At 53.8% G+C, this 57,671-nt stretch carries 48 protein-coding genes and 1 tRNA gene (2 of these 49 cut by a window edge); 23 read left to right on the top strand and 26 right to left on the bottom strand.

From position 1 onward, the window contains the following. A protein-coding gene (locus EGT74_RS09310) for a glycoside hydrolase family 3 N-terminal domain-containing protein (protein ID WP_123846234.1) crosses the window boundary here: on the bottom strand, nt 1-613 show its start. Its footprint begins 2,366 nt before the window's first position; the window shows 613 of its 2,979 coding nt (coding positions 1-613); it begins with the start codon at nt 611-613; its stop codon lies beyond the left edge, outside the window. Between the two features lie 366 nt (nt 614-979). On the opposite strand from EGT74_RS09310, the gene EGT74_RS09305 reads away from it, so the two are divergent. From EGT74_RS09305 to EGT74_RS09295, 3 genes are all read left to right on the top strand, one after another. After that, entirely contained in the window at nt 980-1,567 is a 588-nt protein-coding gene (locus EGT74_RS09305) for an adenylate kinase (RefSeq protein ID WP_123846233.1), read from the top strand. Nucleotides 1,568-1,669: 102 nt separating this feature from the next. Beyond that, nucleotides 1,670-2,683 carry a GTPase ObgE gene (gene obgE / locus EGT74_RS09300; RefSeq protein WP_123846232.1) on the top strand — a complete coding sequence of 338 codons (1,014 nt, stop codon included), beginning with the start codon at nt 1,670-1,672 and terminating at the stop codon, nt 2,681-2,683. 20 nt (nt 2,684-2,703) lie between these two features. Beyond that, a tRNA-Thr gene (locus tag EGT74_RS09295) sits at nt 2,704-2,777 on the top strand. A gap of 15 nt (nt 2,778-2,792) precedes the next feature. Here EGT74_RS09295 and EGT74_RS09290 read toward each other — a convergent pair. After that, nucleotides 2,793-3,893, bottom strand: coding sequence for a J domain-containing protein (locus tag EGT74_RS09290; RefSeq protein WP_123846231.1), 1,101 nt, complete (start codon nt 3,891-3,893; stop codon nt 2,793-2,795). 38 nt (nt 3,894-3,931) lie between these two features. On the opposite strand from EGT74_RS09290, the gene EGT74_RS09285 reads away from it, so the two are divergent. From EGT74_RS09285 to EGT74_RS09275, 3 genes are all read left to right on the top strand, one after another. Continuing rightward, nucleotides 3,932-4,525, top strand: coding sequence for a Crp/Fnr family transcriptional regulator (locus EGT74_RS09285; protein WP_123846230.1), 594 nt, complete (start codon nt 3,932-3,934; stop codon nt 4,523-4,525). Nucleotides 4,526-4,647: 122 nt separating this feature from the next. After that, nucleotides 4,648-5,235, top strand: coding sequence for an NAD(P)H-dependent oxidoreductase (locus tag EGT74_RS09280; RefSeq protein ID WP_123846229.1), 588 nt, complete (start codon nt 4,648-4,650; stop codon nt 5,233-5,235). A gap of 86 nt (nt 5,236-5,321) precedes the next feature. Next, entirely contained in the window at nt 5,322-6,077 is a 756-nt protein-coding gene (locus tag EGT74_RS09275; RefSeq protein ID WP_123846228.1) for a DUF72 domain-containing protein, read from the top strand. 275 nt (nt 6,078-6,352) lie between these two features. On the opposite strand, the gene recA is transcribed toward EGT74_RS09275, so the two are convergent. The 4 genes from recA to EGT74_RS09255 all read right to left on the bottom strand — a co-directional run bounded on the left by recA (nt 6,353) and on the right by EGT74_RS09255 (nt 10,492). Continuing rightward, nucleotides 6,353-7,363, bottom strand: a complete 1,011-nt coding sequence (recA, locus tag EGT74_RS09270) for a recombinase RecA (protein WP_123846227.1) — start codon at nt 7,361-7,363, stop codon at nt 6,353-6,355. 257 nt (nt 7,364-7,620) lie between these two features. Continuing rightward, complete coding sequence (locus EGT74_RS09265) at nt 7,621-8,286, bottom strand: hypothetical protein (RefSeq protein WP_123846226.1); 666 nt, start codon at nt 8,284-8,286, stop codon at nt 7,621-7,623. Nucleotides 8,287-8,301: 15 nt separating this feature from the next. Continuing rightward, a complete protein-coding gene (gene rpoN / locus EGT74_RS09260; protein ID WP_123846225.1) occupies nt 8,302-9,786 on the bottom strand; it encodes an RNA polymerase factor sigma-54 in 1,485 nt (494 codons plus the stop codon). A 16-nt stretch (nt 9,787-9,802) separates the two neighbouring features. After that, nucleotides 9,803-10,492, bottom strand: a complete 690-nt coding sequence (locus EGT74_RS09255) for a ribonuclease HII (RefSeq protein WP_246008160.1) — start codon at nt 10,490-10,492, stop codon at nt 9,803-9,805. Nucleotides 10,493-10,531: 39 nt separating this feature from the next. On the opposite strand from EGT74_RS09255, the gene EGT74_RS09250 reads away from it, so the two are divergent. Together EGT74_RS09250 and EGT74_RS09245 are read left to right on the top strand one after the other, a co-directional pair. Then, nucleotides 10,532-11,560: a COX15/CtaA family protein gene (locus tag EGT74_RS09250; protein WP_123846224.1), complete on the top strand. Its 1,029-nt coding sequence runs from the start codon at nt 10,532-10,534 to the stop codon at nt 11,558-11,560. 50 nt (nt 11,561-11,610) lie between these two features. Further along, nucleotides 11,611-13,839: a patatin-like phospholipase family protein gene (locus EGT74_RS09245; protein ID WP_123846223.1), complete on the top strand. Its 2,229-nt coding sequence runs from the start codon at nt 11,611-11,613 to the stop codon at nt 13,837-13,839. A 63-nt stretch (nt 13,840-13,902) separates the two neighbouring features. On the opposite strand, the gene EGT74_RS09240 is transcribed toward EGT74_RS09245, so the two are convergent. Next, on the bottom strand, nt 13,903-14,883 hold the full coding sequence (locus EGT74_RS09240; protein WP_123846222.1) for an alpha/beta fold hydrolase: 981 nt from the start codon (nt 14,881-14,883) through the stop codon (nt 13,903-13,905). Between the two features lie 193 nt (nt 14,884-15,076). On the opposite strand from EGT74_RS09240, the gene typA reads away from it, so the two are divergent. Then, a complete protein-coding gene (gene typA / locus EGT74_RS09235; protein ID WP_123846221.1) occupies nt 15,077-16,891 on the top strand; it encodes a translational GTPase TypA in 1,815 nt (604 codons plus the stop codon). Nucleotides 16,892-16,958: 67 nt separating this feature from the next. Here the strand turns inward: typA and EGT74_RS09230 are convergent, their stop codons facing one another. Further along, nucleotides 16,959-17,273, bottom strand: a complete 315-nt coding sequence (locus EGT74_RS09230) for a YbaB/EbfC family nucleoid-associated protein (RefSeq protein ID WP_123846220.1) — start codon at nt 17,271-17,273, stop codon at nt 16,959-16,961. Between the two features lie 66 nt (nt 17,274-17,339). Between EGT74_RS09230 and EGT74_RS09225 the strand changes: the two genes are divergently transcribed. From EGT74_RS09225 to EGT74_RS09215, 3 genes are read left to right on the top strand one after another with little or no spacing between them, the layout of a single operon-like run. Beyond that, complete coding sequence (locus EGT74_RS09225; RefSeq protein ID WP_123846219.1) at nt 17,340-18,578, top strand: NAD(P)/FAD-dependent oxidoreductase; 1,239 nt, start codon at nt 17,340-17,342, stop codon at nt 18,576-18,578. A gap of 1 nt (nt 18,579) precedes the next feature. Further along, nucleotides 18,580-19,671 (top strand): DUF2891 domain-containing protein, encoded by a 1,092-nt coding sequence (locus tag EGT74_RS09220; RefSeq protein ID WP_123846218.1) that lies wholly within the window; start codon nt 18,580-18,582, stop codon nt 19,669-19,671. Nucleotides 19,672-19,697: 26 nt separating this feature from the next. Further along, nucleotides 19,698-22,241, top strand: a complete 2,544-nt coding sequence (locus EGT74_RS09215) for a DUF3857 domain-containing protein (protein ID WP_123846217.1) — start codon at nt 19,698-19,700, stop codon at nt 22,239-22,241. Nucleotides 22,242-22,277: 36 nt separating this feature from the next. Here EGT74_RS09215 and EGT74_RS09210 read toward each other — a convergent pair whose 3' ends face one another. The 4 genes from EGT74_RS09210 to EGT74_RS09195 all read right to left on the bottom strand — a co-directional run bounded on the left by EGT74_RS09210 (nt 22,278) and on the right by EGT74_RS09195 (nt 27,662). Then, nucleotides 22,278-23,915 carry an amidohydrolase family protein gene (locus tag EGT74_RS09210; RefSeq protein WP_158618070.1) on the bottom strand — a complete coding sequence of 546 codons (1,638 nt, stop codon included), beginning with the start codon at nt 23,913-23,915 and terminating at the stop codon, nt 22,278-22,280. 30 nt (nt 23,916-23,945) lie between these two features. Continuing rightward, nucleotides 23,946-25,133, bottom strand: coding sequence for an FtsX-like permease family protein (locus EGT74_RS09205; RefSeq protein WP_123846216.1), 1,188 nt, complete (start codon nt 25,131-25,133; stop codon nt 23,946-23,948). Nucleotide 25,134: 1 nt separating this feature from the next. Continuing rightward, a complete protein-coding gene (locus EGT74_RS09200) occupies nt 25,135-25,785 on the bottom strand; it encodes an ATP-binding cassette domain-containing protein (RefSeq protein WP_123846215.1) in 651 nt (216 codons plus the stop codon). Between the two features lie 113 nt (nt 25,786-25,898). Further along, entirely contained in the window at nt 25,899-27,662 is a 1,764-nt protein-coding gene (locus EGT74_RS09195) for a DUF4836 family protein (protein WP_123846214.1), read from the bottom strand. 168 nt (nt 27,663-27,830) lie between these two features. On the opposite strand from EGT74_RS09195, the gene EGT74_RS09190 reads away from it, so the two are divergent. Beyond that, nucleotides 27,831-28,112: a YciI family protein gene (locus tag EGT74_RS09190; protein ID WP_123846213.1), complete on the top strand. Its 282-nt coding sequence runs from the start codon at nt 27,831-27,833 to the stop codon at nt 28,110-28,112. A 153-nt stretch (nt 28,113-28,265) separates the two neighbouring features. Here the strand turns inward: EGT74_RS09190 and EGT74_RS09185 are convergent, their stop codons facing one another. Beyond that, complete coding sequence (locus EGT74_RS09185) at nt 28,266-29,285, bottom strand: SRPBCC family protein (protein ID WP_123846212.1); 1,020 nt, start codon at nt 29,283-29,285, stop codon at nt 28,266-28,268. Between the two features lie 108 nt (nt 29,286-29,393). Next, complete coding sequence (gene msrB / locus EGT74_RS09180) at nt 29,394-29,858, bottom strand: peptide-methionine (R)-S-oxide reductase MsrB (protein WP_317126364.1); 465 nt, start codon at nt 29,856-29,858, stop codon at nt 29,394-29,396. A 261-nt stretch (nt 29,859-30,119) separates the two neighbouring features. Between msrB and mutL the strand changes: the two genes are divergently transcribed. Continuing rightward, complete coding sequence (gene mutL, locus EGT74_RS09175) at nt 30,120-31,970, top strand: DNA mismatch repair endonuclease MutL (protein ID WP_123846210.1); 1,851 nt, start codon at nt 30,120-30,122, stop codon at nt 31,968-31,970. A 5-nt stretch (nt 31,971-31,975) separates the two neighbouring features. Here the strand turns inward: mutL and EGT74_RS09170 are convergent, their stop codons facing one another. Further along, nucleotides 31,976-33,460 carry a gluconokinase gene (locus EGT74_RS09170; RefSeq protein WP_123846209.1) on the bottom strand — a complete coding sequence of 495 codons (1,485 nt, stop codon included), beginning with the start codon at nt 33,458-33,460 and terminating at the stop codon, nt 31,976-31,978. A gap of 103 nt (nt 33,461-33,563) precedes the next feature. On the opposite strand from EGT74_RS09170, the gene EGT74_RS09165 reads away from it, so the two are divergent. Next, nucleotides 33,564-35,297, top strand: coding sequence for a GMC family oxidoreductase (locus EGT74_RS09165; RefSeq protein ID WP_123846208.1), 1,734 nt, complete (start codon nt 33,564-33,566; stop codon nt 35,295-35,297). Between the two features lie 5 nt (nt 35,298-35,302). Further along, nucleotides 35,303-35,989, top strand: a complete 687-nt coding sequence (locus EGT74_RS09160; protein WP_123846207.1) for a gluconate 2-dehydrogenase subunit 3 family protein — start codon at nt 35,303-35,305, stop codon at nt 35,987-35,989. A 300-nt stretch (nt 35,990-36,289) separates the two neighbouring features. Here EGT74_RS09160 and EGT74_RS09155 read toward each other — a convergent pair whose 3' ends face one another. Then, nucleotides 36,290-37,930, bottom strand: a complete 1,641-nt coding sequence (locus tag EGT74_RS09155) for a peptide MFS transporter (protein ID WP_123846206.1) — start codon at nt 37,928-37,930, stop codon at nt 36,290-36,292. 221 nt (nt 37,931-38,151) lie between these two features. Between EGT74_RS09155 and EGT74_RS09150 the strand changes: the two genes are divergently transcribed. Continuing rightward, entirely contained in the window at nt 38,152-39,594 is a 1,443-nt protein-coding gene (locus tag EGT74_RS09150; protein WP_123846205.1) for a Gfo/Idh/MocA family protein, read from the top strand. Between the two features lie 76 nt (nt 39,595-39,670). On the opposite strand, the gene EGT74_RS09145 is transcribed toward EGT74_RS09150, so the two are convergent. Then, a complete protein-coding gene (locus EGT74_RS09145) occupies nt 39,671-40,111 on the bottom strand; it encodes a hypothetical protein (RefSeq protein ID WP_123846204.1) in 441 nt (146 codons plus the stop codon). A 24-nt stretch (nt 40,112-40,135) separates the two neighbouring features. After that, on the bottom strand, nt 40,136-40,612 hold the full coding sequence (locus EGT74_RS09140) for an META domain-containing protein (RefSeq protein WP_123846203.1): 477 nt from the start codon (nt 40,610-40,612) through the stop codon (nt 40,136-40,138). Nucleotides 40,613-40,767: 155 nt separating this feature from the next. Here EGT74_RS09140 and EGT74_RS09135 point away from each other — a divergent pair, with 155 nt between their 5' ends. From EGT74_RS09135 to EGT74_RS09125, 3 genes are read left to right on the top strand one after another with little or no spacing between them, the layout of a single operon-like run. After that, on the top strand, nt 40,768-42,909 hold the full coding sequence (locus tag EGT74_RS09135; RefSeq protein WP_123846202.1) for a S46 family peptidase: 2,142 nt from the start codon (nt 40,768-40,770) through the stop codon (nt 42,907-42,909). A gap of 13 nt (nt 42,910-42,922) precedes the next feature. Beyond that, nucleotides 42,923-44,047: a tetratricopeptide repeat protein gene (locus EGT74_RS09130; RefSeq protein WP_123846201.1), complete on the top strand. Its 1,125-nt coding sequence runs from the start codon at nt 42,923-42,925 to the stop codon at nt 44,045-44,047. A 4-nt stretch (nt 44,048-44,051) separates the two neighbouring features. Continuing rightward, nucleotides 44,052-44,582, top strand: coding sequence for a metalloprotease family protein (locus EGT74_RS09125; protein WP_220392830.1), 531 nt, complete (start codon nt 44,052-44,054; stop codon nt 44,580-44,582). On the opposite strand, the gene EGT74_RS09120 is transcribed toward EGT74_RS09125, so the two are convergent. The 3 genes from EGT74_RS09120 to EGT74_RS09110 form a co-directional block, all read right to left on the bottom strand. Further along, the gene (locus EGT74_RS09120; RefSeq protein ID WP_158618069.1) at nt 44,579-45,886 is read right to left on the bottom strand and encodes a D-alanyl-D-alanine carboxypeptidase/D-alanyl-D-alanine-endopeptidase; all 1,308 of its coding nucleotides are present in this window, start codon (nt 45,884-45,886) and stop codon (nt 44,579-44,581) included. The genes EGT74_RS09125 and EGT74_RS09120 overlap by 4 nt on opposite strands. Nucleotides 45,887-45,952: 66 nt before the next feature. After that, nucleotides 45,953-47,299: a Gfo/Idh/MocA family protein gene (locus EGT74_RS09115; protein WP_123846198.1), complete on the bottom strand. Its 1,347-nt coding sequence runs from the start codon at nt 47,297-47,299 to the stop codon at nt 45,953-45,955. Nucleotides 47,300-47,404: 105 nt separating this feature from the next. Further along, on the bottom strand, nt 47,405-48,370 hold the full coding sequence (locus EGT74_RS09110; RefSeq protein WP_123846197.1) for a formylglycine-generating enzyme family protein: 966 nt from the start codon (nt 48,368-48,370) through the stop codon (nt 47,405-47,407). A gap of 200 nt (nt 48,371-48,570) precedes the next feature. On the opposite strand from EGT74_RS09110, the gene EGT74_RS09105 reads away from it, so the two are divergent. Further along, nucleotides 48,571-49,491, top strand: coding sequence for a hydroxypyruvate isomerase family protein (locus EGT74_RS09105; RefSeq protein ID WP_123846196.1), 921 nt, complete (start codon nt 48,571-48,573; stop codon nt 49,489-49,491). Nucleotides 49,492-49,762: 271 nt separating this feature from the next. Here EGT74_RS09105 and EGT74_RS09100 read toward each other — a convergent pair whose 3' ends face one another. From EGT74_RS09100 to EGT74_RS09085, 4 genes are all read right to left on the bottom strand, one after another. After that, entirely contained in the window at nt 49,763-50,650 is an 888-nt protein-coding gene (locus tag EGT74_RS09100) for an alpha/beta hydrolase (RefSeq protein ID WP_123846195.1), read from the bottom strand. A 20-nt stretch (nt 50,651-50,670) separates the two neighbouring features. Continuing rightward, entirely contained in the window at nt 50,671-51,567 is an 897-nt protein-coding gene (locus tag EGT74_RS09095) for a YitT family protein (protein WP_123846194.1), read from the bottom strand. A gap of 69 nt (nt 51,568-51,636) precedes the next feature. Next, nucleotides 51,637-52,773, bottom strand: coding sequence for a formimidoylglutamase (locus tag EGT74_RS09090; protein WP_123846193.1), 1,137 nt, complete (start codon nt 52,771-52,773; stop codon nt 51,637-51,639). A gap of 167 nt (nt 52,774-52,940) precedes the next feature. Further along, nucleotides 52,941-53,189 (bottom strand): hypothetical protein, encoded by a 249-nt coding sequence (locus EGT74_RS09085; protein WP_123846192.1) that lies wholly within the window; start codon nt 53,187-53,189, stop codon nt 52,941-52,943. A gap of 343 nt (nt 53,190-53,532) precedes the next feature. On the opposite strand from EGT74_RS09085, the gene EGT74_RS09080 reads away from it, so the two are divergent. Then, on the top strand, nt 53,533-54,633 hold the full coding sequence (locus EGT74_RS09080) for a glycosyltransferase (RefSeq protein ID WP_123846191.1): 1,101 nt from the start codon (nt 53,533-53,535) through the stop codon (nt 54,631-54,633). A gap of 9 nt (nt 54,634-54,642) precedes the next feature. Here EGT74_RS09080 and EGT74_RS09075 read toward each other — a convergent pair whose 3' ends face one another. After that, nucleotides 54,643-55,008 carry an arsenate reductase family protein gene (locus EGT74_RS09075; protein WP_123846190.1) on the bottom strand — a complete coding sequence of 122 codons (366 nt, stop codon included), beginning with the start codon at nt 55,006-55,008 and terminating at the stop codon, nt 54,643-54,645. 58 nt (nt 55,009-55,066) lie between these two features. Between EGT74_RS09075 and polA the strand changes: the two genes are divergently transcribed. Then, nucleotides 55,067-57,671: the 5' portion of a DNA polymerase I gene (polA, locus tag EGT74_RS09070; RefSeq protein ID WP_123846189.1), read on the top strand. Its footprint extends 221 nt past the window's final position; only the first 2,605 of its 2,826 coding nucleotides appear in the window; it begins with the start codon at nt 55,067-55,069; its stop codon lies beyond the right edge, outside the window.

Genomic DNA, 57,671 nt, shown 5'->3' with positions numbered 1-57,671 from the left:
CGTGGCGCGCCACCTGGTATTTGTCTTCCCCGAACGACCGGTCATTGATCACCGGGTTATTCGGATTGTTATTCACATCGAGCACGGGCGCGAAGTTGTATTGAATGCCCATGCGTTTGCACTGTTCGCCGATGGCTTTGCCCACTTCATAAATCAGCGAGCTGTCCTGCACCGCGCCCAGCATAAGGTTACGGGGAAATGAGATCACGCTGTCCACGAACCGCATCCCCAGTCCCCACTCGCCGTCTACCGCCACGAGCAACGGCGTTTTGCTGATGTTCTGATAGGTATTGACGAGTTGCGCCTGCCGCACCGGACCGCCCTGGAAAGTAACGAGGCCGCCTATTTTGTTGTTGCGGATATCCCTGATCACGGAAGCCACATGGTCGGCCCCCAGGTTGGAGTGCACCCTGATCATAATGAGCTGTGCGATCCTTTCTTCGTGGGAAAGCGACAGAAACACACTATCCGCCCAGCGGTCTGCCGCTGTTTTGGGGCTTTGCTGAAGCGTGGTCGTTTTTCCTGTGCGTGGCTGCTTTTTATCCTGCCGTGGTTGTCCGTTGGCTGAGAGTAAGAGGCTGGTAAGCCCTACCGCCAAAAAATACTTCATCATGCTATAAACATACAAAATTTACGATGGAATCGGCTGCACGCCAACACATTATAAACATTGAATATATAAATAACCCTCGTTGTGACTGTTCAGCACGGGTTTTTAATTCCTCTACCAATTTCCTTTATTTATTGAATGATATTTATTATTTTCCAGTATTCTTTTGCAGGATTTCATCAATCTTAATTTTAATTACCAATACATTTAATTGTTTGTTATCTTTGCAACTTACAGGAGTATAATAAAGATGCTCAATGAGGTAACCTTTTCGGGGGTCGACAGTAAGAAAGTTATCGGAATTACAACTGTACATGTAGTTTTCACGCGGGCGGCAATGCCTGTTTTATGAATCATTACCGAAGAAACATGGTCAATTTGATTTTATTTGGCCCTCCAGGAAGCGGGAAGGGAACCCAGAGTGCCAACATTATTGAGAAATACGGATTGCTCCACCTCTCCACCGGCGACTTGCTGCGTAAGGAGATTGCGGCGGGCACACCTTTGGGGCTGGAAGCGCAGAAGCTGATGAACCAGGGGTCATTGGTGCCTGATGAGGTGGTGATAGGGATGATCAGCTCCATGCTGGACGCGAATCCCGAAGCCCGTGGTTTTATTTTCGACGGATTTCCCCGGAATACCACGCAGGCCGAAGCACTCGATAAACTGCTGGCGCTTAAAAAAGCCCCCATTTCTGTGGTACTGAGCCTGGAAGTGCCGGAGGACGAACTGATCCGCCGCCTGCTCGACCGTGGCAAAACCTCTGGCAGACCGGACGATGCCAGCGAAGAAGTGGTGAAAAACCGCATCGTGGAATATCATAACAAAACCGCTCCCGTGGCCGATCACTATGCCAAATTCGGCAAACTGAGACGCATCAAGGGTGACGGTTCCATCGAATCTACTTTTGAACTGCTGTCCAAGGAACTGGATGAGCTGATTGGTGTGAGGGTATAGTCAGGACCGCATTTTAAACATATTGCTACGCAAAGATCATGTAAGGCCAAACTTTACGATCTTTGCGTTTTGCTTTTAACGCCCGCTGGGGCACAATGAGATATGGAGAACTTTGTAGATTATATACGGGTATATTGTAAATCCGGCCACGGAGGCGCGGGCAGCCGCCACTTTATGCGCACGAAATTCAAGGCCCTGGCCGGCCCCGACGGCGGCGACGGCGGCCGTGGAGGGCACCTCATTCTCCGGGGGAACGCCCAGCTGTGGACGCTGCTGCACCTGCGCTGGTACAAAAATGTGCTCGCGGAAAACGGCGAAAACGGTAGCGGTGACAACTGTACCGGAGCTATGGGCAGGGATATCGTGATAGAAGTGCCCCTAGGCACCATCGTGCGCGACGAAGAAACCGGCGAGGTGGAAGCGGAAGTGATGCACGATGGCGAAGAGATTATTTTTATGCCCGGTGGCCAGGGTGGCCGCGGGAACGCATATTTTAAAAGCCCCACCAACCAGGCGCCGGAATACGCCCAGCCTGGCGAGCCGGGGCGGGAAGGCTGGAAGCTGCTGGAACTTAAAGTGCTGGCCGATGTGGGACTGGTAGGTTTCCCCAATGCGGGCAAATCCACCCTGTTGTCGTCTATCACCGCAGCCAAACCCAAAATCGCCAATTACGCCTTCACCACCCTCACCCCGCAGTTGGGCATGGTGGAGTACCGCGACGACCGCTCGTTTTGCGTGGCCGATCTCCCCGGGATCATCGAAGGCGCCCACGAAGGCAAAGGCCTCGGGCACCGTTTCCTTCGGCACATCGAGCGCAACGCCGTGCTGCTGTTCGTGATACCGGCAGACAGTGAAGACCACCGCAAAGAATTTAACATCCTGGTGAATGAGCTGGAGCAGTACAACCCTGAAATGCTTGATAAACAGTTCCTGATCGCCATCAGCAAAAGCGATATGCTCGACGATGAGCTCAAAGCCGCCATTGCAGAAGAATTGCCAAAGGATGTGCCGCATGTGTTCATCAGTTCCATCACCCAAACGGGCCTCCAGGAACTGAAAGACATGCTGTGGGAAACCCTGAATTCCGAAGTAAATTCGACAGAAGAAAACGAATAAATTATTACTTTTATATAGCTGCCACCCTAGCTCAGCTGGTCAGAGCGGTTGTTTCGTAAATAACAGGTCGTCGGTTCGATCCCGATGGGTGGCTCTTCAATAACCTTCGTCACTGCGTTGCAGCGGCGGAGGTTATTCTTTTTTCCAGCACATCGACCATGCCGGCAAGATCACGCCGGATAGTCTCTTTATCCGTTCCGGTGTACAGTTGCTCAAAAAGCGCTTTCGTGACGGCGGGATCGCGCTGATTAAAGTGATAAGCGATGAAATGGCGCAGCAATTCTTTCCGCGTTCCATCGTCGTGGCCCCGGCTGTCTGTTGGCGGAATACCTTTTTTGAAGAGGTGCTGCAGGTTTTCAAGAATGGCGATACTCCGGTATTTATCATGTTCAGGGAAAACCACGCGCCCGCTATCGTACACCATCCTGATTTCTGCGATCGACTCATCATTCGGCAGTCCCGCCACGGCACAGCGGTAACAGCTGCGGTATGCCCCCAGCAGGTCGTTGAAGTAGAGGTATAGCAGGTTTTGCTGCACATACATGGCGCCGTCGTAATGAAAAACAAGCCGGTAGGTTTCACCGTCTGTTGTGGCAAACAGGTATCCGCCCGCCACCAGCTCCGGAATGTCATCCGCATCCATATTCACGAAACGGTGTGTTGTATCGCTGCCTGCGAGAATGGCACCGAGCCGCTGGCGCTCCTGCCCCGGCAGCAGAACAAAGGGATCTTCATCGGTGGCCTTTGGAAATAGCGAACTGATCACAGGTGGCGGTGTGACGGCGTTTTCATCCGGCGCATTCGGATCTTTCGGCGCCGGCCCGAAAAAATAAAGCAGTACAAAAAAGAAACACAACCCTACCGCGGTGAACAGCATGGCTTTGCGCGGCATATTTACCGGTTTGTCTGCCTGAACCGGTGGCGCAGCTGGTTGCCGCGGAGGAGGCGATGTATAAACAGGTTGCTCCGCTGCAGGCCGGCTGGCGGCGGCAGAACGTTGCCAGGCCAAGCGCTGATCGTAACGGGACCTGCTGGCTGGGTCACCCAGTACTTCGTAAGCTGCCAGTATCTGCCTGAACTTTTCCTCCAGTGTTTTATTGCCCCCTGTTTTATCAGGATGGTACTCCATACAGAGTTTCCTGAACGCGCTTTTGATCTGGTGCTGAGCAGCATGCTCACTCACTCCCAATATGCTATAATAGTCACGCATTACAACGTAAAATAATACATTCTTCTTAACTTGCCGGTATGGCTGCCACTACCTTTCAAACATCGGCGATCGACACGCTGCTCCGGTTTTTTTCTTCCGTCACACCTTTATCGCCCCATGCCGCAGCGGCTATCTGCAATTGCCTGGTGCTTGAAAAATTTCCCCGCAAACACCTGCTCCAGCAACAACAGCGCATGGCCACCCATTTGTACATCGTCGGCAAAGGGATGCTCCGCAGCTTCTACCGCCATAAGGGGAAAGAAGTCACCACCGCCCTTGGTCTTGAAAACTGCGTGATCTGCGCACTGGATGGTTTGCTGAGCCATGAACCTTCGTTTTACAATATAGAAACGCTCGAAGAGAGTGAAATCATCTCTATCGCCTTCAGCGACCTGGAAGCGTTGTATAACGACTTTCATGAAATCGAACGCCTCGGGAGGCTGATGATCACCCGGTATTACCTCGAACAGGAAGCTGGCCTTCGTTCGCTGCGGTTCAAAACCGCGGAAGAACGTTACCGGGAACTGGAAACCACTAACCCCGAACTTCTACAGCGGGCGCCACTGGGGTACCTCGCTTCTTATCTCGGCATTACACAGGCCACTCTCAGCCGCATCAGGAGCAGGTATTGACCGGCAGCCGCACGATCTACAACATATTTTCCGCTACACGAATGCCTTTACAGCGCAGCGACCCATATGCTTTTTGCCTTTTGTCAAAAAAACGGATTGTCTTCGCACTGCATCTTTGTGCTATGCAAAGCACAAAAAAAATCCTGATCATCCAGGGCAATCCGGATAACGACAGCTACAGCAAGGCCCTGGCCCTTGCTTACAAGCAGGGCGCCGAAAAAGCCGGGCACGAAGTGACCCTTCTCACGTTGAATCACCTGCAATTTAACCCCGTGCTGCAACATGGCTACAAGCAGCGCACCCCATGGGAACCTGATCTGGAAATGGCCTGGGAGAAAATCCGGGAATGCCATCACATGGTGTGGGTATATCCCACCTGGTGGGGTACTTTGCCGGCGCTGTTAAAAGGATTTATCGACCGGTTGTTTTTACCCGGCAAAACATTTCAATACCGTCAGGGCTCCGTGCTGTGGGACAAATTACTGAAAGGGAAAACGGCCCGGCTGATTACGACGATGGACAGTCCGGCCTGGTATAACTGGCTGGTGTACCGCTCTGCCGGTCACCATGCCATGAAAAATGCAACGCTGGAATTCTGTGGTGTGAAGCCCGTAAAAATCACCACTATTGCAAACCTCCGCCGGTTAAAAAAGAAGCAGCGCGAACTTTGGCTCAACAAAGTGACGGCGCTGGGCCACAGGGCCCGTTAACCTGCCCAGCCGCGAGCCTGGTTTACCTGTTTGTGAAACAGCATATGACGTGGTATCAATCTTGAGATAGGTTGTGATAAAAACCATTGGCCCATTCGCTGCACATAGGTACCTCCGGGTGGAGTTACAAAGACTGGAAAGGGTTGTATTACCCGGAAACATTAAAACCCACGGAATACCTCGCGTATTTCAGCCGGGAGTTTAAATGCGTTGAGATCAACACCAGCTTTTATCATCTGCCCAGGGCGCAAACCGTCCTGAACTGGGCAGCTGCCGTGCCCGGTGACTTCCGCTTCTGTCCCAAGCTCAGCCGGTATATCAGTCATTACCAGAAACTGAACGATCCCTCGGAAAGCCTGGAGCGTTTCTTTTCCGTGTTTGATCCGGTAAAGGAAAAGCTGGGCCCTGTTCTGGTACAATTGCCTGCCAATGCGCCCTTCAAGCGGGAGGTGGCGGAGCACTTTTTTACCGTCTTGCAAAAACAATACAGCGATTACGTTTTTGCCCTGGAGATACGCCACGAAAGCTGGCTGGAAGCACAAAGTGTGGAATTATTACGACAATATGGTATTTCACTGGTGATTGCCCAGTCCGCGATGCCCTTTCCGTACCATGAGCTGGTAACGGCGAAAGATATTTACCTGCGTTTTCACGGGCCGGGCAAACTCTATGCATCGAAATACCATCATCAGACGATGAAGGCTTACGCCCGCAAATGCGCGCAATGGCTGCGGGACAAACACCGGGTATGGGTGTTTTTCAACAACGACTTTTACGGTTATGCGATCGAGAATGCGCGGCAGTTGGAGCAGTACATTGAAGCGGAGATGAAGCATGGGTAAACGAGGCCAAACAACATCGGCTTCGGAGCAATCATAGTAGGTGGGTGGAAAGCGTGCTCATCAGCGCCGGGAAGTCACAAAATCTCAGGAACCTGAGTGGCTCCGCACCCGGGCAGCGGCATTCACAACAATGCTCTCCAATGCAATGCCCGCGCAAAGGATAAAATTATCGTAACCCTCCCTGCTGAAAATCTCATATACAAAAAAGGTCCGTTAGAAAACGGACCTTCTACTAAACTAACCCAAACAAACGTTTAATTTAACGTTTAAAGATTTTATGCTTGCTGCTCGGCCAGCTTTGCCTTGATTTTGGCTTCCACTTCTGTGGCTACCTCAGGATTGTCGAGCAGGAGTTGTTTTACGGCGTCGCGGCCCTGACCCAGCTTGTTGCCTTCGTAGCTGAACCAGCTGCCGCTTTTCTGGATGATTCCATATTCCACACCCATATCGATCAGCTCACCCACTTTGGATACGCCTAACCCGAATATAATGTCGAACTCAGCCTGGCGGAAGGGAGGTGCAACTTTATTTTTTACAACTTTTACTTTTACGCGGTTACCCACTGCTTCGTCACCGTCTTTGATCTGGCTCATACGGCGAATGTCGAGCCGGATGGAAGCGTAGAACTTGAGGGCGTTACCACCGGTGGTTGTTTCGGGGTTACCGAACATCACACCGATCTTTTCACGCAGCTGGTTGATGAAAATGCAGCAGCAGTTTGTTTTAGAAATGGTGGCGGTGAGTTTACGCAGTGCCTGGGACATCAGACGTGCCTGCAGGCCCATTTTGCTTTCACCCATCTCCCCTTCCAGCTCCCCTTTCGGCACCAGCGCGGCTACGGAGTCGATCACCACTACATCCACCGCTCCGGACAAAATCAGGCGGTCGGCGATCTCAAGCGCCTGCTCACCATGGTCGGGCTGCGAAATCAGCAGGGAATCCACATCCACCCCCAGGCGGCGGGCATAGGTGCTGTCGAATGCGTGCTCCGCATCTATAATGGCGCAGATACCGCCTTTCTTTTGCGCTTCTGCGATGGTATGAATGGCAATTGTGGTTTTACCGGAAGCCTCGGGCCCGTAAATCTCAACGATACGGCCCTTAGGTAAACCGCCAACGCCCAGCGCAATATCCAGGCCCAGCGATCCCGTGGAAATCACTTCCCATACATGCTCTCCCTTTTCCCCCATCATCATCACAGACCCCTTCCCGAAATCCTTGTCGATCTTGTCCATCGTAAGGCGGAGGGCTTTCAGTTTATCGGCGTTTGTTGCGGCGTTTGACATTGTAGTAAGTATTTATTGTTCAAATTTAATGGTAATGCAAGGTATAATTATTTTTCGACATCATCCTAAAAAATTTAGCATTTTTTATTTGATGCTAAGTTTTGTAGTATCCGGCGTTTTAACTTTAATTGGGGTAACACGCAATGGACAATACAAAGGTGCGCGCCCATTGCGCAGGGGATCTGCGTAGTGAAAAAATATCAGGAAAATGCCGAAAAAAGTTCGCCGGGGACCGTACGATGGCTCAAAACGGAGGCCTATCCAACTATCCAGTAGGCGATCAGCTGTGATGAAATGCCGACGAAAAAGCCGAGGTACACCTCACCCGTGGAATGGGCGCTCAGTACCAGCCGCGAAGTGGCGGCGATACCAGCCAGCAGGAAGGCCAGCGCCAGGGGAACAGACACGTTCATGCCCATGCCCCACATCAGGGCCAGCAAAAACCCGATCACCCCGCCCCAGCCTACGGTATGCATGCTGATTTTCACGAAGTTATTGGCGACAAAAGAAATGACGATCGCGATAAAAATGCCCAGGAAAAAGGCATTGAAAAAATCAGGGCTGGCGCCTTCGCGGATGAAGGTATAAAACGCCCAGAAATAAAAAATGATCGTGCCCACATAGGGAATAATACGCTGGCGCGGATCCTGCAGCTGCACGCTGTCCACGAACTTCAGCGTTTTGGCCAGCGCCACCACCAGCAGCGGGAACAGCACACAGGTCACGAGTACCCGGATAAACAGCACATCGTAAGTAAAACGGAAACTGTTCTGCTTGAACGCCACAAAATACTCGGGCAGCGCGGTTACCGCAATCAAGGTAATGAGCAGGGGAATAAAAAGAGGATGCAGCAAATATGAAAATACATTTGCAACGGCCCGCAGGGCAGGCGAAAAAGTAATGGGTGCTTTCTGCTCTTCCATGAAAATTTTGTGTGATTATAGTTCCTTGCGTAAACGGGCCACGGGAATATTCAGCTGCTCGCGGTATTTGGCCACGGTGCGGCGCGCAATGTTATATCCTTTGTCCTGCAGCATCTTGGTCAGGTTTTCATCGCTCAGCGGCTTGCGTTTGTTTTCGCCGCCGATCATGTCGGCCAGTATCTTTTTCACCTCGCGGGTAGACACTTCCTCGCCGCTGTCGGTAGACAGGGATTCGGAGAAGAAAAATTTCAGTTTGAAAGTACCGAACTCGGTTTGCACGTATTTACTGTTGGCCACGCGGCTGACGGTGGAAATATCGAGCTGGGTGATGTCCGCAATGTCCTTGAGGATCATGGGTTTCATGGTGGTTTCATCGCCCGTGAGGAAAAATTCGTGCTGATAGTTCATGATGGCCTCCATGGTGCTCAGCAGTGTATGCTGGCGCTGTTTGATAGCGTCGATGAACCATTTGGCCGCATCTATTTTCTGTTTGATGAACAGTACGGCTTCTTTCTGGCGCTTGTCTTTTTTATCCCCCCGGTCGTATTCTTTCAGCATTTCGCGGTAACCTTCGGAAATGCGCAGGTCGGGAGCGTTTTTGCTGTTGAGCGACAATTCGAGTTTGCCGTTGTTGTTGAGGATAAAAAAGTCGGGGATCACATAGCTTTCCGCCTTGTTGAGCACACTGTAATTGCCGCCCGGCTTGGGATTGAGCTTGATGATCTGCCCGATGGCCTCGCGCAGGTCCTCATCCGACAGGTTGAGGGAGCGCTGTATTTTCTCGTAGTGCTTCTTTGTGAATTCGTCGAAGTAATTTTCCAGTATCTGGGTGGCGGTAGACACGCCCGGATCGTCCGGGTTTTTCCGCTTCAGCTGCAGCAGCAGGCATTCCTTCAGGTCGGTGCAGCACACGCCGGGCGGATCGAACGTCTGGATAAGTTTGATCAGCTGGCGGATTTCTTCTTCGTTGGTGTCGACATTCTGGGAAAAAGAAAGATCGTCTACGATAGCACCGGTTTCGCGGCGCAGGTAACCGTCGTCGTCGATGCTGCCGATGATCTGCTCAGCGATGCGGCGCTCGCGGTCGCTGAGCGTTTGCATGCCCAGCTGGCTGAGCAGGTGATCGTGAAAGGTGGTTTCCACCCGCACGGGGATGGTCCTGGACTCGTCCTGTTCAGGGTAATTATCGTCGCGGAGCTTGTAGTCCGCTATTTCGTCATCGCCTTCGGAAACGTACTCCGAAATATCGATGTTGTCATATTCGTTTTCGCTGCCATCGGGCTCAAACTCGTCTTCCGCCGGTGCTTCGAACTCTTCGCCCTCTTTGTTGAACTCGTCTTCCTGCCCGTCTTCGCCATATTCAAGCGCAGGGTTTTCCTCCAGTTCTTCCTTGATTCTTTCTTCCAGCACAGCAGTAGGCACCTGCAGCAGTTTCATAAGCTGAATCTGCTGGGGCGATAACTTCTGTAATAGTTTCTGTTGTTGCGTTTGCTTTAACATGGCTCGTTCCTAAGTTTTACCACTTTTCCTCCTCGTCGCCGTCCAGGCTGAGCTGCTCATCCGGTAGCAAGCGGAACGTCCTTCGGTGGTAGGGCGTATCGCCATGGTTTCGGATTGCATCCCGGTGAAAGCGGGTCGGATAACCTTTATTCTCCTTCCACCCGTAATATGGGAATTGCTCATGCAGCTGGTGCATATATTCATCCCGGTAAGTTTTTGCCAGGATGGACGCTGCCGCTATGGATGCATATTTTCCGTCGCCCTGTATGATGCAGGTATGCGGGATATTGCCATAGGGATGAAAACGGTTCCCATCAATGAGTAACATTTGGGGCTGCAGCGATAATCGTGCCAAAGCTTCGTGCATCGCCTTGAATGAGGCTTTCAGGATATTTATCCTGTCAATTTCCTCGTTGTCGATACTCGCCACCGCGTAGGCCAGCGCTTTCTTTTCGATCACCTTTCTGAGCTTCTTCCTGTCGGGTTCCTTCATCTGCTTTGAATCGTTGAGCAGCGGATGGCGGAAATTTTTTGGCAGTATGACGGCCGCCGCAAACACGGGGCCTGCCAGACACCCCCTCCCGGCTTCATCGCAACCGGCTTCCATTAAAACATCCTGGTAATATGGCAGTAACAAGTGAATGGCTTTTGTTCGCGCTAAAATTACAAAAACCGGTGGAATGATCGGGGAATTGATAAAAATCATCCGCGGGCACCGGTATTTAACCCTAATTTTGCAGGGTTTATGGAAATGCAGCAAAACAGAGGCAATAAAGCCATCGTGATCTGGCTTTTCACCGGCGTGGTGATGATTATTGTGCAGGTGTTGCTGGGAGGCATTACGCGCCTTACCGGCTCGGGGTTATCCATCACCGAATGGAAGCCCATCCTGGGCGCACTGCCGCCCATGAATGAAGCGGCCTGGCAGGAGGCGTTCGCCAAATACCAGGAAATCGGGCAGGCGAAAGTCATCAACAGTCATTTTACCCTGGCGGATTTTAAATGGATCTATTTCTGGGAATGGTTGCACCGCAACTGGGCCCGCCTCATTGGAATTGTGTTTGCCCTGCCTTTTATTTATTTCGTTGTAACGAAAAAAATCCAGCGCAGCATGATCGGCCCGATGATCATCCTTTTTCTGCTGGGCGGCCTCCAGGGCGCCATCGGCTGGATCATGGTGCAGAGCGGCCTGAATGAAGAAAATCTTTACGTGAGCCACATCCGGCTGGCTATCCATTTTATCGCGGCCCTCGGCCTGCTGTGGTACACCCTCTGGTTTGCGCTGAAACTGAGCGTGCCGGCGGAAAATATTACGGAAGCGCCGACAGCGCGCCGCCTCTCGGGGTGGATCCTCGGGCTGCTGGTGATCCAGCTGATCTACGGCGCATTCATGGCCGGCCTGCACGCCGCACTGGCCGCCAATACCTGGCCGACCATCAACGGCATGTGGTGGCCCGGCGGCCTGTTCCCTGCGGGTAAATTCTGGGACGCCATCACCCACAATGTGATCACCATCCACTTCATCCACCGCGGCCTCGCTTACATCCTGACCGTTCTCATCGCCGTCTGGTTCCTGAAAACGGCCCGCTTCCCCAAACTCGCGGGCGTACGGATGCTTGCATTGCTGACCGTGCTCCTCCAGGTTTTCCTCGGCGTGCTCACCCTGCTGAATACCCGCACCGGCATCCCCCTCGGCTTTGCACTGGCCCACCAGTTCACGGGAATGGCCCTGCTGATGGTACTCGTATGGGGTAGATTCCTGACACGTGCGTAAACTCATTCCGCTTTTTACACATTTAAAAAAATTTTAGTTTATTTTGAAGTGTGAAAAGAATCTGGCTACGGTTTTTTTATTCCTTCCCCGTTCAGCTCCTGATGCTGCATTTCCGCAAGTACCAGGTGCTGCTGATTTTCTGGGCTATTCTGTTCAGCACCATCAACGGCGGCTTTGCGAAGCTGTTTGGCGGCGATGCGCTGTACCTGGCCCCGGAATACATGGGTAAAGTGAATTTCTACAGCACCACCGTGATGGGCGTGGCCACGGCCATTTTCACCATGAGCTGGAACATCACCACGTTCATCCTGCACAGCCGCCGCTTCCAGTTTCTGGCTACCACCACGCAGCCTTTCTTCCGGTACTGCCTCAACAATGCCGTCGTTCCGGGCCTTTTCCTGCTGAACCTGCTCTGGCGGGGATGGGAGTACCAGCGCTGGCAGGAACTGAACACGGTACCGCAAATACTCCTGCTGGCGGAAGGGTTCATTTGCGGTTTCCTGATGGTGATCTTTTTTTCCTTCTTCTATTTTTTCAACGCGGATAAAAATATCGGCAAACGCCTCAGCCGTAAATTCGGCAACCCGCGCAATTTCCTGCGCACGGTGCTCAACCCCCACCAGGAAAGGGACGAAAACGCCCTCCCGGTGCACAACTACTTCGCGAGCCCCTGGCGCATCCGCCGGGCAAGGAATGTAGACCACTACAACAAACATTATCTCGATAATATTTTCAAGCAGCACCACTTCGCGGCCATTATCACGGTGGGGCTGGCCCTGGTGTTTCTCGTGATCATGGCTTACCTGATGGATTACAACGCCTTCAGGATACCGGCCGGCGCCAGCGTGCTGATCTTTTTCGCTTTCCTGATCGCCATCGCCGGCGCTTATGCGTATGTTTTCCAGACCTGGGCAATTCCCATCCTCATCTTCCTCATCCTGGGGCTGAACTGGATGGTGAAAAACCAGTGGATAGACAATCGCAACAAGGCGTATGGCCTTAACTACCGCGACAAGCAGGACCGGCCGCAGTACAGCGTGCAGCATCTGCAGGAATTTTTCACGGAAGCGCGCGCGGACGCGGATAAAAAACATACCCTGCAGATTCTCGAAAAATGGAAGGCGAAATTCCCTGCCGGGCATAAACCGCCAATGATTATCATCAACACCAGCGGAGGCGGCAGCCGGTCCGCCACCTGGACGATGAACGTGCTGCAGCGGTACGACAGCCTGCTGCAGGGCCGGCTGCTGCGCCATACCGTGCTTATGACCGGTGCCTCCGGCGGCATGCTGGGCGCCACCTATTTCAGGGAACTGTATCTCCAGCATCAGCAGGGGCTGCTGAAGGGGCGTAACCTCTACGACAGCATCTACACGGAAAATATCTCACGCGACCTGCTCAATTCCGTTTTCAGCTCGTTCGCGGTCAACGATTTCATCACCCCTTTCCGCAACTTCAACATCGGCAAAAACCACTACGCGAAAGACCGCGGGTTTGCTTTTGAAATGCAGCTCAACATCAACACAGGTAACGCGCTCAATAAAACCATCAGCGCCTATCGCGAAGCGGAGGCTAACGCACAGATACCGCTGCTGGTATGGTGCGCCACGCTCAACGCGGACGGCCGCCGGTTATATATTTCACCGCAACCGGTGAGTTATCTCTGCGCGGCGGATTACCGCTACCCTACCCGCACCGTGCGGGATATCGACGGGGTGGATTTCGTGCAGTTCTTTTCGCGCCAGCATGCGGACGAGTTGCGTGTGACGAGCGCCATCCGCATGAGCGCCACCTTCCCGTATATTCTGCCAAACGTGTTTTTGCCCAGCACACCCATTGTGGACGTAATGGATGCAGGCATCCGCGACAACTTCGGACAGGAAACCTCGCTCCGCTTTTTGTACACTTTCCGGGAATGGATAAACGAAAACACGTCGGGCGTGATATTCATGCAGATACGCGATACGCGTAAAAACGATGTGAGCCCCATCAAACAGAAAAAAGACCTGAGCGATCTGATTTTCGAACCGCTGTTTTCCATGCAGTCGCACTGGATGAGCATGCAGGATTTTCACCAGGACCATCTCATCAACTACATGGAAGGCTACTTCCCAGGGAAATTCAAACGGGTGATTTTCCAGTACGTGCCGCAGCAGGCGGAAAAAGCAGCAGCCCTCAGCCTGCACCTCACCAGCCGGGAAAAGCTCGATATCGCGCGGGCGCTCGATAACCCTGGCAACCAGCAAACATTCAATCTGTTGAAGAAGGCATTGGAATAGGCTCCTTGCAACACCGGTCAGCCCTGGAGATGGCTGAGCGCACGGACATCCGGACTGCCCCGGTCATTGTAGAAACCCCTGCAACGGCTCCATAAACCGCGAAAACGCCTCCACGTGCGGAAGATGCCCCACGTTATCCAGTTCCACCAGTTTTGCATTTTTGATTTGCGCCGCGGCCTTGCGGCCCAAAACAGGATAATTGCCCAGCTTACTTTTCACGGAATCCGGCGCCGACGCTTTGCCCAGGGCAGTACGGTCGCGCTGGCCGATGATCAGCAGCGTGGGGACCAGCACATGCTGAAATTCGTAACAAACGGGCTGGGTGAAAATCATATCGTACGTTAACGCGTTGTTCCAGGCAACTCGGGGATAATCAGGATGCCGCGTCCAGCCAGCCAGCAACTGCGCCCATTTATCGTAGGCGGGCGTCCATTGGCCGGCGTAGTAATTGTCGAGCTGGTATTTTTTGATTTTCTCGTAATCCTGCGCAAGCTCGCCTTTGTACCATTGGTCAACCTGCTGATACGGCACTACCGTTTTCCAGTCTTCGAGGCCGATGGGGTTTTCGAGGATCAGTTTTTCCGTCATCGCCGGGTACATCAAAGCAAAGCGGGTAGCCAGCATGCCCCCCATGGAATGCCCCAGCACGGCAGTTTTACGGATACCCAGGGAATCCAGCAGGGCCCTGGTGTTTTGCGCCAGCTGCTGGAAGGAATACTGGTAGTGGGCCGGTTTCGTCGACTTACCAAACCCCACCTGGTCGGGCATCACCACCCGGAATCCCTTATCCGCCAGGGCGGCCGCCGTACTGTCCCAATACGCCCCGCAGAAGTTTTTACCGTGCAGAAGCAGCACCGTTTTCCCGTTGGGCCGGGCCGGCCGCAGGTCCATATACGCCATGCGCAACGGCTGTTGCTGGCTGCTGAAATGGAAGAATTGGACGGGGTAAGGGTATGCATATCCGGTCAGTTCCGCGTCGAGCGGCTGGATATTCTGGGCCTGAACGGTCACAGCCGTTAACAACAGTAAGCACATTCTCCACATAACTTATTGACTATTAATCATCAACGGATAGCACAAATATGGTGCCCAAAGAAATGTTATTTCACAGTAATTTAAGACCGAACCCCGCCATATTACGCAGATTATGCGTACCTTTGCGCCTCTTTTAAGAGTTGCGCCGTCCGGCCCGGTAACGGAAATGCCTGAAAGCGTAGCTAAATCACACAATTTATTTATGCAAATAAGAAACATTGCCATTATCGCACACGTAGACCACGGAAAAACTACCCTGGTGGATAAAATCCTGCACTCTACGAACGTTTTCCGCTCCAACCAGGAAACGGGTGAACTGATCATGGATAACAACGACCTGGAAAAGGAACGCGGTATCACCATCCTCAGCAAAAACGTGTCCGTGATGTACAAGGGCGTGAAAATCAACGTGATAGACACTCCGGGCCACGCCGACTTCGGTGGGGAGGTGGAGCGCGTGCTGAAAATGGCGGATGGGGTAATATTGCTGGTGGACGCATTCGAAGGCCCCATGCCGCAAACTCGCTTCGTACTGCAAAAAGCGCTTCAGCTTAACCTGAAGCCGATTGTGGTGATCAACAAGGTGGATAAGGCCAACTGCCGCCCTGATGAAGTGCACGACGCCGTGTTTGAACTGTTCTTTAACCTGGACGCCACGGAAGACCAATTGAACTTCCCCACTTATTATGGTTCCGGTAAAAACGGTTGGTTCAACGATTCCCTGGAACCCCGTGAAGACATTATTCCCCTGCTCGACGGCATCCTTACGCACGTTCCCGAGCCGAAAATAAACGAAGGCACCCTGCAAATGCAGATCACTTCCCTCGATTACTCTACTTTCCTCGGCCGTATCGCCGTAGGTAAAGTAACCCGCGGCAAGATCGCTGAAAACCAGCCTATCAGCCTCGTGCAGGTAGACGGCACCATCAAAAAGACCCGTGTACGTGAATTATATGTTTTCGAATCGCTTGGTAAAAAACGCGTACAGGAAGTTATTGCCGGAGACATCTGTGCGGTAGTAGGCATCGAAGATTTCGGTATCGGCGATACCATCGCAGATTTCGAAAATCCCGAAGCGCTGCCGGTTATCAGCGTAGACGAACCGACCATGAACATGCTGTTCAGCATCAACAACTCTCCTTTCTTTGGTAAAGACGGCAAGTTCGTGACCTCCCGTCACCTGCGCGACCGCCTGATGAAAGAAACGGAAAAGAACCTGGCATTGCGTGTGCACGATACCGAAACTGCAGATAGCTTCATGGTATATGGCCGCGGTATCCTTCACCTGGGTGTACTGGTAGAAACCATGCGCCGCGAAGGATATGAACTGACTGTAGGTCAGCCGCAGGTAATCACCAAAATCATCGACGGCAAAAAATGCGAACCGTTTGAAACACTTGTGGTAGACGTTCCGCAGGAATTTGCTTCTAAAGTGATTGACCTGGTTACACGCCGCAGAGGAGAAATGCTGATCATGGAAACCAAAGGTGAAATGCAACACCTGGAATTCGAGATTCCTTCTCGCGGTTTGATCGGCCTGCGTACGCAGATGCTGACCAACACCGCCGGTGAAGCGGTAATGGCACACAGGTTTAATGACTACAAACCCTGGAAAGGCCCCATCCCCGGCCGTAACAACGGTGTTCTCTGTGCTAAGGAAGGCGGTACCACTACCGGTTATTCCCTTGATAAACTGCAGGACAGAGGTTCATTCTTCGTTGATCCGGGAGAAGAGGTTTACAAAGGCATGATCATCGGTGAAAACAACAAACCCGGCGACCTGGTGGTAAACCCCAACGAGGGCAAAAAATTGACCAACATGCGTGCAAGCGGTACCGATGGTGCTGCGAACATTGCGCCTAAAATACTGATGACGCTTGAAGAGTGCATGGAGTACATCCAGCAGGACGAGTGCATCGAAGTAACACCGAACCACATCCGTATGCGCAAAACCATCCTGGATGAAGAAGAGAGGAAGAAGTACCAAAAGATGCTGAAAGCGGAAGAGGTTAGCTAAGTGTAATAGATAAAGACAAAAGGATATGAAACCGTCCCGACTAAAGTTGGGACGGTTTTTTTATGCCTTACATTCCGGGAAGGCCCATGCCGCCGAGCATACCGCCCGCCACGTTTTTCATTTCCGCTTCCCAGGTATTTTCCGCATTTTTCAGCGCGCGATTCAGAGCGGTGATCAGCAGGTCTTCCAGCTCCTCCTTTTTATCCGCGCTCAGCAGTTCCGGCGCCACCTCCAGGCTCTGTACCTCGCGGTTGCCGGTTACCACTACCTTTACGGCGCCGTTACCCGCTTCTCCGGCAACGGTAATATTCTTGAGGCGCTCCTTCGTATCGCTCATTTTCTGCTGCGCCTCCTGCAGTTTTCCAAACAAGTCTCCAAACATAATTATCGGTTTTGGACAAAGATATATATTTCCACAGCGCCGCCAGAATACGTATCTTGGCGACCTATGATCACCACATCAGTATGTATTATCGGAGCAGGCCCCGGCGGCGCCACCACGGCCCTGCAACTCGACAGGCTCGGCATTCCCTGCGTTGTAGTGGACAAAGCGGTCTTCCCCCGCGACAAGGTGTGTGGCGACGGGTTGAGCGGTAAGGTTATCACCGGCCTGCAGAAGATCGATCCCGCCATTGCAGACCGCCTGCAACAGTTCGCGGAAAAAGAAAACAGCTGGGGCGTCACCTTCGTTTCTCCCGGCCGCCAAAGCATGGACGTTCCGTACAAACCCAACTACAACAAACAATCGGATTCCCCCATCGGCTTCGTCTGCAAACGCATCCACTTCGACAATTTTATGGTGGATGAACTGAAGCGCAGCCCAAATGTGCAGTTGTTCGAAGGCGTCAGCATCGACAAATACACGGAAGAAACGGATGGCTACCTGCTGTCCAACAACGCCGGCGACTTCCAGGTAAAAGCTAAAATCCTGATCGTGGCCAACGGCGCACATTCTTCCTTCACCCGCGATGTGGCCAACATCCGCATGGAACCGAAATATTATGCCGCCGGTATCCGCGCTTATTACAAAGGCGTGAAAGGCACACACCAGGACAGCTTCATCGAGCTCCATTTTCTCAAAAACCTGCTGCCGGGTTATCTCTGGATATTCCCCCTGCCCAACGGCGAAGCCAATGTAGGCATGGATATGCTGAGCGATGCGGTGCGCGACCGGAAGATCAATCTCAAAACCCTGCTCACAGACACGCTGAAGCAGGATCCGATATTTGCAGAACGTTTCCGCGATGCGGAGATGGTGAGCAGCCTCGATGGCTACGGCCTGCCGCTGGGCTCCAAAAAACGGCGCCTTTCCGGCAGCCGGTATATGCTGGTGGGCGATGCCGCTTTTATCATCGACCCTTTTACCGGGGAAGGCATCGGCAACGCCATTTACTGCGGCGCCATCGCGGCCAAACAGGCTGCCGCCTGTCTGGATACCGGTGATTGTTCGGCGGAAACGATGATGGCCTACGACGAAAGCGTGTACCGCGTACTGGGCCCGGAGCTGCGCCTGAGTTACAAACTGCAGCAACTGGTGAAGTATCCCCGCCTGTTTAACTGGCTCATGAAAATGGGCATGAGGAATAAACAACTGCGTGACGTGATTTCCAGCATGTTTTATGAAGTAGACCTGCGGAAAAAACTCACCCGCCCGTCATTCTATTTCAAACTGTTACTCAACCGCTGATATGAGAGTTTTATCCCTGCTTGTATGCCTGTTGTGGTATTCCAATGGTTTTGCGCAAATGTCCCTCTACACGGAAAAAGACGGACAGATGCGGCTCACTACCGCCGGCGCCCTTCACTTCGCAGCGCTGCCGCTCAAATGCATGCAGCACGCATTCCCGTATAAAACGGGCATCGTGTTTTCGGACTCTTCGTACCTGAAAGCGCCGCAAACTTATCACCCCGCTTTTTACGGGTGCTACGACTGGCATAGCAGCGTCCACGGGCACTGGATGCTGGTGCGTTTGCTGAAAATGTACCCCGACCTGCCGAATGCGGCGGAGATCCGGCAGAAACTAGCAGAAAATCTCTCGCAGGAAAATATCCGGCAGGAAATGCTCCTGTTCCGGAACAAGGAAAACAAAGGCTTCGAGCGCATCTACGGCTGGAGCTGGCTGATGCAGCTGCAAACGGAGCTTATCACCTGGGACGATCCGTTGGGCCGCCAGCTGCGGCAGAACATCGCCCCGCTGGCCTGGCACTTCAGCAACGCCTGGCGCGACTTCCTGAAAAAAATCGTCTATCCCATCCGTGTGGGCGAGCATACCAACCTGGCCTTCGGTCTCCGCCTCGCCTGGGATTACGGCATGGTCACGAGGGACACGGCCCTCCAGTCCGCCATCCGCGAAGCCGCCATGCGTTTCTACGCCAAAGACCGGAATTGCCCCGCCAGTTGGGAGCCCGGTGGCTATGATTTTTTATCGCCCTGCCTCGAAGAAGCCGACCTGATGTGGCGGATATTACCGGCAGCCACCTATAAAACCTGGGTGAAGGAATTTCTGCCCGGCCTGTTTGAAAAAGACCCGCAGCTGTTCAGCATCGCGGCCGTGAAAGACCGCACAGACGGGAAGCTGGTACACCTCGACGGGCTGAACCTCAGCCGCGCTTGGTGCCTGTACGGCATTGCCCGCCAGGTGGGCGAAAATGGCAACGCCATCAGGGAACTGGCCAACCGCCACCTGCATGCCGCCCTGCCGCATGTAGCAAGCGGTGATTACGCCGGCGAGCACTGGCTGGCGACGTTTGCCGTGTACGCGTTAACGGTAGAGTATTAATATTGTCTGTTTATACCTTTTGTCCCATGTACCGATTGTTATTCCTTGCCGCTCTCTTGCTGGCGCCATGCCTTCTCAGAGCCCAGTCCAAAAATATTTCTGCATCGCCCGCTCCATCGTGGCTGGCGCTTTATCAACCCGACCTCACCCGTAAAGTAAACGCCAAAGATTTCAGCGACGGCTACTATCAGCTGCTGTATGAAGAGCAACACCACATTGAAAAGAAAACCGTTTACCGCCATATCATCCGCCAGATAGAATCCGAAGCAGGCATACAAAATGGTTCGGAAATCAGCGTCGACTACAGCCCGGAATATGAAAAGCTGCAGTTCCACCAGATTCTGATCCGCCGCAACGGCCAGGTGATCAACCAGCTCAACCTGTCTCGTATCAAAGTACTGCAACAGGAAGAAGAGCTGTCGATGTTCATATATAGCGGACAGTACAACGCCTATCTTATCCTGGAAGATGTGCGAAAGGGCGATCAGATCGAATATGCCTATTCCATTATTGGAGAAAATCCCATTTTTAATGGTCTCTACTCCAACACCCTTTACCTGACGGTGTATGAACCGGTCGCCAATTTTTATAAAGCGCTCATCGCGGCGCCGGCGCGGCCGCTTCATTTCAAATATTACCAGGGCGCACCCCGTCCGGTAGAAAAAATGCTGAACGGTCTGCGCCTGTATGAGTGGGATTTAAGCAATAAAGTTTTCCGCCTGAAGCCGGAAGACTATCAGCCTTCGTGGTATGCAGATTTCCCCTACGTAGACATCAGTGAGTTTACAGACTGGGCTGCGGTGGCTCGCTGGGGCGCATCGGTCAATAACGTGCCGATGAACGGGAACGAGGTGGCGAACAGGATTGTCCGGCTCAGGAAACAGGCTGGCAACGATACCGCGAAGTATTTCGAGGCGGCCATCCGGTTTGTGCAGGATGACATCCGCTACATGGGTATTGAAATGGGAGAATATTCACACCGCCCCAATACGCCGGAAAAAGTGTGCAGGCAACGTTTCGGCGATTGCAAAGACAAAGCGCTGCTGCTGACGACGCTGCTTCGGGCGCAGGGCATTGAAGCAGACGTCGCCTATGTACACACTGATTTAAGAGGGCATATTGCAGACCGCCTCCCTTCCCCCGCACGATTTAATCATGTGATCGTAAAGGCCCGTTACAGGGATGTCGACTACTGGATAGATGCCACCCAGGCCTACCAGCGTGGCCGCCTGCATAACCGCTATAATCCTTTATTCAGAAAAGCGCTGCTCGTAAAGGAAGGCATCACCGCCCTTTCAGACATCCCTGTGAAAAACACCGGGACGCTCGACGTTACGGAGCTCTTCACTATCCACAGCATTGAAAACGACACTGCGCAACTGCTGGTTACCAGCATTTATAAAGGCATGCAGGCGGACATCTTTCGCGCCTCATCCGCCAATTCCGCTCTCAGTGATATGGAAACCTCCTATACCGAATTCTACAGCAAAAAGTATGGGAAGGTGGAAATGCGCGACTCCATCCGGATTTCCGACAACGATTCGGCGAATGTGATTTCCGTATCTGAATCTTATACCATTTACGAACCGTGGACGATTGATAGCGCAAACGGCATGATGCAATCTTTCACGACCCCTGCTCACATATTGACCAGTAAGCTGGTGTTTATCGACAAAGGCAGAAAAACACCCGTGGCGCTTGAATTCCCGATGAACGTGCAACATTCGATCATCATAACCCTCCCCCAGGAATGGCAGGTGGCACAGGAAAAGATCGATATCCGGCGTGAAGGATACCGCTTTATCTCGAAACCGGCCGCCGTAATGAATTCAGTGCAGCTGCGTTATTCTTTCGAGTCCACAATGGACCATATCCCCCGGGAAGACCTGGATCAGTACCGGCAGGATATGAATGCCCTGAATGATGCCGCCAACATCAGTCTTACCTGGCGGCCCGGCGCGGGCGACACGGCGGCCGCCGGCGGCCGTTGGGCGGGAGGCGTCAATTGGCTGGCGATACTGCTGGCGCTCGCAGCGGCAGCCTTTTTTGCACAGCTGGGCACAAAGTATTATAAGCGTTCCCTACCCTCATCCTATCCCGTACAGCAGCCATGGGACATCGGGAGCTGGCTGATTCTGCTGGCGATCGGTGTGGTGATTTCTCCGTTTCGTGTAGTGACTACGGTTTTCGGACTCGAAGTATTCCAGGGCAACGTATGGATGAACCTTCCGGCTACTTTCAGCGGCAAGAATATCTCTCTCATCCAGGCATTTCTGCTGCTGGAAGTGATCTGTAATGTGTTTTTACTGGCCGTTACGATTTTTAACCTGCTGCTGTTTTTCCGCAAACGGGATATTTTCCCGAGAGTGTTTTCTTTTATGCTGGCTTTTAATGTGGTGTGGGCTTTCGTCGATTTCGGCATAGCAGACGCACTGACGGGCAGCAATAATTTCACCGATCAGTTCTCCACGCTGCTTTCCGCGATTTTACCGGCGGCCATCTGGATACCGGTGATGCAGCTATCTAAACGGGTGAAGCATACTTTCACGCTTCCTTACGAATCCGCATAAAAAAACGGGGCTTTTAAAGCCCCGTTCCCGTTTATCTTATTGTCCGATCGTTTCCGAATCGAACACCACTACTTTCTCCCAGAGGTGATTGCAGTTTTTGATGAACTCCAGGTGCACGGGATGCTCCTGGTAAATATCATGACCGGCTTCACTGTTAAAAACGGTGAGCAGGCAGTAGCTGTAGCTTTTGTCTATTACGGGCCGGTCGGTATTGGCGGGTTTACCCACATTGAACACCAGCAGCGTTTCTATTTTTCCTAATGAGCTCACGCCTTCTTCAAATTTCTTCACGTCCGCGGCGGAAAGGCCCGGTTTCAGGTAGAAATTGACAACGTGCACGAATTTTTTTGTGTCGGCCATGGTTTTATTGTTTTGAACGGACAACAAGTTAGCAGTTCCGTGTTTAAAAATCAAGCCGTCTTTCATCACGAAGCTCACCTTTCCCATGGCCTGTATGTCTTTGAGCGGGTCGCCGTCTACCGCCGTAAAATCCGCCGTTTTGCCGGGCGCGATGCTGCCCAGCTGGTCCTGCACGCCGAGCAGTTCGGCCGCTTTGCTGGTGGCGGATTTGATGGCATCCATAGCGGGCATGCCGCCTTCGGTCATATAGGTAAATTCCAGCCAGTTGCGTCCGTGCATGAACACCCCGGCATCTGTGCCGAAGGCGATTTTCACGCCCTTTTTCCAGGCTTTGGAAAAGGTGCCCTGTATCTGTGGGCCGATGGCCTGCGCTTTGGGTTTCACGATCTCGGGGTAATAGCCGGGAATTTTGGCAGAGTCTGCCACGGAGCGGCCCGCCGTGATGGTGGGTACATACCAGGTGCCGTTTTTGATGGCCAGGCTCATGCCTTCCTCATCCATCTGTGTGCCGTGCTCAATGGAGTTTACGCCCGCACGGATGGCGCGTTTGATACCTTCGGTGCCGTGCGCGTGCGCGGCCACCTTCATATTATAATCACGGGCGGTGCTCACGATGGCGGCCAGCTCCTCGTCGGTAAACTGTGGACTGCTGCCGTCTTTGGCCACGCTCAGTACGCCACCCGTGGCGGTGATCTTGATGAGGTCGGCGCCGTTTTTATACGCCTGGCGCACGGCTTTCCGGCATTCGTCGGGGCCGTTGGCCACCCCGGCTTCAGGACCGGGGTCGCCCATCAGGTCTTTCCGGAAACCGTTGGTGGGGTCTGCATGGCCGCCGGTGGTGGCGATGGACTTACCCGCGGTAAATATCCTCGGGCCGGTAATAAGGCCTTTGTTGATGGCGTTGCGCAGCGCGATGTTGACACCCGTGCCACCAAGGTCGCGCACGGTGGTGAAACCCGTCATCAGTGTGCGTTCCGCGTAGCGTACGCTCATGTAGGCAAGGTCGGCGGGGTTTTGTGTGAACTTATCGGCATACAGGGTTTTGCTGGTTTCGGCTTCCAGGTGCACATGCATGTCCATCCAGCCTGGCATCACGGTTTGCTGTTTCAGGTCGATGACTTTATCGCCGGCCGCCGGTGTAGCATATCCCGCCTGCACCGCGGTGATTTTTTTGCCTTCTACGATCACCGACATCTGCCGCCGCGGCTGGTCAGACACTCCGTCGATCAGGGTACCGCAATGTAAAATGGTTTTTTGCGCCAGCCCGGGCAGCGCACCGCATACGGTGAATAAAAGCAAGAGGATCTTTTTCATGACTTTGGTTGAACAGGTTGAGATAAATGCTTACATGCCCGCGATATGTTTTTTGACGGAAAACAGGTTGACGAGATACACGAGCGCCAGGATACCCACAGTAGCCAGTATGGCAGCGATGGAAGGGATCTGCGGCACGAACATGTTGTGTTTGGCCAGTATGCCCGACACCCACCACTGCAGGCCCGCTACCAGCACGAGCGCGAGCACACCGATCACGAGGTACATCGGCACGAACTGTTTCAGCAGGTAACCCTGCAATTGCCGCGGCGCGGCGCCCAGCGTGATGAGCAGGCGTATCTCCTTTTTGCACGAGGCGATCACCAGCTGGATAAACATGCTGAACACCAGCAGGGCAAACATCAGCAGCACCAGGCCGAAAAAGCCGACCACGCTCACGATCACCTGCACGATGCCGCGTATTTTACTGTATTTGGTTTTTTCGGTGTCCGTCGAAAACCCGTGTTTTTCGAGGTAATCCGCCAGCACGGTGCTGCTGGGGTCTTTTGTTTTGATGATGATGCGGGAAGGCGCTTTGGCCGCGCCGGCGCCATATACGCTGTTGGCCCAGTCCATAAACGACTGCGGCACCAGCACGGTGGAAATACGATCCGAAAAGCCGGCGATTTTTCCGGCAAACTGTCCGGTACGGATACCCTGGCTGATCACGATGCCCGGGCTGAGGGTTTTGATGGTTTCTTCGGAAAACTGGGGAATGCTGTTGCCCAGCGCAAACCCGAAGTTGAACATGTCCACGAAATCGCGGGGCACAATTACCGGTATCACCATCTGGCCCGGCTGCCATTTCCACTCGTCGCTTTTTACATCGATAAAACTGTCCGGTACCGCTTCAAAAAACATTTCGGTGGAAAAGCCCAGCTGATCGGCCACCATCTTGACATTGAACTGCGCGGCCGTGATCACGCCCAGGCCCTGCACAAAAGGCTGCGCGGCAAAATCGTCGAGTTCGGCTTTGGTGAAAGTGGTGAGATCGGGGCGGCCCATCATGCTGTTGGTGATTTTTTTATTGATCACCAGGAAGTCGGCCCGCTCGTTCTGGTTTTTTTCGCTGTATAATAATTCTGAAAAATTATGATGCACCTGCAGCGCCACCAGGATCAGCAGCATCGCTATTCCCAGGCCGATGGCCGCCATCCAGAACCGACCTTTGCCCACACCGGTGCGGATGATTTTTTTGAGTAACTGGTAAAACTGCATGTTATAAAAGATGGGTTACGGTGTAATCAAAATGGTTGTCGTGATCGAGGTCGGTAAGAATGAGACCAGCGTTGCGTTTGCGGCATTCTTCGGCAATCAGCTGCGCCGCCTTGGCGGTATTGGCTTCGTCGAGGTGGCTGAAAGGCTCGTCCATCATCAGCCATTGGAAGGGCTGCATCAGCGACCGGATGATGGCGATGCGCTGCCGTTCGCCGTACGACAATGTGGCGCCGCTCTGGTTCAGCACATGGCTCACGCCCAGCCGGGCCGCGAATTCATGCACTTTTTCCTGTGTATACATCGGCTGCGGCTGCATCACTCTTTTCAATTCCACGTTCTCAAGCGCGGTGAGCTGATCGAACAAACGGAGGTCCTGGAAAATGACGCTGATCTGCTGCTGGCGCATGGCGGCCAGCTGGTCGCCGGAATAAGCCGCCCATGGTTTGCCGTCTATGCTCACCGTACCCGTATAGTCGTACCGGATATGATAGAGATAGTGCACCAGCGTGGTTTTGCCGGTGCCCGAGGGCGCTTTGATTTTGATAAATTGCCCGGGGTTGAATGTAATGTCGCGGTTCCAGATGTCCGATTGCTGCTGCATCACCTTTTCGCGAAGCGGCACGGGCACCACCGCAGATAAAGCGATCTGCATGTTCCTGTTCTGTTAAGTGGCCTGATGTGGAATGTTAAATATAGAATATTCCCCCAAATAAAAAGCTGCTCCGTCGGGAGCAGCTTTTTTATCTGAATGCTGATTCATCGTATTTATTGCGCAACGGCGGCAGCGGTTGTATCTACCGGTACTGCCACGGCGGCGGAGTCGATGGCCGGCTCACCCCATGCAGCTTCGTCTTCTTTCTTTTTGGAAAGATAGTAGCTGTACATTTTCTGGGTGAAGTTCGCCAGCTGTACCAGCGTATTCTGTCCTTCGTTTTTGAAGTTCAGCTCGATGGTCGATTTCTGGGAAGTGCCGTTGTAGGGCTCGGTGGCAACCGTGAAGTCTTTCAGCAGGCCTTTGATGTCGTTCAGCACGCTGTCCGGCACTTTCATTTCTTCGGCAGGAATGTTGTTCACCATTTTTTCGATGCTGAAGTACATGCTCATCACATTTCCTTTTGCTTTGCTTTCGATACCCTCGTCGAGTTTCACTTTGCCTTTGCCGGCAGCGTAAGCGGCCATCAGTTCGGCATCGGAGCTCAGCAGGATGCGCTCGTTGCTGATGGAAACGCCCATTTCGCCGGAGAGGCCTTCGTTCGGCACATATTCGTTGCCTTTTTTGGTGAACATCGGCGCGATGCGGGGAGAGCTCATGATTTTTTCAAAAGCCGCCTTGTCGCCTACTTTCAGGTTGAATACCCATTTAGCCTGGGGTTTGGTGGTTTTATAGGTAGAATCCCATGCGGAGGGCTGGCTTACCACGCTGAAGTCTGAGCCGATCAGGGCGAATTCGCCTTTGAAAGCTTTCAGCACATCATCGAGGGTGATGCCTGCTTCGGCGAGGCCCATGTTGGCAAAACCGTCCATTCCTACCAGTTTGAGAATGTCGCCCAGCATGCGCAGGTCAAAATTCATCAGCACGAAACCGAGTACATTGTCTGAAGGATATGTTTCCAGCATGCTCATGTTCACTTTCTCCATGGGGTATTTCTTCATGATCTCTTTCATTTCGGTACCGGCATAGGCATTGCTGTTTACTTTGATTTTGCCGTTTTCGAAATGCACAGCGGCGGTCTGGAATGAACCTGCGGTGAGTTTTTTCACGTTGGTAGATACCAATGCGGCCACGCCGGAAGGAGTACCGGGGTTGAAAGCGTAGATCTGCTCGCTGCTCATCCAGAACAGTACATCGCCTTTTTCTTTCTGAACCGCTTTGAACGATTCGATGGTGCCTACAGACTCATCCGCTTTCAGGTGGAAGAGGCCGTCCAGGATTTCAGGCGCGTTGGCTTTTTCCGGGGCTTTAGGCGCTGCGGGAGCAGCGGAGTCGCCCAGGGCTGCAAACGGATCGTTTTCCGGGCCGTAAGCGTCGCCGCCGAATTTATTAGCGTCAAAGGAGAATACGCCGATGATGGTTTCGTTGTTGAAACCTACCGCGCCGTCTTCGTCTTCCATGAATTTGAAGTCTTTACCCGCTTTGATCTCTTTTTTGGATTTTTCTTTCAGGAACGTTTCGAACTTGGCAGCGTCTTTCAGTTTGGCTACCGCCATCACATAACCGTTGCCTTTGTCGCCGGGTACCATGGCCACAAAAACGTCGCCTTTCAGGTCCACGCCGGAGTTCTCGGCTTCTTTCAGGGCTTTCGCCATTTCGTTGCTCGTATCTTTCTGTTGTACGGCTTCGAACAGTTTATCGACAGTCAGGCCTTCTGTTACCAGTTTCTCCTGAATTTGTTTGGAATTGATGCCTAATACCAGGGCGGCGGTTTTAGGGATGTGCTTGCCCTGCTCAGGCGCTTTGGAACAGGCTGACAACAACAACACGGCAATTCCCGATAAAAGAAGGAGTGCCCTTGAAAACATTCGTTTCATAATGAGAGTTAAATGGATTTGAAAATTACCCGCGAAAATACAAGCTTTTTTGCTAATACGTTTAATTTTTGTTGAACGGCTGCCGGAAAGGCGCTACTACCAACAATTTGTCTACCTTTGTAAACATTCTGATTTTTAACCATTTTTATTCGAAAGACCGTTTAAACTATGTACCTGATCCTGCTACAGTACATCAGGCCCCTGGCTGCCATCGAGCATTACCTGGAGGCCCACAACGCCTTCCTGGAAAAACAGTACAAGGAAGGCCGTTTCATCCTTTCCGGGCGCAGAAAGCCGCGCACAGGGGCAGTTATTCTTTGTAAGGCAGGCAGCCGGCGCGAGGTGGAGGCCATTCTGGCCGAAGACCCGTTCGACAAATACCAGCTGGCCGTGTATGACATCATTGAGTTCGAGCCGAACACTTATGAACTGGCCGATGTAAGTTCCTGACCTGGTTTTCTTCTTCCCGCTCTTTTCCTGTTTCTTCCCTTTGCCAATACCTGACCGCAGTATCCCTATTGCCGGAATATGCCATTTTTTTGCCTGCTCTGTTAATAGTCGCGCCAAAAGGCTTTTACCCCCACTCATTCGCGCCACATTGCGTCAATCTGCATAATACACCACCCTCGTCAGCCATTTCGTGCTGTCTTTTTCCGTTGCCGGGTCGGTGATGTATTCTTCCAATACCGGCCATTTGGAGGTCCGCCCTTTTTCGCGGAGGTATTTTTCGATGAGGGCATGCGCTTCCGCCGTGCGCTCATAAGGGCCATAAAAATCAACATACACGATTTTACCAGCGGGAAGCGTGACGGCGGTAATCCCGGCAGGTGGCGTTCCTTTGGCCTCCAGCGTCACCGCGGCGGCCATGTCCGTTTTGCCCGCTTTTTCGTCCCAGCTGTAATACAGGCCGGCGGGCACCCCGGGGCTCAGCCGGGCTTCATTCACGGCTTTGAATATCCGCGGAAGGCTGGCGGCGTAAAACCCGCTGATATCTTTGGTGCTTACTTCGCTGCGCACCGTCCAGTATGCCATTTCCGGCCGTTCTCCTTCTTTTGCCGCCGGTGAGGTAGCCGCGGCGGGAAGTTGCGGTACTGTTTTTTCCGCTTCCACAGCGTTTTTCAGGTTCAGCAGTCCCTGGGAAAAATCGTTTTCCAGGCTGCGTTTCATGAACATGCCCATGATGTTCTGCGGGCGGGGATATGCTGCGTCGATGCCCCAGGTAACGGTGGTGACGCCCGCGGCCTCGCGAACGAGATAATACACATCGGACGTGCCCTCGAAAGGCTCGAAAAACTGGAGCCGCTGCCGTACTTCGGTGAATGGTTTAAGCGAAAGATGTTCCAGCCGGCCTTCGCCCAGCTTTTTCCCTTTCCAGGACGTGGCGGCGCCCACGGTGCCGTCTACCCCCTCTATGCGGTATTGCGCTTCTGGTTCGATTTTGCGCCAGGTGCTCCATTGATTGAATTTTTCGAACCGGGTGATGTAATCCCATACAACCTGTACCGGGGCGTTGATGGTCTGGGATTTTTCGATATGAACTTTGGTTGGGGCCGCCATCAGCAATATCACGAACACAACCAGGATGATGCCCGTGAACCAGGCAAGAACGGTTAATGCCTTCATATGCTATGTTTTAATAAATATACTGATTTTGGCGGGGGTAACATGCAAATGCCTCACCCGGTACTGGAGCGTTTGTACCGGCAGCATATAGTCAGGTATCCGGGGATGTTATTCCTTTTCTTTGTACTTCTTTTCCGCATCCTGCGCTTTGTCGAAATCGAGGATAACGGAATTGATGCAATAGCGCAGGCCGGTTGGCGGCGGCCCGTCGTCGAAAACATGCCCCAGATGGGCCTTACAGCGGCCGCATTGCACTTCCGTACGCTGCATGCCATGAGAGTTGTCGGGTGTGTAAATCACGCTGGTTTTACTGATGGGCTGATAAAAACTGGGCCAGCCGCATCCGCTTTCAAACTTGGTGTCCGAAACAAAAAGCGGGTTCCCGCAGGCCGCGCAATAATAAGTGCCCTTTTCCTTGTGATCCCAATATTTTCCTGTGAATGCCCATTCCGTGCCTTTCTCCCGGGCAATGTCATATACTTCTTTCGGTAATACTTTTTTCCACTCTGCGTCTGTAAGGTTTACTTTACCAGTATCCGTGCGGGAGTACGCAGGATTCTTTTTTTCTTCCATGGATTTTATTTTGCCTCCGTTCTGAGAATATGTGCAATGGCTAAACAATATTAATAACGGTAAAATTATAAGTTTCCACGTTTTCATACTAAGATTTGATTTTGCGTTAACTACGCTTTAACACCAATAACAATACTACACTTTTGATTCGCGGCCGGAAGTTCGTCCCTAAAGGTACGAAACCACATCCCGATTGGTTTGCCGCACCACTTTTATTTAACATATTTTTTTATTCCTACCTTTACGCCAAAAGGCAGGCAAGTGGCGGATATCATCAATTTGTTACCGGATAATATAGCGAACCAGATAGCAGCAGGGGAAGTAATTCAGCGCCCGGCGTCGGCAGTGAAAGAGCTGCTCGAGAATGCGGTAGACGCAGGCGCCACTGAAATTCAACTTTTTATAAGGGACGCAGGCAAAGAACTGGTGCAGGTCATAGACAACGGCAGCGGAATGAGCGATACGGACGCCCGGATGTGCTTCGAGCGCCATGCCACCTCCAAAATCCAGTCGATCGACGATCTTTTCCACATCCGCACGATGGGTTTCCGCGGTGAAGCACTGGCTTCCATCGCCGCCGTGGCCCAGGTGGAAATGAAAACCCGCCGCCCTCACGAAGACGTAGGCACTTTCATCGAAATAGACAACAGCGTCATCAAACGCCAGGAGCCCTGCCAAACCGCACCGGGCACCAGCATCGCCATGAAGAACCTGTTCTTCAACGTGCCGGCCCGCAGGAATTTCCTCAAAAGCAACGCCGCGGAAATGCGGCACATCGTGGATGAGTTCATCCGGGTAGCCCTCGCATTCCCCCATCTCCAGTTTTCGCTCAACAGCAATGGCCAGCAAATGTTCCACCTTGAAAAAGGCTCGCTGAAACAGCGCGTGGTGAGCATCCTGGGGCAGCACTACAACGCCAAACTGGTAACGGTCAAGGAAACCACCGATTACATGAACATCCACGGCTTCGTGGGCAAACCGGAAACGGCCAAAAAAACCCGTGGCGACCAGTTTTTCTTCGTCAATAACCGCTTCATCAAAAGCAGCTATCTCAATCACGCGGTGATGACAGCCTTCGCGGAAATGATTCCTTCCGACAGCTTTCCGCTTTATGTATTGTTCATCGACCTCGACCCTGCACATGTGGATATCAACGTACATCCCACCAAACAGGAAATCAAGTTCGACGACGAACGTATCCTCTATGCATTCGTGCAATCGGCCATCAAACATGCCCTCGCCCAGTTCAGCGTAACGCCTGCGCTCGATTTCGAGCTCGATCCCGGTATCCAGCAGTTGGATGCATTGACGCAGCCGTTCACGGAACAGAAAAAACAGCAGTCTTCCAACACCTCCATCTATAAAACGTTCACCCACGCCAACCAGGCGCACGTGATCGACCAGAGCAGCAACCTCCGCCACTGGAAAGAACTGTACGGCCCGGCCCTGACGCCGGACAATGAAAACACCGTTCCTTCCGAACAGCCTGTTTCATCCACGGCCTCCGTGATCGACGAGCGTTGGCAGGAAGCGGCCACAGACCAGAAGGTGCCGGTGCAGGTGCATCAGCAGTTCATTCTTTCGCAGATCAAATCGGGCTTCATCCTGATCGACCAGCGGGCGGCGCACGAACGCATCCTGTATGAACGTTACCAGCGGGCGCTTTCAGAAAAACCCATCGCCACGCAGCAAAGCCTTTTCCCGCAAACGCTGGAGTTGTTGCCCGCGGATGCGATCGTGATCTCGGAAATGCTCCCCGATCTGCAGGCGCTCGGCTACGACCTGGAACCTTTCGGTCAGCAGACTTTCGTGGTGCGCGGCACCCCAGCCGACATCCAGAGCGGCAACGAACAGGCCAGCATCGAAGGTTTGCTGGAACAGTTCAAACATTACAGCAGCGAACTGAAACATAACCGCAGGGAACAGCTCGTGCGCGCCATGGCCCGCAACAACGCCATCCCCGCCGGCAAAATGCTGGGCACGAGGGAAATGCAGAATATTATCGATGAATTGTTTGCCTGCACCACGCCGAACGTTTCACCGGGCGGCCGCTTCACCTTTATTTCCTTTAAACTGAACGACCTGGAAAGAATGTTCGACCGCGGGGCGTAAGATTGTTAGGCGCCCTTCAACACCTCCATCACATCTTTCAGCTGGTGATACAAAAGACTGTAGGCTTTGTAGTTACGCATATATAAGCTCCGGTGCGTATTCTCCGGCTCAAACACGCGCGCCGTGCCTACCGGGTTGAACCGCCATGCATCCGTTTTACCCAGCGCATGCCAGGCCAGCATCGCGGCCCCGAGAGCGGACGCGTCTTCTTCCTGGTGCAGCAGCATGGGTTTCTGGAAAATGTCGGCCAGCAACTGTATCCAGAGCGGAGAAGCGGTGAACCCGCCGCTCACCGTCACTTCTTTCACCGGCGTCACCACACTTTCGAGGGCTTCGGCCACACTGTACAAACCAAAACAGATGCCTTCTATCAACGCGCGCTGAAAATGCGCGGACGTATGCTGCTGCCCGATGCCGATGTAGGCGCCGCGCGCCTCACTGTCCCACACGGGCGCTCTTTCGCCCAGCAGGTATGGCAGGCACAACAGGCCTTCTGCGCCTGGCGGCGCCGTGAAAGCGGTTTTGAGAAAATTATTATAATCGGACCATGGGAGGAATGCTTTGGAAAACCACTGCAGCGCACCGCCGCCGTTATTGATGGCGCCGCCGCAAACATAATGTTCTGGCGTGAGCGCATATGAAAACAGGCGGCTTTGCGGATCTTCGGCCGGCTGCCGCGTCATCATCCTGATGGCGCCGCTGGTGCCGATGGTAAGCGCAGCATGGCCCGGCTCTACCGCACCGCTCCCCAGTTGCGCCAGGCAACCATCGCTGCTGCCGGCCATGATGAGGGTATCTGGCGGCACACCCATAGCCTCCGCCATCGCTTCATCCATGCCTATCAGCAACCGCGTCGTTTCCACGGGAATAGGCAGGCGGTCGTCCGTGATGCCGGCCACGTCGAGTGCGGCGGCGTGCCAGTCGAGCTGCCGGATGTCGAACATACCCGTGGCGGAAGCGAGAGAGTGATCGATGATGAATTCATGAAAACACCGGAACAGGAACAATTCCTTGATGCCGATAAAACAGGCTGCCTTTTTAAACACTTCGGGCTCATGCTCCCGCAGCCATTGCACTTTGCAAAGCGGCGACATCGGGTGCACCGGCGTACCGGTGGCGGCATAGATCTGTTTCCCGGCCGGTGAGTTTTTAAGGGCGGCGGCGAAAGCCTCGCTGCGGTTGTCGGCCCAGGTCATCAGCGGCGTCAATGGCGTTCCGTTCCCGTCTACGGCCATCAGGCTGTGCATGGCGCAGCTGAGGGAAATGGCTGCCGGTGCGGCGTTCATTTCTTCCACCGTTTTGCGGATGGTGATGATGATGGCGGCGATGATCTGTTCCGGGTCCTGTTCACTGTAACCGGGTTGCGGATGCTGGGTTGGGTATGTTTGCCTGTGGGCGGCGGTGATATGGCCCGCCGGCGTTACCGCCACGCTCTTGGCACTGCCCGTGCCAATGTCTACTCCGAGGATATAAGGTGCGTTAGTTGTCATAGAATACGTACCGAAAGTAAAAAACACCTTTCATTTTCCGCATTTAATTTATAGATTTAAATACGCACAGGTCAAATCTTTTACTAAAAAATCCACGTTTCACATGGCATTTGAGATCAAAAAACAGGCGAAGGCGTACGATGTATGCATTGTAGGATCCGGCGCCGGCGGGGGAATGGCGGCCAAAGTACTGGCCGAGGCAGGCTTGAAGGTAGCCGTGCTCGAAGCCGGCCCCAAATACGACCCGGCCGACCCCGCACAGCAGACCCAGCTGAAATGGCCCTACGAATCTCCCCGCCGCGGCGCCAACACCACCCGGCCGTTCGGAGATTTCGACGCGGCTTATGGAGGGTGGGAAATTAACGGAGAACCTTACACGAAAAAGAACGGCACACAATTCGACTGGTTCCGCTCCCGCATGGTGGGAGGCCGCACCAACCACTGGGGGCGCATCTCCCTGCGATTCGGCCCCAACGATTTTAAACATTACAGCCTCGACGGGCACGGCGACGACTGGCCCATCGGCTACGACGACGTGAAACCGTTTTACGACCGTGTGGATAAAATGATCGGTGTATTCGGCTCCAAAGAAGGCATCTACAACGAGCCGGACGGGTATTTCCTGCCTCCTCCGAAACCGCGCCTGCACGAACTGATGATCAAACAGGCCGGCACCAAACTGGGCATTCCCGTGATTCCGTCGCGCCTGTCTATTCTCACCCGCACGGTGAATAAAGACCGCGGCGCCTGCTTTTTCTGCAGCCAGTGCAGCAGGGGCTGTACCGTGCATGCCGACTTCTCCTCCTCCACCGTGCTCATCAAACCGGCCATGAAAAGCGGGAATGTAGACCTCTACACCGGCGCCATGGTCCGGGAAGTGCTCACAGACAAAACAGGGAAAGCCACCGGCGTTTCCTACGTAGATAAAAACGACCTCCAGGAATACCAGCTCAACGCACGCGTGGTGGTGCTGGCCGCCAGCGCCTGCGAATCGGCCAGGCTTCTGCTCAATTCAAAATCCGCAGCGCATAAAGACGGCCTCGCCAATTCCAGCGGCGTGGTCGGCAAATACCTGCACGATTCCACCGGCTCGTCCAGGAGCGCATTCGTTCCCGCGCTGATGGACCGCCAGCGGTATAACGAAGACGGGGTGGGCGGCATGCACATGTACATTCCCTGGTGGCTCGACAATAAAAAACTCGACTTCGCCCGCGGTTATCACATCGAATTCGGCGGCGGCATGAACATGCCGTCGTATGGGTTCGGGTTCAACCTCGAAGGCGTGCAGGCCAAAGACCCCGGGCGGGCGGGCAAAGCAGCCGGTGGTTACGGCCCATCCCTGAAAAACGACTACCGCCGCTATTACGGCGCCACCGTTGGGTTTGCGGGCCGTGGCGAAGCCATCGCGCGGGCAGACAACTACTGCGAAATCGATCCCAATGTGGTTGATAAGTTCGGCATTCCCGTGCTGCGCTTCCACTATACCTGGAGCGAGCACGAAATCAAACAGGCCAAACACATGCAGGATACTTTTGAACAGATCATCCATGAAATGGGCGGCATTCCCCTGAATCCCCGGCCCGGGGAAGAGGTGATGCACGGCCTCGAAAATCCCGGCCGCATCATCCACGAAGTGGGCACCACCCGCATGGGCAACGATCCCAAACGGTCGGTGGTGAACAAGTTCAACCAGGCGCACGATGTTAAAAACGTGTTCGTGGTAGACGGCGGCCCCTTCGTGTCGCAGGCCGATAAAAACCCTACCTGGACGATACTGGCCCTGTCGCTTCGCGCGTCCGAATACATCGTGGATGAATTAAAAAAACAAAACCTCTGATTATCATGGATAGAAGAGAATCACTCAAAGCCCTGGTAATAGGCTCCCTTTCTTCAGGCGTAATATTGAGCGCCTGCGAAACCAAGCCGGGCGAAACCGCCAAAACAGGCGCCGGCGTATTTAAAACCTACGGCCGCACGCCCGACGAAGTGGAGCGCGACGAAACGCTGGCTAAAGAAACGTTTTTCACCGCCGCGGAAATGAAAACCATTACCGTGCTGGCCGATATCATCATTCCGAAAGACGACCGCTCCGGCAGCGCCAGCGACGCCAAGGTGCCCGAGTTCATCGAATTTATCGTCAAAGACATACCGCGTTACCAGGTGCCCATGCGGGGTGGCCTGCGCTGGCTCGATGTGCATTGCCTGAAAACGTACGACAAAACGTTCACGGACCTTTCGCCGAAAGAGCAGCTGGCCGTGGTGGATCAGATCGCATACCCTTCCACCGCCGCACCGGAGCTCAGCCAGGGCGCCACGTTCTTCAGCACCCTGCGCAACCTCACCGCTACCGGCTTTTTCACCAGCGAAATGGGGCTCAAGGACCTGGATTACCAGGGCAACAAACCCAACGTATGGGACGGCGTGCCGGCCGATGTGCTGAAAAAATACAACCTCGCCTATGACGAAAGAACCCTGGCCGAAAGCGTCAAGCCCGACGACAGGGGGAAGGTCATGACCTGGAACGATTAAACGCAATTTTTATACATGAAAGGACTGCTACGCAAACACGGCAGCCCTTTCTTATGCCCGCCCGTCACATTCATATTTTCGGGTAACCCCGTTGCACGTGCGAACCGGGTTCAATAATATCTCCGTAAACCGCCTGGCAATGTTCCCTGATCATTCCGCGGAATAGTCATATAAGCGCAGGTTGCAAAGGAAAGGGGCTGTATCACACTCTGATACAGCCCCTTTTTATCCGGTTACCTGATGGGAACAGGTAGTCATTTAGCGACTCTCTGCCCGCTTATATTTTTCATATAGCCATGCTTATGCTTTGGTATGTTCCCTGAATATCCGGTTCAGCCATCGCAGCATCACAAAAATGAGCCCCGCAGCGAATCCGAGCATGGCAAAGTTCACGAGGAAATAATTCATTTTATTGTCGTACGTATCCCACATGGCCGCCAGCACCCCGGAGAGTTTGTTGCCCATGGAAGTGGCGAGGAACCAGCCGCCCATCATCAGGGAAGTGAGGCGCGGCGGGCTGAGTTTGGACACGAGCGAAAGGCCCATCGGGCTCAGCAGCAGCTCCCCGACCGTAATCACGCCATAGCAGCCGAACAGCCACCAGAGCGACGCTTTCACTTCGCCGTTGTTGCAGAAATACACGGCGGCCACCATCATGAAAGTGGAAAAAGAAGAGATGAGCAGGCCCCACGCGATTTTGGTGGGTGTGGTCGGTTCTTTCCCGCGGCGGCGCAGCAGGGCGAAAAAGCCCACGATCAGCGGCGTCAGTACGATCACGAAGAAGGGGTTCACCGACTGGAATTGTTCCGTATTGATGAGGCTGATGCTGGCGCCTTCGGCCGGCATCTTTTCAGGCGCTACATTTCGCAGGTAGATGTTTTTGCCCAGCTCTTTCACCGGTTGCCCTTTGTCGTTTTTTACCACACGGAACTCATCGTCGTATTGCACCACGGAGTCCGTTTTATTGGTCACCGTTTCGGCGAGGTACAGGCTTTTGGCCGGCGCTTCGATGACGGCGGGCATTTCGCGGTCGGTATAGAACTGCGCCCAGGTAGTGAGCGCGGTACCATTCTGTTTGAACACGGCCCAGAACATGATGGACACGGCAAATACGGCCAGCAGCGCCTTCACCTGGTTCTTTTCGGCACCGGCGGCCTTACGCAGCAGGTTGGCGAAAAAGTAGATGATCGGAAGGCAGGCGAAAATGAAGGCGTCGGTGGAATCGGATCCGAAAATATTACCCGGTATCACCCAGCCGATGTACCCTACGACGAGCACGGGGATAAATACCTGGGCGAAGATGCTCTTCAGCGGCATGTCGCCCGGCTGTTCCGGTTTGCGCACATCCGCGTGTTTATAATGTTTGAGGCCCACCACGAAAATGATCACGCCGAGGAACATGCCGATGCCCGCGGCGATGAAGGCGGCGCCCCAGCTGATGCTGTTGCGGAGATAGGCGGCGAAAAAGGTGCAGATGAACGCCCCGATGTTGATGCCCATGTAAAAGATGTTGTAGCCCACATCTTTGCGGTCTTTATACTTCGGATCGTTATACACGTTCCCGAGCAGGGTGGAAATGTTCGGTTTGAAGAAGCCGTTGCCCACGCAGATGAGCGCGAGCGACAGGTAAAAGACGGTGAGGTCTTTCACGGCCAGGCCCATGTAGCCGATGCCCATGAGGATGCCCCCGATGATGATGGATTTGGTGTAGCCCACCTTCCGGTCCGCCAGCAGGCCCCCCACAAAGGGGGTAAGGTATACGAATGCGATAAAGGTACCGAAGATATCTACCGCCATTTTCCGGTCCATTGCCCAGCCGCCGCTTTCAGCGTCGGTGAGGTACAGCTGCAGGATGGCCAGCAGCAGGTAAAAACCGAAGCGCTCCCACATTTCAGAAAAAAATAAAAACGGCAACGCGGCCGGATGTTTGCGGTCAGACATGTTGTAAGTTGTTGTTTGGTGCCGCTAAAAATAACAACAAAACGGCAAATGCCCCCAAATTTAATAATCGCTTAACGGGGCAAATTCTTAACTTGTATGTCCCACCGGCGCGGCTTTCTCCCCCGACCGGGTGTAAAATCGATTTAGCACGGCAGCCGCTCATCTATAATATTAGAAACGCTAAAAATTTTCTATTATATTGAACGAAAATTTATCAAATCATGGTTCAGGAAAACAATAACAAAGGAAACCAGATTTCTCGTAGATCATTTCTAACAACAGGCGCTACTGCTGCTGCCGGTTTTATGATCGTTCCACGTCACGTTTTAGGAGGTAAGGGCTATACAGCGCCCAGCGACAGATTAAGAGTAGCCGGCATCGGGGTTGGCGGTAAAGGTGAAAGCGATATTGCGGAGTTTGCCAAAGGTCCGGCCGATATCGTTGTATTATGTGATGTGCACGACAGCCGTGCCGCCAATTCGGTGAAACGTTTCCCGAAAGCGAAGTATTATAAAGACTACCGTGAAATGCTGGACAAGGAGCATAAGAACATCGATGCCGTGTCCGTATCCACCCCGGATCATAACCACGCCGTGCAGGCCATGGCGGCCATGCAGCTGGGCAAACACGTGTATGTTCAGAAACCCCTCACCCACGATATTTACGAAGCGCGCAAGCTCACCGAAGCTGCGAAAAAATACAAAGTGGTAACCCAGATGGGTAACCAGGGCGCATCCGGCGACGGCGTGCGCCAGCTCATGGAGTGGTACAACGCCGGCCTGATCGGCGATGTGCACACCGTGTATTGCTGGACCAACCGCCCTGTATGGCCGCAGGGTATTCCCTGGCCTACGGAAAAAGCCGAAGTGCCGAAAGACCTAGACTGGAACCTCTGGCTGGGCACCGCCCCGCAAAAAGACTACGTCAACAAACTCGTGCCCTTTAACTGGCGCGGATGGTGGGATTACGGTACCGGCGCCCTCGGCGACATGGGCTGCCACATCGTGGAACCGCCCTTCAGGGTGCTCGGCCTGGGCTACCCCACTTCCGCGGAAGCCAGCGTGGGCAGCGTGTATGTCGACGAATTCAAACAAGGTTATTTCCCGGACAGCTGTCCCCCCTCTTCCCATGTGATCATGAACTTCCAGGGCAAAAGCGGCGATATCAAGCTCCACTGGATGGACGGCGGTATCCAGCCTGCGCGCCCCGAAGAGCTGGGTCCCAACGAAAGAATGGGCGACGGCGGCAACGGCGCCATCTTCATCGGCACCAAAGGCAAAATGATGTGCGGTACCTACGGTATGTACCCCTCCCTGCTGCCTTCTTCCCGCAACAAGGAAGTGAACGTGGCCAAAACCATCGCCCGTGTGCCGGAAGGCCACTACGTGCAGTGGGTGAACGCCTGCATCGCCGGTTACGGTAAAAAAGAACTGAGCGCTCCTTTCGAGATTGCCGGCCCTTTAACGGAAACCATCCTGATGGGCAACCTGGCCATCCGCAGCTACGATGTGCGCAAGCCCAAAGCCAGCGGCAACGGTTTCGATTACCCCGGCCGCTACATCAAACTGCTCTGGGACGGCCCGAACATGAAGATCACCAACTTCGAGGATGCCAACCAGTTCGTAAAACGCAACTACCGCGACGGGTTTACCCTCGGCGCGTAAGGTATAACCGCAAAGAGAAAGGGGCTCCGCATCACGCTGAGCCCCTTTTTTTATTTGCTTGCCAGATATATCTCTTTTAGCGGAACAGTTCCTTGAAATCTCGCTTGAACTCCTGCCATTCGTCGTCGGCTTTCTTCAGCGACTTGTTCACGTCTTCCTTGGTTTTATCCCATGCTTCCGCAGTGCTGTTCTTTACGTCCTCCAGGCTTTTAGCCAGGTCGTCGCGCACTTCCTGCAGGTCTTTCCTGGCCTGTTCGCTTTTTTTGCTGCCGTCTTTTTTCAGTTCTTCGATTTTCTGATCCAGCTCTTTCATTTTTTCTTCGATGCTGGCGGCCGCTTTATCCTTTTGTTCTTTCAGGTACGCGCCGGCCGTATCCGCTTTCATTTCCACGCCTTCTTTCACCTGGTCTACCCCTTCATGGATTTTTTCCGTGGCGGTGTCCGCATTGTTTTGGGTGTTGCTGCCCTGGCAGGCCATCACAAAAGCGGCGGACGCCAGGAATAAGTACTTGTACATATGTTTGGTTTTAGATGATCGATATTACGGTTTCAAGGCCGTGAAAGTAGCCAGGATGGAGTCTCCCTTCTGGAGGCGCAGCAGGTCTTTTTCGATGGTGTATTTGCTGGTTGCCTCCATCGCCTTGCCGAACGCGTTTTCGATGTTGAGGCGCTCGCAGGCCATCTGGGTGGAGATCACATTGGTGATCTGCAGGTCGCCGTTGGGGGTGGCCAGGTATTTGCCGCCGAAGCCGTTGCAGCCTAAAAATCCCCGCACTTCCGAAGAGGTGTCGGTAAACTGCATATAGATGTCTTTATCGCCGGCCGGTATTTCCATGGGGTTGGAGGGGAACTCCTTCAGTTTCCATTTGGTGCCTTCCAGTTTCCAGGCGGGCTCCGCACTGGTCTGGGCGGGGGTGACGGCGGCCGACGTGTCGCTGGCCGCCTGTTTGCTGGTGCCCTGGCAGCCCCAGGCCAGCAGGGACGCGGCAACAATGCCTGTTAATAATAACTGCTTCATAGTATTGGTTTTGGGTGCATGATGCTTATACAATTCTCAAGCCACTTTAACGCCACAGGCGGAATAATTGTTGACCGGGGCGCTAAATTCATGGGCGGCGGGGCTAATTTCAAAAAAATCGCTAGGTTTGGGCCTCTTTTACAAAACCTGCAAATATGAAGAAAAATCTATTCCTGCTGCTGCTTTTGCTGTCTGTAAAGCTGGTGAAAGCCGATGAAGGCATGTGGCTGCCATACCTGCTGGGCCAGCAGGTGTATGCAGACATGGTGAAGAAAGGGCTGAAACTTTCCAAAGAGCAGCTTTACAGTATCAACAAATCCTCCATGAAAGACGCCATCATTATTTTCGGCGGCGGCTGTACCGGGGAAATCGTGAGCAACCAGGGTCTCATTTTTACCAACCATCACTGCGGCTACGGCGCCATCGCCAGCGCCAGCTCCGTAGAAAATAACTACCTGCGCGACGGCTTCTACGCCAAAAGCCAGGCACAGGAAATCCCCTCCAAAGGCCTCTCCGTACAGTTCCTGGTACGCGTGGAAGACGTAACGGCCAAAGTGGAAGAAGCGCTTAAAGGCGCTACCACGGCGGACCGTAACGCAAAACTGCAGGCCGCCACGGCAGACATTATCAAGGCGGCCACCGAAGGCACCGGCTACGAAGCGCGCGTGAACCCCATGTTCAGAGGCAACCAGTACCTCATGTTCGTGTACGAGCGATATAAAGATATCCGCCTCGTGGGCACCCCGCCGGAAAGCGTGGGCAAATTCGGCGGCGATACGGACAACTGGGAGTGGCCCCGCCACACCGGCGACTTCTCCGTGTTCCGCGTATATGCCGGTAAAGACGGCAAACCCGCAGACTATGCGGCCGATAACGTTCCCCTCAAACCGAAACACTTCCTCCCCGTTTCCATCAAAGGCGTGAAAGAAAACGATTACGCCATGATCTTCGGTTACCCCGGCGGCACCAACCGCTACGAAACCTCACTGGGCGTAAAGCTGAAAACGGAAGTGGAAAACCCCTCCCTGGTGAACCTCCGCGACATCCGCCTCAAATACATGTTCGAGGAAATGAAAAAAGATCCGGCCGTGAAACTGCAGCTGGCTTCTTCTTACGCAGGCATCGCCAACTACTGGAAGTTCTTCGACGGGGAAAGCAAACAATTGCTGAAATACCACGTATTCGAAGAAAAACAGAAACAGGAAGCGGCCTTCAAACAATGGGCGGCCGGCAAACCTGAATTCGAGAACGTGTTCCCGCAGTACGAAAAAATCTATAAATCCTGGGCGCCTTACGCAAAAGTGCGCGTATACCTGATGGAAGGCGTAATGGGCTCTCCCCTGGCGGCATATGCAGCATCGCTCGCCGCGGTGGAAAACGCCATCCTGAAAAAGGGCGACGTGAAAGCGGCAGTGGCGGCGGCCGACGCGGCACGCACCAACTTCCTCAAAGACGAGAACAAAATCAGCGACCAGAAAATCCTGGCCACCACCGCCATGATGTATTATACAGACATTCCGAAAGACCAGCATCCAGTTGGTTTTTATGAAAGCCTGAAATCATTCGGCGACCTCCAGGATGAAAAAACCTACAAAACATGGGCTGCATCCGTATTTGCCAACACCATGATCTTTAACGAAGCCAAATGGAAAGCATTCACCGCCAACCCTGACGCCACCGTGCTGCAGGACGACCCGGCATATGCCTATGCATCCGCTTTCGTGAAAAACTATGTGGGCAAATATCAGCCGCTGTATACGCAATTCACGGCCGAAAACAACGAGCTGGGCCGCCTTTACCTGAAAGGGGAAATGCAGCGCAGCCCCAGCCAGTTCCGCTACCCCGATGCGAACTTCACCATGCGCCTCTCCTATGGCCAGGTGAAACCTTACAGCCCGCGCGACGCCGTGGCATACGATTATGTGACCACCGCCACCGGCGTGCTGGACAAATATGTGCCCGGTGATTATGAGTTCGATCTGCCGGCCGGTTATGTAGACCTGGTGAAGAAAAAAGACTTCGGCCAGTATGCGGACGCCAAACGGAAAGACCTCGTGGTAGGTTTCATCACCACCAACGACATTACCGGCGGTAACTCCGGTTCCCCGGTGATCAACGGCAACGGCGAACTGATCGGGCTTGCTTTCGACGGCAACTATGAAGCGCTGAGCCACAAGCTGCAATTCGACAAAAACCTCAACCGCACCATTTGTGTGGATGTGCGGTATGTTTTATGGTGCATCGAAAAACTCGGCGGCGCCAGAAACATCATCAATGAACTGAAAATAGTCAAATAAACTATTGATAATCATGCTAGTAAAAGCCCTCCGCGTGCGGAGGGCTTTTTTTATGCGTTCCGGCCGGAATCACACAAACGTGGCGCACGGCGGCAATAAAAAAGCGTTTTCTTTGACGGAATTTATCCCTATGCCTTCTTCCCCTTTATGTACCCATTGTGAGCTCCAGCCGCCGGAAAGCGGTTACCTGAACGATTTGTGCGCAGACTGCCGCAAGTCCCTCAGCCGCTACCCCATCACCGGCTGGGTAAAATGGCTGGCCGCCGGTGTGGCCGTGTTGTTTGTGATCTCGCTTTTTAATCTCCCGAAAGTTTTCAACGCCAACATCCGTTTCAAAAAGGCCAACCGCCTGCTGGAGGAGCACAAATACATCAGTGCGGAAAACGCCCTGCGCGAAATTACCGCCGCCTACCCGCAAGATTTTAAGTCTGCCGCCAAACTGGCCGTGGCGGCGTATCACAACCAGCATTTTATGGTCATGGATTCGGTGCTGGAAAAATGGGTAGGCAAACACGTGGAAGAACAGGAACTGGTGAGCGAGCTCAACTCGCTGCCGGACATCGCGGGTTATTACATGATCCAGGACGAGCGCCTGCAACGCAGTATCGACAGCGCTGCTACCGTCAAAGAGCGCATCGCCGTCCTCAAAAAATATCATCTGCAACACCAGTCGGATTTGCCGGTGATGTTCCACCTGGCCTCCGAATACTTTAACGACAGCAGTTATGCCGCCACGGTGGCGCTTTGCGAAGAGATAAAAATGGAAAATCCTGAAGCCGCGATGTTGTATCCCTTGCAGGCCGCGGCTTACCGCGAGCAGCGGGAATATCAGAAGGCCATCGACGTGTGCAACCAGCTGCTGGCCATTCATGCAGAGTCCATTCCCGCGCTGGCGGCCCAGAGCAAAGTGCTGCTGAAATGGAAAAAAGACAACGAGGCGCTGGCCCGCGCGCAACAGGCGTATGCCCTCGATCCGCATCATATCTGGTCGCTGGAGGCGATGGCGCTCACGGCCCACTTCACCGGCAACGCGAAACTCCGCGACGACATGATAGCCGAACTGAAAAGCTTCAACGACAGTAGCACGGTGGCTTTGCTGCGGAACATTATCAACGGCAATATTCAATACAGAAATTAAGATTATGCTGATTCCCGGTCAATATATAGGCGTGGTTACCTTTCCCGGCGTGGTGGTGCACGAACTGGCGCATCAACTGTTTTGCCGCTGGTGCGGGGTGGCCGTATACGAGGTGAAATATTTCCAGGCGGATAACCCGTTGGGGTACGTCATTCACGAACCGCCGAAAAAGCCGCTGCATCAGCTGCTCATTGGTACGGGGCCTTTCATCATCAACTCCCTGATCGCTTTTGTGATCGCCTTCCCCGCGGCATTGCCTGTGGCCCTGTTCAACAGCGGCAACCTTTTCGATTACATACAGCTCTATTTCGCGGTATCGATCGGCATGCATGCTTTCCCGAGCACTACCGACGCTTCAACGATGTGGAACGGCATCTGGCATGGCGACAATACGCCGCTATGGCTGAAGATCGTGCTGCTGCCCGTTATGGGCCTGATCCTGCTGGGCGCCATCGGCTCGGTGTTCTGGCTCGACCTGGTGTACGGCATCCTGCTCGCCATCGGGCTGCCCCTCCTGATCGCGGGCCTCTTCTAACTGCCGTTGGCCACACGCACGAGGAATTTCTCTACCGCCCTGCGCACCACCGTGGATGTGGTGTCGTGGTTATTCACCAGCACGCTGAAAATGAGCGTTTTCCCCGACCTGGTAATGAGATACCCGCTGAGGGCCACACAGCCGCTCAGGGTGCCTGTTTTGGCGTACAGCCGGCCCGGCAGCGCCTGGTAATAGTTGCGCAGCGTGCCCTTGCCGCCGGAAGGGAACAGCGGGTAAAGGCGTTCTTTGGGATAGGTTTTATACATTTTATGCAGCACGCCCACAAAGTCGGCCGGTGTAAAAAGATTATACCGCGAAAGACCGGACCCGTCTACCCAGCTGGGGGGCGTGGGCAGGTCTTTCAACGTGCTGTCGAGCATATAACGGATCACCTTGCGGGTATCGATCGTATCCCACTTCACCGCCGAGCACATCATGAGGATCTGTTCCGCGAAAAAATTGTCGCTGCGGTGCATCATGGGCTGAAACAGCGTATCCGCCGGAATGCTTTTCATCAGGCGCCCGCCCGCCACGGCAGCGGGCAGCAGGCCCACCGGCTTGTGCAGTGTATCGGCCAGGCGCAGCAGCAGCTGGTCGCGGTTGCCGGTAATAAACGGCACTTCGAAGTCGTGCGACGATGCATCGTTCGGCCGCATGTAGAGGATAAAATGATTTTCCCGTTCGTCACGGTCTGCCAGCACATCGTCTGCCGACCGCTCGGGTAAAAACTGCAGGCTCGCCGATCTGGCGAAGTAGGCCGGCGTGATGCTGTACTGGCGGCCTTTGATGTTGATGCGGGTCACATTACCGTACATAGGCCATTCGTTCAGTTCGGGCTGGTAATAATCGGCATAGTCGCTCCAGGCCCATCCGGGGCCGAAGCGTTTATTCCTGATCGTCACCGGCTGGTACCATACCCGTTTATCCGTTGCCGTTAGAAAGTCTTTCACCGGCTGGTACGCAAAATCCGGATGCAGGAAAGACGGGTCTGCGGTGGCCTGGATGAACACGGCCGTATCGTTTTCCGCGTACCGCATGCCGGGCAGGGAATCGCCCAGCAACTGCAGGCCCGTAAAGAGCGTGAATATTTTGGTGTTGGAAGCCGGCATGAAGAATTTATCGGCCTGGTGCTGCAGCCAGTATTTACCGGTGGCGGGGTCGAAAATGCAGATGCCGGTATGGGCGTTGCTGATCCCTTTTACGTTCAGTACGTCCTGGCTGGCCCACTGCCGGATGGCTTTGGGCTGTGCTGCGGCGGCCTGGTAAAAAAGGAGCGCAATGAAGGCGCATAGATACGATCTCATAGCAGTAAGATACAAAAAAGGGTGCTCCGTTTTGCGGAACACCCTTCTTCTTTGCATATGCATCAGTTAGCTGAAATATTTGGTGATGCCGGGTTTGGCATATGCGTAGTTGCCGTTGGCGTCGGGCAGTACCGGCGGCGGCGCGTCGAACGCATATTTGGCGGGCTGCAGGTTGATGCCGGAAGTGATCGCTTTGTCGTACGCGATAGACTGGCCGGAATACGTGGCCATGCGGCCGATGATGGCAGACATGGTGGCTTCCACGCCGCGTTTGGCGTCCTGATATTTGAACTGCCCTTTCGCCACGGCGTCGAACAGTTCGTCGTGCTCGGCCTGGTAGGGACGGTTCGTCAGTTTTTTGTCGAACTGGTACAGCGTTTTGCCTTTGTGGTCGAGGATCACACCGCGGTCGCAGATGATGCGGCCCTTGGTGCCTACGATCTCTTCGTCCACGCGGCTCACGGAGTCTTTCCAGTGGCGGCATTGTGCGTTCATCACCACACCGTTTTTGTAACGGTATTCCACGAAGTGGTGATCGTAGATTTCACCTGCTTCCGGACCGGTACGGATGGCGCGGCCGCCCATGCCCACGGCGGTTACGGGCGTTTCGCCCATGAACCAGTTGCCCACGTCGATGTTGTGGATGTGCTGTTCCACGATATGATCGCCGCAGAGCCAGTTGAAGTAATACCAGTTACGCATCTGGTATTCCATTTCGGTGTATTCGGGCTTGCGGGGGCGAACCCACAGCGCGCCCTGGTTCCACCATACCTGGATGGAGGTGATATCGCCGATGATGCCGTCTTGCAGGCGTTTGTACAGTTCGAGGTATGACGTCTGGTAGTGGCGTTGCAGGCCCACCACCACGTTGAGTTTTTTGGATTTCGCCACTTCAGCGGCGGCCAGTACCTTGGCGATGCCGGCAGGGTCGGTGGCCACGGGTTTTTCCATGAAGATGTGTTTGCCCTGGTTCACCGCTTCTTCGAAGTGGATGGGGCGGAAACCCGGAGGGGTGGTGAGGATCACCACATCGGCGAGGGCAATGGCCTGTTTGTAACCGTCGAACCCTACGAATTTGTTGGATTCGGGCACTTTTATGCGCTCCGGTTTATCTTTCAATTCGTCGGTGATGCCCTGGAAACTTTTATCCAGGTTGTCGCGGAAAGCGTCCGCCATCGCAACGAGCTGAACGTTTTCTTTGGTTTTCAGCGCCTGTACGGCTGCTCCGGTTCCCCGGCCGCCGCATCCCACCAGCGCAACTTTGATGACTCCGGCCGCACCGGAAAAATAATTGCCCTGGGATGCTTCTGCGATGATGGGCGCTGCCAGGAGGCCTCCCGCCAGTAAGGAGGATTGTTTAACAAAGTCTCTGCGACTCTGCCCGTGGAATGTTTGTGCTTTTTCCTTTTCCATGATGGGTATTTTACCGGGACCATTGCTCGGAGCGTTGAGTTCCGTGGTGTTATAAAAATAGAATAGACAATTCGCTCTCAGAAATTACAAAAAAAACGCGGGTTCTTACCGTGCGCCCACAAATTTATCCACCACATCGGCAAAAAACTGCTCCGCTTCGGCTTTGGTGGGCTGTTTTACCGGGCGTACGAGGCGGAAGCCCACAAAAGGCGCGTCTGCGTTCCACCACTTGCTTTTCGGGATCTGCGGGTCGCGGTCGTTCCAGGCTTCGTCCGACTGCAGGCGGGACGCACAGCGGGCATTTTCAGCCGTATCGTCGTAGTTCCCCCCTTTCACGGTGCGGGGCGTTTTGCCGGTCGGTTTGTTCCAGGGGTTGGCGGCGGCAGCCTTGGCGTACGCTTTTTCGTCATACTGGTCGAGCGTCCACTCGGCCACATTTCCCAGCATGTCGTACAATCCCCAGGCATTGGGCTTCAGTTCTCCTACTTTATGATATACGGCGCCGCTGTTGCCGGCCGTCCAGGCATAGTCTTTCAGTTGCGCATCGCTGTTCCCGAAGGGATAGGCGGTTTTGGCTCCGGCGCGGCAGGCATATTCCCATTCCGCTTCGGTGGGCAGGCGGTAGAACACGCCTGTTTTCGCGTACAGCCAGCGGCAATACATCAGTGCGCCATACTGGCTCATGCTGTTGGCCGGGTACCCGCCGCTTTTGCCCATCCCGAGGGTCAGGTCGATGTAAGGCGGGCTGGGCCGCGTCATGCCGTCGGGCAGGGGCGCCTGGTCTTTATCCTTATCTGCGTATAAATCGTACTGGTCGAACGTTACTTCGTAGGCGCCCATCCAGAAGGGGTCGATGGTCACTTTCTTTTGCGGGCCTTCGTCCGCTTTACGGCCTTTTTCTCCTGCGGGGCTGCCCAGGAGGAACTCACCGCCTTTGATGGGAACCATTTTGATGGTAACGTCAGTTCCCTGGATTTTCTGTTCGTAGGCCTCGAAAGGTGCGGCCTGGCTGTATGCTGCTGTGCCGGCCATGATACCGCCAAGCACCAAAGTCACTGTCTTCTTTATCATCTGTAAAAGCGTGCTGAATATTAAAGCGTGTGAATTTATCAATTCCTGCGGTTGAAAGCAATAATTTTTTTATGAACGTCAAAAAAGCGTTACGACTGTTGCAAAAAATGCGAAAAACACCCGAATTCCGGATTTTTTATCAAAACATTCGGTTTTGCATTGAAAACCTATTAAATTGGATGGCTAATTATCTCACGATTATGGAAAGAAGAAGCTTCCTTCAAACAAGCACGCTGGCGGGCCTTTCAGCCCTCGCCTTCGGCTCCGCGGGAACGGCTGCCGCAGCGGATGCCCGGCAGGCTGCCGGCAAACCCTTCAATATGGATTACGCCCCGCACGCAGGCATGTTCAAAAACAGCGCCGGCGACGACTTCCTGGACCAGATCAGGTTCATGCACGACCAGGGGTTCCGTTCCATCGAAGACAACGGCATGCTCAAAAGGGATACCGCTCTCCAGAACAAGATCGGCGAACTGCTGGCCAAACTCAACATGCGCATGGGCGTTTTTGTGATAGACGGCGGCGACAACTGGAAAGTTTCTCTGACCACGGGTAAAAAAGAATTCCTCGATGTGTTCCTCAAAGCCTGCGAACAGTCGGTGGAACTGGCCAAACGCGTCAACGCCAAATGGGCCACGGTAGTACCGGGTTACTTCGAGCGCAAGCTCCCGATCGGGGTGCAGACCGGCCACGTGATCGACGCGCTGCGCCGGGGCTCCGAGATCCTCGAAAAAGGCGGCCTCACCATGGTGCTGGAGCCGCTGAGCGACAACCCGGACCTTTTCATGCGTACCTCCGACCAGACGTATATGCTCTGCCGCGCAGTAAACAGCCCCTCCTGCAAAATCCTGTACGACATCTACCATATGCAGCGGAACGAAGGCCAGCTGATCGCCAACATCGACCTCTGCTGGAGCGAGATCGCCTACATCCAGATCGGTGATAACCCCGGCCGTAAAGAGCCCGGCACCGGCGAGATCAATTACAAAAACATCTTCAAACACCTGTACGATAAAGGCTACCGCGGTGTGATGGGCATGGAGCACGGCAACGCCAAACCCGGCAAGGAAGGCGAAATGGCGCTGATCCAGGCATACCGAGAGGCGGATAAATTCATGTAAAACAGGCGCGCTGATATGGTGCGTACCGTGAAACGGGTAAATTGCCAGTGCCGCACTTCGACCGTTAAACAACAACGGGTTTTAAACGAAAACGACAAGTGCCGCCGGGAGACGACCTGAACCCGGTGATAATGCTGCCCGTTGAGGTGCGATGCCCTTTCAGGCGCGGTTACAGGAAAACCGAATTGAAAAATATCACGCATAAAACGAAAGCGGCGGTCCGGTGGGACCGCCGCTTTTTATATTTCATCCGTTCGATGGAATTCAGTCATTATTTCCCTTTCCCGAGCACCCCGTTGATCCAGGTAACGCTCAGTGCCGGCCAGCTGTTGAGCACCGGGTCTTTCGGCGCCATCCCGAAGCCGTGGCCGCCATGATCGTATACGTGCATGGTGGCGGGCACATTGTTTTTGCGGAGCGCGTTGTAAAAAACGAAGCTGTTTTCGATCGGCACACCTTTATCGTCCGTGGCGTGGATCAGCATGGTGGGCGGCGTTTCCGCGGTCACCCGTTTATCGGTAGACAGTGAATCTTTCAGGGCCGCGGAAGCATCGGGCCCGAGCAGGTTCACGGCGCTGCCGTTGTGCCGGAAACTTTCGCTCATGCTGATAACAGGGTATACCAGTATCGCGAAAGCCGGGCGGCTGCTCCATTTTTCCAGTTCGTTCCTGGGCTGGCCGCTGGCGGGGATGAGCATGGTAGCCAGCGTGGAGGCGAGATGCCCTCCGGCTGAAAACCCCAGCACGCCTATCTTTTCGGGATCCAGTTGCCAGGCCGCGGCTTTCGATTTGACGAGGCGCATGGCGTTGGTGACGTCGTTGTATTGCGCGGGAAAGCGGGAGCCGCTTTGCGAAGCGTCGTTGAGGCGGTAGTGCAGCACGATGGCGTCGAAACCCTGTTCGGTGTAAAACGCCGCCACGTCCTTTCCTTCGTGGTCAACCGCGAGGTGGGCGTATCCCCCACCGGGACAAATCAGCACGGCAGCGCCGTTCTTTTTGTCGGCGCGGGCCTTATAGTGATTGATGTGCGGAACATCGTCGATTTTGCGGCCGCCGGCGATTTTGAGTTGCGGCTGGCCGGGATAAAGGTCTATCCTTTCCTGGGCGGTGGCGTGAAATGCAGTGATCATAAGCAATGTGGCAACAAAGCTGTTCTTCATGTGGTGAAAATTGAAGGCATTTAATGATGAGTGGCCCGGCGCTTGATCATCCCGCCGCGCGTATCGTTGATATTGTGTTGCACAATAAACGCTTTTTCATCGATTTTTTCAATCTCATCTATAATTTTATGCACTTCCAGGCGGGTTACCACCGTATAGACGATTTCTATGTCGTTGTTGATTTCTCCTCTTTTCCCGTAGCCGCTTTTGCCTTTGAACACCGTCACCCCTTTTTTCAGTTTCAGGGTAAGCGTTTTGCGGATGAGCTCGCTTTTGTCCGAGATCACCGTCAGCGCGATGTATTCTTCGAAACCGCTGATCACGAAGTCGACCGTTTTGGAAGCCGACATATACGTCAGCATGGCGTACAGCGCGGTTTCGATGTTGATGAGGATGGCGGCCACCGCGAAGATCAACACGTTGAAATACATGATCACTTCTCCGACGGACAGTACGGTCTTACGGTTGATGAACAGGGCCAGCACCTCCGTGCCGTCGAGCACGGCGCCGCCGCGGATAGACATGCCGATGCCCGCTCCCAGGAAAAACCCGCCGAAAATGGCGATCAGCAGTTTGTCGTGCGTGATCACCGGCACCTCGATAAACACCAGGCAGCAGGCCAGGCCCACGATGGCGGCGATGGTTTTCAGGGTGAATGCCCGGGAAAGCTGGCGGTAGGCCAGCAGGATGAACGGCAGGTTAATGACGACGAGCAGAACCGAAATGGACCAGCCCGTAAGGCGGTTCACCAGCAGCGAAATACCCGTTACCCCGCCGTCGAGAAAAGCATTGGGGAGCAGGAACGCTTTCAGGCCCAGGGCGGCCAGCAGCACGCCAATAGCGATCAGCACCGCATCCTGTGAATTCTGGATGAGGTTCAGACGGGCAATTCGTGCGCGGCGCGAAGGAGTAGTCAAAGGCGATTCTCGGATTATGAATGATGAAAATAAATGAGCCCCGTGGTAACCAAATTTACATCATAAAGATCAAAGTCTTTCCTGGCTGCGGAGCCACCTTTCCGGAATTTCGTTGTTGCTGGCCAGCAGGTAATCGCTGTAGGCGCAGGGCACGAAATTTTTATCGGGCAGCTGCATCCACCAGCGGCCGGTTTTTTTGCTTTTCAGGAAAATGGTGTCGATGTCGGTAAAGGCGATGTGGAACTCGAGGAACGACTCGCGGTGAATGAGCTGGGCCTCCTTGTTTTTTACGGAACGCCCGTCCATAAAATACCAGAGCATCTGGGCGATCTGTTTGGCCGTGAGGTTATCGCGGTCTTTATCGGGATTGTACCCGTAGATGCCGTAGGTACTGAGCTGGGAGCTCATCCCGGCGTACCTCGACAGGGCGCAGGCTTCTTCTCCGCTGAACCCGTTCGGGGAGAGGGAGCTGGCCGGTGCGTCCGTATGTTTGATCATGTTGATGTCTACGCTGAACAGGTCGGTATTGCGCAGCACGGGCTCTATCTCTTCGATGTTTTCCCGCACCTTGCCGAGGCGGTAACAGTCGAACCGCAGTTTGTCGAGCGTTTCGAGCATGCGCGGCTGTACGAAATAACTCTGGAAACCGATATGGTTATAATGGCGGATGTAGTTGGGCTGCTCCATGAACATATTGAGGAGGAAGTTCTGCGAGCGCACTTCCGTTTCCTGGAGGTCTATGAGCGCATCGGCCACCGTTACCTCGATGATGTATTTTTTCATGGCGTAGGCCTGGTACTGGGCGTACGTGAGGTCGTGCGAGCCGCCGAGGATGATCACGGTTTTGCCGGCATCGATCAGTTCCGTTACCACGCTTTTATAGGCGGCGTAGGCATCGTTCAGGGAGCGGCCGGAAAGCAGGTTGCCGGCATCGGCCAGGCGCACGTCCTGGTGCCAGTGGAAAAGCCGGTAGAATTCGCGGCGCACCACGTCCGGCGCGTCCGTACGGCCATTCGGCAGGCCGTTGCCGCGCGTTTCGCCCGCGCCGAGCAAAACAATATCGGCCGCATCCAGGTCCGGAATATTATCTTCTTCATAGACGTCTATGGAACTGCCTATCTGCAGGTGCTCATACGGTTCGTCATCATTGATCTGTGTTTTGGAAACAGGACGCAGAAAGTCCTGCAGATGCGAAAAATCGATCATCACAACGGATTTTGTTTGCCCGCAAACCTACAACAAGAATTTTAGAAAATAACACGTCCCGGGCGATGGAAGGCCGCCGGTTTTTTTGAACAGTAATTCGGGTGAGATATACGCAGAAGGAATCAGGGTAGAATAACGGCTACCGGATTGACGCTAAAAATACACGCTTAGTTTTTGTGGACGATAAACTCAAAAGCTTTGGGCTCTTTACGGAAGAATGCACGTTCCAGCACGCGGCGCTTGCTGCTGACGCGGTGTTTGTTGCAGTCCGCTACTTCGGTGGCGGCGACAAGATAGTCCATGGTTTCCACCAGCGATAACATATCGCTGATCTGCTTCACTTCATACTGGATTTCCTGCTCGTTGTAACGGTCTTCGTGTAACAAGATGAGTAAATCCCTCTCTACAGGCTTCATGCTAATTACGTTTGATTGTTTTCTCTTTTTGTTGACATCACTTTTTCAATAACGTGTACTCCGTTTTACGGGAATTTCTTTTCAGGTATAGTGCGATAAAATTTAGTGTTTCATCCTGCCTTTTTGCATGGGAGGGCACCCACAATCATTTTTCTTCAGAACACTGCAACCTTGCCACGTTAAGCCGACCATTATCAGAAAAACTAAGAACCAGTTGTGCTTTTTCATTGATGCATATTATTTTTAAGTCTGTTCACTCCCCCAGCTGATAGTAATTACACAACATTTTCTTAACAATGGTCATTTCTAAATTAAACTATTTTCGCAAAAAAAATTTAATTATTTGTCCACAAACGACCAGGTGCCAAAAAAAGTGCTCATTGTACCCCTGGATTGGGGATTGGGCCACGCCACGCGCGACATTCCGCTGATACACGAACTATTAAACGCTGGCTGTGAAATAGTTATTGCGGCCGAAGGCAAACACGCCGCCCTGCTGGGTGCCGAGTTCCCCCAGCTCACCATCCTCCCCCTCCCCGGTTATCACATCCGTTATTCACAAAAAGGGCTGTTTTTCGGCCTCAAGATCGTCCGCCAGATCCCCAAAATATGGCGCGCCGTGCGGTTCGAGCAGGCCTGGCTCCGCAAAACGGTGGCCGAACTGGGCATCGATGCCGTGATCTCGGACAACCGCTTCGGGCTGTACCACCCCGATATTCCCTGTATTTTCATTTCCCACCAGCTGCTGATCAAAACGCCCTTCGGCGGCGTTACGGAAAGGCTGTTGCAAAAAATAAACTACCGTTTCATCAACCGCTATACGGCCTGCTGGGTGCCCGATTTCGCCGGTGAGCCCAACCTGAGCGGCATACTGGCCCATCCGAAGGAACTGCCGGCGCACACCGAATACCTCGGCTGCCTTTCCCGCTTCGAGCCCATGCCCGGGGTAGAGAAAAAATACGACCTGCTGGCCCTCATTTCCGGGCCCGAGCCCCAGCGCACCAACCTCGAAGAGCTCATTCTGGCCGAGCTCCGGGAGATGCCGGGTATCAAAGCCCTGATCGTCAGCGGCCGGCCGGACCAGGCGGCCCGCCGCGAAGTGGCCCCGGGCATTTCACAGGTGAGCCACCTCAATGCCCGCGACCTCAACGAAGCCATGCTGGCTGCGGATATGGTGCTGTGCCGCTCCGGGTACACCACCCTGATGGACCTCGCCAAACTGAACAAAAAAGCCATCCTCGTGCCCACCCCCGGCCAGTCGGAACAGGAATATCTCGGCAAATACCTCATGCAGAAAGGGTACTTCTACAGCCTCCCCCAGCACCAGTTCAAACTGAGAAAAGCGCTGGAGGCGGTGAAGACCTTCCCGTTCACCGCTTTTCAACACGGCCATGACATGACGGCCTACAAAAAAGTGGTGCGCGACTTCGCCGAAACACTTTAGGATATTCTTTTATTTGGAATTGGTTAACAAAAACTCCTTCAGGGCGGTCACCGTTTTTTTGTCGTTGCCGACGAATATTTTCTTGCCCGCAATGGTGACCGGCCGTTTCAGGAACGTGTATTCTTCCAGGATAAGTTTGCGGTAGTCCGCTTCCGTCAGCTCCTTTTCATGGAGGCCCATGGGGCGGAATTTCATGGAGCGGCGGCTGAACAGCGCCTCGTAGCTACCCGCCAGTTTTTTCATTTCATCCAGCTGCGCCGGCGTGATCTTTTCCGTTTTGATATCCTGCAGCTCAAAACCTTTGGCGGCAACGCCCGTTTCGTCCAGAATCCTCCTGCAGGTATCGCAGTTGGCTAAGTGATAGGTTTTCTTCATCCTGTAAAATTATGAAACAGGAATGTTCCATCTGGCCATTTTGTTTACTTTTACCGCCATGAGCAAGAAACTCTTTTTATTAGACGCCATGGCGCTCATTTACCGCGCCTATTATGCATTGATCAGGAACCCACGGCTCACCAGCAAAGGGCGCAACACCAACGCCCAGTTTGGATTCACCACTACCCTGCTGGACCTGCTGAACAAAGAAAAACCCACCCACATCGCAGTGGCCTTCGATACACATGCCCCTACCGAACGGCACACGGATTTTGAAGATTATAAAGCCAACCGCGAAGAAGCGCCGGAAGATCTCATCGCCGCCCTGCCCGACATCAAGCGCATCATCAACGGGTTTAACATCCCCGTGCTGGAGCTCGACGGGTATGAGGCCGACGATATTATCGGCACCGTGGCCTGGCAGGCCGCCGCACAAGGTTATACCGTATACATGGTAACGCCCGACAAGGATTACGGCCAGCTGGTGAAAGACAATGTGTTTATCTGGAAACCGCCCGCCCTCGGCAACAAGGAAGAGATCCTCGGCCCGAAGGAAGTGTGCGAACGCTGGCAGATCAAGGATGTGCACCAGGTGATCGACATCCTCGGCCTGATGGGCGACTCTGTGGATAACATCCCCGGCATCCCCGGCGTTGGGGAAAAAACAGCCATGAAGCTGCTCGCGGAATGGGGCTCTCTCGAAAATGTGCTCGCCAATGCAGACAAGATCAGCGGCAAGATGGGCGAAAAAATAAAAGCCGGCGCCGAAAGCGCCATCCTCTCCAAAAAACTCGCCACCATCATCACCAATGTACCGGTGAGTTTCCATGAAGAGGATTTCTGCTGCACCGAAGTCAACAAGGAGCAGCTCACCGAAATTTTCTCCGAACTGGAATTCAAAACCCTCGGCAAACGCATACTGGGCGATACTTTCAGCGCCATCGGCGGAGAGGCGGCCGCTTCCGGCAAACCCGTGCAGCAGGACCTCTTCGGCAATGCCGTGGAAACCTCCACAGCCGAAAACCTCGCCCAGCAGGCGGAAGCGCTGGAGCCTGCCGGGCTCGTAGCCGACAGGAACATCGAGAACACGCCACATACTTATTACCTTGCCAGTACGCCGGAAGAACATGCCGCCGTGGTGGCCACCCTGATGACCGTCCCCGAAATCAGCTTCGATACGGAAACCACGGGCACGGACGCCAATGCCGCCGATATCGTGGGCATGAGTTTTTCCATCCAGCCCGGTGAAGGCTGGTATATTCCCATGCCGGCGAACCGTGAAGGCGCCATCGAGATACTGGAGCGCTTCCGCCCGGTGTTCGAGCGGGAAGATGCGTTGTTCATCGGGCAGAACGCCAAATACGACCTGATCGTGCTCAAATGGTACGGCATCGAAGTAAAAGGCACCATTTTCGATACCATGCTGGCCCACTACCTCATTGAGCCGGAAGGCCGGCGCAGCATGGATCTGCTCAGTGCCCAGTACCTCCAGTACGCCCCCGTTTCCATCGAAACGCTGATCGGCAAAAAGGGCAAAGGCCAGGGCAGCATGCGCGATGTGGAACTGGAGAAAATCAAGGAATACGCGGCGGAAGACGCAGACATCACCCTGCAGCTGAAAAGCAAATTCGTGCCGCTGGTGACGGAGCGGAAAGTGGAAGACGTGCTCTACCGCATCGAAAACCCGCTCGTGAAAGTGCTCACCGACATGGAGTACGAAGGCATCGCCATCGATACGCAGGCACTGGCGGATTATTCCCGCTCCCTCGAGTCCGAAATCAAAATAGCCGAGGAAAGCGTGTACCAGCAGGCCGGCGTGCGGTTCAACCTCGCCTCCCCGAAACAGCTCGGTGAAGTGCTGTTCGAAAAACTGCAGCTGGATCCGAAGGCGAAAAAAACCCGCACAGGACAATACGCCACGGGGGAGGACGTGCTGGCCAAACTCTCGGCCAAACACCCCATCGTGGAAAACATCCTCGTATTCCGCGAACTGAGCAAGCTGAAATCTACTTACGTAGATGCGTTGCCGTTAATGATCAACCCGCGCACCAACCGCGTGCATACTTCCTACAACCAGGCCGTGGCCGTTACCGGCCGCCTTAGTTCCAATAACCCGAACCTGCAGAACATCCCCATCCGTACGGAGCGCGGCCGAGAGGTGCGGAAGGCGTTCGTGCCGCGTAATGAAGAATACACCCTGCTGTCGGCCGACTATTCCCAGATCGAGTTGCGCATCATCGCAGCGATCAGCCAGGATGAAAATATGACAGCGGCCTTTACCAGCGGGCTCGACATTCACACTGCCACTGCGGCAAAAGTCTACGGGGTTGACCTTTCCGATGTCACGTCCGATATGCGCCGCAATGCGAAAAGCGTGAATTTCGGCATCATCTACGGCCAGAGCGCGTTCGGCCTGAGCGAAAACCTCGGCATTCCGCGCAGCGAGGCCAAAAGCCTGATCGACAACTATTTTGCGCAATACCCCGGCATCAAGGCCTACATGGAAAACCAGGTAAAATCCGCCCAGAAAAACGGGTATGTGCAGACCATGATGGGCCGCAAACGCTGGCTGAAAGACATTAACTCCTCCAACGCCGTGGTGCGTGGTTTTGCCGAGCGCAACGCCATCAACATGCCCATCCAGGGTACGGCCGCCGACCTCA

The sequence above is a fragment of the Chitinophaga lutea genome, assembly GCF_003813775.1.
GTDB classification, from domain to species: domain Bacteria; phylum Bacteroidota; class Bacteroidia; order Chitinophagales; family Chitinophagaceae; genus Chitinophaga; species Chitinophaga lutea.
The sequence above is the reverse complement of the archived record's forward strand: the minus strand, read 5'-3'. Positions and strand labels throughout refer to the sequence as shown.

Excerpts from the sequence above, each read along its gene's own strand:
- EGT74_RS09290 (WP_123846231.1), bottom strand. The coding sequence starts at position 3,893 with ATGCGTGACTATTATAGCATATTGGGAGTGAGTGAGCATGCTGCTCAG.
- EGT74_RS09135 (WP_123846202.1), top strand. The coding sequence starts at position 40,768 with ATGAAGAAAAATCTATTCCTGCTGCTGCTTTTGCTGTCTGTAAAGCTG.
- EGT74_RS09195 (WP_123846214.1), bottom strand. The coding sequence starts at position 27,662 with ATGAAACGAATGTTTTCAAGGGCACTCCTTCTTTTATCGGGAATTGCC.
- EGT74_RS09085 (WP_123846192.1), bottom strand. The coding sequence starts at position 53,189 with ATGAAGCCTGTAGAGAGGGATTTACTCATCTTGTTACACGAAGACCGT.
- EGT74_RS09225 (WP_123846219.1), top strand. The coding sequence starts at position 17,340 with ATGATCACCACATCAGTATGTATTATCGGAGCAGGCCCCGGCGGCGCC.
- EGT74_RS09255 (WP_246008160.1), bottom strand. The coding sequence starts at position 10,492 with ATGATTTTTATCAATTCCCCGATCATTCCACCGGTTTTTGTAATTTTA.
- EGT74_RS09215 (WP_123846217.1), top strand. The coding sequence starts at position 19,698 with ATGTACCGATTGTTATTCCTTGCCGCTCTCTTGCTGGCGCCATGCCTT.
- typA (WP_123846221.1), top strand. The coding sequence starts at position 15,077 with ATGCAAATAAGAAACATTGCCATTATCGCACACGTAGACCACGGAAAA.
- EGT74_RS09125 (WP_220392830.1), top strand. The coding sequence starts at position 44,052 with ATGCTGATTCCCGGTCAATATATAGGCGTGGTTACCTTTCCCGGCGTG.
- EGT74_RS09305 (WP_123846233.1), top strand. The coding sequence starts at position 980 with ATGGTCAATTTGATTTTATTTGGCCCTCCAGGAAGCGGGAAGGGAACC.
- EGT74_RS09100 (WP_123846195.1), bottom strand. The coding sequence starts at position 50,650 with ATGAAGAACAGCTTTGTTGCCACATTGCTTATGATCACTGCATTTCAC.
- obgE (WP_123846232.1), top strand. The coding sequence starts at position 1,670 with ATGGAGAACTTTGTAGATTATATACGGGTATATTGTAAATCCGGCCAC.
- EGT74_RS09105 (WP_123846196.1), top strand. The coding sequence starts at position 48,571 with ATGGAAAGAAGAAGCTTCCTTCAAACAAGCACGCTGGCGGGCCTTTCA.
- EGT74_RS09110 (WP_123846197.1), bottom strand. The coding sequence starts at position 48,370 with ATGATAAAGAAGACAGTGACTTTGGTGCTTGGCGGTATCATGGCCGGC.
- EGT74_RS09090 (WP_123846193.1), bottom strand. The coding sequence starts at position 52,773 with ATGATCGATTTTTCGCATCTGCAGGACTTTCTGCGTCCTGTTTCCAAA.
- EGT74_RS09170 (WP_123846209.1), bottom strand. The coding sequence starts at position 33,460 with ATGACAACTAACGCACCTTATATCCTCGGAGTAGACATTGGCACGGGC.
- EGT74_RS09220 (WP_123846218.1), top strand. The coding sequence starts at position 18,580 with ATGAGAGTTTTATCCCTGCTTGTATGCCTGTTGTGGTATTCCAATGGT.
- EGT74_RS09210 (WP_158618070.1), bottom strand. The coding sequence starts at position 23,915 with ATGAAAAAGATCCTCTTGCTTTTATTCACCGTATGCGGTGCGCTGCCC.
- EGT74_RS09160 (WP_123846207.1), top strand. The coding sequence starts at position 35,303 with ATGGATAGAAGAGAATCACTCAAAGCCCTGGTAATAGGCTCCCTTTCT.
- rpoN (WP_123846225.1), bottom strand. The coding sequence starts at position 9,786 with ATGTTAAAGCAAACGCAACAACAGAAACTATTACAGAAGTTATCGCCC.
- EGT74_RS09285 (WP_123846230.1), top strand. The coding sequence starts at position 3,932 with ATGGCTGCCACTACCTTTCAAACATCGGCGATCGACACGCTGCTCCGG.
- EGT74_RS09115 (WP_123846198.1), bottom strand. The coding sequence starts at position 47,299 with ATGGAAAAGGAAAAAGCACAAACATTCCACGGGCAGAGTCGCAGAGAC.
- recA (WP_123846227.1), bottom strand. The coding sequence starts at position 7,363 with ATGTCAAACGCCGCAACAAACGCCGATAAACTGAAAGCCCTCCGCCTT.
- msrB (WP_317126364.1), bottom strand. The coding sequence starts at position 29,858 with ATGGAAGAAAAAAAGAATCCTGCGTACTCCCGCACGGATACTGGTAAA.
- EGT74_RS09230 (WP_123846220.1), bottom strand. The coding sequence starts at position 17,273 with ATGTTTGGAGACTTGTTTGGAAAACTGCAGGAGGCGCAGCAGAAAATG.
- EGT74_RS09200 (WP_123846215.1), bottom strand. The coding sequence starts at position 25,785 with ATGCAGATCGCTTTATCTGCGGTGGTGCCCGTGCCGCTTCGCGAAAAG.
- EGT74_RS09205 (WP_123846216.1), bottom strand. The coding sequence starts at position 25,133 with ATGCAGTTTTACCAGTTACTCAAAAAAATCATCCGCACCGGTGTGGGC.
- EGT74_RS09280 (WP_123846229.1), top strand. The coding sequence starts at position 4,648 with ATGCAAAGCACAAAAAAAATCCTGATCATCCAGGGCAATCCGGATAAC.
- EGT74_RS09265 (WP_123846226.1), bottom strand. The coding sequence starts at position 8,286 with ATGGAAGAGCAGAAAGCACCCATTACTTTTTCGCCTGCCCTGCGGGCC.
- EGT74_RS09185 (WP_123846212.1), bottom strand. The coding sequence starts at position 29,285 with ATGAAGGCATTAACCGTTCTTGCCTGGTTCACGGGCATCATCCTGGTT.
- EGT74_RS09120 (WP_158618069.1), bottom strand. The coding sequence starts at position 45,886 with ATGAGATCGTATCTATGCGCCTTCATTGCGCTCCTTTTTTACCAGGCC.
- EGT74_RS09140 (WP_123846203.1), bottom strand. The coding sequence starts at position 40,612 with ATGAAGCAGTTATTATTAACAGGCATTGTTGCCGCGTCCCTGCTGGCC.
- EGT74_RS09250 (WP_123846224.1), top strand. The coding sequence starts at position 10,532 with ATGGAAATGCAGCAAAACAGAGGCAATAAAGCCATCGTGATCTGGCTT.
- EGT74_RS09145 (WP_123846204.1), bottom strand. The coding sequence starts at position 40,111 with ATGTACAAGTACTTATTCCTGGCGTCCGCCGCTTTTGTGATGGCCTGC.
- EGT74_RS09130 (WP_123846201.1), top strand. The coding sequence starts at position 42,923 with ATGCTAGTAAAAGCCCTCCGCGTGCGGAGGGCTTTTTTTATGCGTTCC.
- EGT74_RS09240 (WP_123846222.1), bottom strand. The coding sequence starts at position 14,883 with ATGTGGAGAATGTGCTTACTGTTGTTAACGGCTGTGACCGTTCAGGCC.
- EGT74_RS09155 (WP_123846206.1), bottom strand. The coding sequence starts at position 37,930 with ATGTCTGACCGCAAACATCCGGCCGCGTTGCCGTTTTTATTTTTTTCT.
- EGT74_RS09165 (WP_123846208.1), top strand. The coding sequence starts at position 33,564 with ATGGCATTTGAGATCAAAAAACAGGCGAAGGCGTACGATGTATGCATT.
- EGT74_RS09075 (WP_123846190.1), bottom strand. The coding sequence starts at position 55,008 with ATGAAGAAAACCTATCACTTAGCCAACTGCGATACCTGCAGGAGGATT.
- EGT74_RS09190 (WP_123846213.1), top strand. The coding sequence starts at position 27,831 with ATGTACCTGATCCTGCTACAGTACATCAGGCCCCTGGCTGCCATCGAG.
- EGT74_RS09150 (WP_123846205.1), top strand. The coding sequence starts at position 38,152 with ATGGTTCAGGAAAACAATAACAAAGGAAACCAGATTTCTCGTAGATCA.